Genomic DNA, 57,671 nt, shown 5'->3' with positions numbered 1-57,671 from the left:
GATGCCCTTTCTGACGCGGGTGCTCATCAACTGGGGCAGCGCGCTCGAAGCCCACGCCACGGTCACCCTGCTCGGCCTGGCGGCGCTGGCTGGGGTGGTGGCCTGGGGCGTGACGCGGCCGGCGCTGCGGCGCTGGGTGGCGCCCAGGCTGTGGGCGATGCCGGCGGTGGGCAACCGCATGCGCATCTACCAGCTGGCGCGCTTCTACCGCAATCTGGGCATGCTGCTGAAGAGCGGCATCCCGATGCCGACGGCGCTGGACATGGCCGGCGGCCTGCTCAGCCCCTATCTGCGGGCCGGCCTCGAGAAGGCGGCGCGCGAGGTGCGCGAGGGCCTGCCGGTGTCGCGCGCCTTCCAGAAGCAGGGCCTGACGACCCCGGTCTCGCTGCGCCTGCTGGGCGTGGGCGAGCGCAGCGGCCGCATGCCCTACACGGTGGAGCGCATCGCCGTCTTCTACGAGGACGACCTGGCGCGCTGGGTCGACTGGTTCACGCGCCTGTTCGAGCCGGCATTGATGGTGGTCATCGGCGGCATCGTCGGCCTCATCGTCGTGCTGCTCTACCTGCCCATCTTCGAGCTGGCCGAGAACATCAAGTGAGGCGCCAAGGCGCGCCCAGGGGTGGGCTGCGGTAATTTGCCGCAGCGCCGGCTTGACGGGCATCAGTGCCGCGGCGCTGCTATGCACCAGAATCCGGGTTTACCGCAGGCAAGTGGCCGGTCCCGCATGAACCAGGTGACAGAACCGGCATCCTTCCGGCTCGAATCGATAACGTCCGACGACATCGCCGCCGCCCGTGCCCAGGCCCGCAGCAGCGGCGCACGCATGGTCGACGTGCTCGAAGCCACGCTGGGCCTGGCGCCGGCCGAGTTCATGCGCCGCCTCGCGGCCGCGGTGCGTGTCGAGCCGCTGAGCATGGACGATCTGCACCGGCTTGAGCCGGCCTTCGACCTGCTGCCCTTCTCCGAAGCCAGCCAGCGCCAGTGCCTGGCACTGCGCGAGGGCGAAGCCGGCCTGCTGCTGGTGGCCGGCGACCCCTTCGACAGCGGCCTGCGCGCCTGGGCCGAAGAGCGCATCGCGCAGGACTTCGCCTTCCGCATCGCCCACCCCGCCGACCTGCGCGCCTACCTGTCGCGCTACGAGGAGTCGATGCGCGCGATGGACTCGGTGCTCGGCGGCGAACTCGCCGGCGGCGACGCGCGCTCCGAGGCGGTCGAGTCGCTGTCGATCACCTCGATCAGCGAGGACGACAGCCCGGTGGTCAAGCTCGTCAGCTCGACCATCTACGACGCGCTCAAGTCGCAGGCCAGCGACATCCACTTCGAGACCGGCAGCAACGGCCTGACCATCAAGTACCGCCTCGACGGCGTGCTCATCATGGTGGGCAACCTGCCCGGGCTCGACCTCGCCGAGCAGGCGCTGTCGCGCATCAAGGTGCTGGCCGAGCTCGACATCGCCGAACGCCGCGTGCCACAGGACGGCCGCTTCAAGGTCTCGGTCAAGGGCCGCGCGATCGACTTCCGCGTCTCGGTGATGCCCAGCATCCACGGCGAGGACGCGGTGCTGCGCATCCTGGACAAGCAGGCGCTGACGGATGAGCTGGCCGGCCTGCGCCTGGACACGCTGGGCTTCGACGCCGCCAGCATCGAACGCATGCGCCGCCTGGCCACCGAGCCCTACGGCATGCTGCTGGTCACCGGGCCCACCGGCAGCGGCAAGTCGACCACGCTGTACGCGGTGCTCACCGAGATCAACAGCGGCCAGGAAAAGATCATCACCATCGAAGACCCGGTCGAGTACCAGCTGAACGGCGTGCTGCAGATCCCGGTCAACGAGAAGAAGGGCCTGACGTTCTCGCGCGGGCTGCGTTCCATCCTGCGCCATGACCCCGACCGCATCCTGGTGGGCGAGATCCGCGACGGCGAGACGGCGCAGATCGCGGTGCAGGCCGCGCTCACCGGCCACCTGGTCTACACCACGGTACACGCCAACAACGCCTTCGACGTCATCGGCCGCTTCCGCCACATGGGTGTGGACCCCTACACCTTCGTCTCGGCGATGAACGGCATCGTCGCCCAGCGCCTGGTGCGCCAGGTGTGCAGCGATTGCGCCGTCGAGTACAAGCCCGACAAGGAATTGCTGGCCGCCTCGCGCCTGACGCACCAGGCGGCGCGCAACTACAAATTCCGCATGGGGCGCGGCTGCGGCCGCTGCCGCGGCACCGGCTACCGCGGCCGCCACGCCATTGCCGAGATCCTGTCGCTCAACGACGAGTTCCGCGAGCTGGTGGTGCGCGGCGAGCCGGTGCGCCTGCTGCGCGAGGCCGCGGCGCGCAACGGCACCCAGTTCCTGCGCCAGGCCGCCCTCGAGGCCGTCAAGCGCGGCGACACCACGCTGCAGGAGATCAACCGTGTCACGCTGGTGGGGTGAGCGCCTGCGCATCGGGCTGGCACCTGACCGCGTCGAGCTGGCCCTGCGCAAGGGCCTGGGCCGTGCGCCCGAGCTGCAGGCCATCGAGTGCGCACGCGACCCCGGCCAGCCGCCCTGGCAGGCCGCGCTGGCGGCGCTCGAAGACACGCTCACCGGCCTCGCCCTGCGGGGTGGCGTCGCCGTCGTGCTCTCCAACCACCTGGTGCGTTACCAGGTGCTGGCGTGGCAGGCCGAGATCAACGGCGCCCGCGAACTCGAGCAACTGGCCCGACTGCAATTCGAGCGCGTGTTCGGCGAAGCCGCGGCGGGCTGGACGGTGCGCTGCAGCGTCGGCGGCTGGGGCCAGGCCAGCCTGGCCTGCGCCGTCGACACCGCGCTGGTCGAGGCGCTCACGGCCTTGCTGGCGCGCCGGGGCCTGCGCCTGACCTCGCTGCAGCCGCTGCTGATGGCGGCCTACAACGGCCACCGCCGCGCCCTGCCCAGGAATGCCGCGTTGGCCATCGTCGAGCCGGGCCGGCTCTGCCTGGGCCTGCTGCGCAATGCGCACTGGGTCGAGGTGATTTCGCGCCGCCTGCAGGGCGATGCTGCCGCGGCGGCCGAGCAGGAACTGGCCGCGCTCGCGCCCGAGGCCGAACCCGCGCGTTTCGATGTGCTGCGAATAGGCGCGGCCCAGTGGCCGGAAGGCGGCAGCCGGCCGTCGCAACTGCTGGGCCCGGCCGATGCCACCCCGCTGGCCCTGTGCGGAGCCACCTGATGGCCGCGCTCGACCTCGAACTCGCACCGCGGCGGCCGTCCTGGCCGCGCTGGCTGGCGCTGGCCGTGGGCGTCGCGCTGGCGCTGGATGCCGGCCTGCACTACCTCGAGCTGCGCGACGGCGTCAAAGAGATCGAAGAGCGCCAATCCACGCGCGCCGAGCGCAAGCCGGCCGAGGAGGTGGTGCCCGAACAGACCCGGCGCGAACTGGATTCCGCGCGCCGCGTGCTGCAGGAACTGGCCCTGCCCTGGGAGGCGCTCTTCGCGTCCATCGAGGGCGCCGTCAACCGCGACGTCGGCCTGCTGTCCATCGAGCCCGACGCCGGCCGCCGTGCGGTGCAGATCGTCGGCGAGGCGCGCGACTATGCCGCCATCCTGCGCCTGATGGAGCGGCTGGAAAAGGGCCGCGCCCTGGCCCGCGTCCACCTGCTCAGCCATGAGCTGCGCCAGGATGTGGCCGAGCGGCCCTTTGTCTTCACGCTGGCCGCGACCTGGAAGACCGAGGAGCCATGAACAAGGCCCTGTGGCTGCTGCGCCACCATGGCGCCACGCTGGCGCTGTGGGGTGGCGTCGCGCTGGCCTTGCTGGCCCTGGTCGCCAATGCCCTGGTGATGCAGCCGCTGCAAGAGCAGCTGGCGGCGCTGGCCGAGGTGCAGGCGCGCAGCGGCGGCACCGAGCGCGCGGCCGACGCGGCAGCGCGCGCCGGCACGCCGGCCCAGCAGCTGGCCGACTTCTATGCGCATTTCGACAAGGCACCCAAGCTCACCGTCCTGCTCGGCCGCCTCAACGCGGTGGCCAAGGCCAGCGGACTCGAGCTGGCCAGTGCCGAGTACCGGCTCAGCAGCAGCCCCGACCAGCGCCTGCAGCGCTACCAGATCGTGATTCCGGTCACCGGCAGCTACCGCACCATCCGCGTCTTCGTCGCCCGGGCCCTGCGTGAACTTCCCACGATGTCGCTCGACCTCGTCCAGCTGCAGCGCAAATCCATAGCCGACACTGATGTCGAGGCGCAGATCAGCTTCACCTTGCACCTGCCGCGATGAACGCCGCCCGCTCCCGCCCGCTGATTGCCGCCGCCCTCGGACTGCCGCTGCTGGCCGCCGGCGCGCTGCTCGGCCCGGCGCTGGCACAGGCCCGCGATGCCAAGGCGGCACCGGCCAGCCTGGACACCGGCGTGCTCGCCGGGCGCAGCGCTGCCTCGGCACCGGCGGGCGATGCCTTTGCGGTGCGCAACTGGGCGCCACCGCCCAAGCCGGCGCCGCCGCCCCCGCCGGCACCACCGCCGCCACCGCCGCCGCCACCGCAGGCGCCGCCCCTGCCCTTCAAGTACCTGGGCCGGCTGGAAGAATCGCCCGAGCGCACCACCGTCTATCTCTCCGTCGGCGAGCGCCTGCTGGCCGTGAGCCCGGGCGACATCATCGACCGCGTCTACCGCATCGACGGCTACGAAGCCGGCCAGTTGCACTTCACCTATCTGCCCCTGCAGATCCGCCAGACCATGCCGATCGGGGCCATGCCATGAACCACGTCCTACCCCGCTGGGCTGCCGGCGCGGCCCTCCTGCTGCTGGTGGCCTGCACCACGGTGCAGACCGACAGCCTGGCACTGATCGACCAGGGCCAGTACCGCGAGGGCCTGGCGCGCCTCGAGCAGGCCATGAAGCAGCGCCCGGGCGACCAGGAACTGCGCATCACCTATTTCCGCGCCCGCGACCGCGCCGTCAATCTGCTGCTGGTCCAGGCCATGTCCGAGGCTGGCGCCGGGCGTGCCGAACCCGCAGCGGCGTTCTACCGCCAGGCGCTGCAGATCGACCCCAGCCATGCGCGCGCCAACGCCGGCCTGAGCGCGCTGGAAAGCGCGCGTCGCCACCAGCAACTGGCCGAGAACGCCAAGGCGCGGCTGGCCAGCGGCGACGCCGCCGGTGCCGACCTGATGGTCAAGGCCATCCTGAGCGAAAGCCCCGGCCACCCGCAGGCGCGCGAGCTCGACCGCGAGCTGCGCGAGGCCGAGCGTCAGAAGGCGGTCACCGTGCCAGCGCTCAAGTCCAAGCTGCAGACGCCGGTGAACCTCGAGTTCCGCGACGCGCCGCTGCGCCTGGTGATGGAAGCGCTGCAAAAGTCGGCCGGCATCAACTTCATGCTCGACCGCGATATCCGGCCCGACACCAAGACGACCATCTTCGTCAAGAACGTGCGCGTCGAGGATGCCATCGACCTGATCCTGCAGAACAACCAGCTCGAGAAGAAGGTGCTCACCGAGAACACCATCCTCATCTACCCGGCCACGCAGCAGAAGCTGCGCGAACACCAGGAGCTGGTGATGCGCACCTTCCAGATCGGCAACGCCGATCCCAAGCAGACGGTGAACATGCTGCGCACCATGCTCAAGACCAAGGACATCTTCGTCGACGAGCGCGTCAACATGATCGTCATGCGCGACACGCCCGACGTGATCCGCGCCGCCGAACGCCTGATCGCCGCCCAGGACATGGCCGATGGCGAGGTCGTGCTCGAGCTCGAGATCCTCGAAGTGTCGCGCTCGCGCGTCCGCGAGCTCGGCATCACCTACCCGAACGAGTTCGGCGGCGGCCTGATCGGTTTCGGCAACCGCATCACCAACGCGCTCGAACTCAGCCCCGGCGTCAAGCTCAAGCTGCTGGCCACCGACGGCGAGACCAAGACCCTGGCCAACCCGCGCGTGCGCGTGCGCAACCGCGACAAGGCGCGCATCCACATCGGCGACCGCGTGCCGGTGATCTCCAGCACCATCGTGGGCACCACCACCAGCGCCGGCCAGGCCGGCAGCGCCCCGGTGACGACCGAGCAGATCCAGTACATCGACGTCGGCATCAAGATCGAGGCCGAACCCACCCTCTACCCCGACGACACGGTGGCGGTGAAGATCAACCTCGATGTCTCCTCGCTCGGCACCAAGACCACCACCAATGCCGGCAGCGTGGCCTACGAGGTCGGCACGCGCAACGCCACCACCGTGCTGCGCCTGAAGGATGGCGAGACGCAGGCGCTGATGGGCCTGATCCGCGACGAGGACGTGCTGTCGCGCTCGGGCATTCCGCTGGTCGGCGAGTTGCCGCTGCTGGACATGATCTTCGGCTCGCGCACGACCGAGAAGCGCAGCCGCGAGCTGGTGCTGCTGATCACGCCGCAGCTGGTGCGCGGCATCAGGCCACCCGACGCGACGCTGGCCGAGTTCTGGTCAGGCACCGAGGGCGCCGTGCGCCTGCGCGCACCGGTGGTGCAGCAACTGCCCGAGCCGGGCAAGAAGCCGGCAGGCGCGGCCGGCCCCGACGCGGCCGCCGCGCCCGCCACCCTGTCCACCGAGGCGCCGGCGGCGCTGGCTGCGGTGCAGCCGCTGGCGCTGTCGTGGTCGGCACCGCCCAAGGTCAAGGCCGGGCAGGAATTCATGATCGAGCTGCGCGGGCGCAGCGCCGGCGCGCTCAAGAGCGCGGCAGTGCAGCTGCGCTACGACCCGGCCGAGCTCGAGATCCTGGGCGCCGACAAGGCGGGCTATTTCAAGCCCGCCAGCGGCACCACCGTCTACACGCCCAATGTCGACGCCGCCATGGGCATCGTCGGCGCCAGCATTGCCGTCGCCGAGGCCGACGCGGCGCCGGGCGACGGCGGCCTGCTGCAACTGCGCGCCAAGGCCAAGGGCAAGGGCGGCCAGACGCTGTTGCAGATCACCCATGTGATCGCCATCGACCCCGCCAACCGCCGCGTGCCGCTGCAGGGCAGCCTGCCGCTGAGCCTCGTCGTCGAGCCATGAAGCCACGCCGGGCCGCCGCCGGCTTCACGCTGATCGAGCTGCTCATCACCGCCACCATCGTCGCGGTGTTCGCCACCGTGGCGCTGCCGCTGGCCGAGCTGAGCGTCAAGCGCTCGCGCGAGAACGAGCTGCGCGCCGCGCTGCGCGAGATCCGCGGCGCGCTCGACGCCTACAAGCAGGCCCACGACGAAGGGCGCATGCTCAAGAAGGAGGGCGCCACCGGCTATCCGCCCAGCCTGGAGATCCTGGTCACCGGCGTCGAGGATGCGCGCAGCGCCAAGAAGCAGCGCATCAACTTCCTGCGCCGGCTGCCGCGCGACCCCCTGCACGGCGATCCCAAGCTGCCGGCGGCCCAAACCTGGGGCCTGCGCGCCTACGAAAGCCCCTTCGATGCGCCGCGCTCGGGTGCCGATGTCTACGACATCCACTCGCTGGCCAGCGGCGTCGGCCTCAACGGCATCCCCTACGCGCAATGGTGAAGAAGCACCGCGGCTTCACGCTCATCGAGCTGCTGGTGGTGATGGCCATCATCGGCACGCTGATGGCCCTGGTCGTGCCGCGCTACTACGACAGCGTCAAGCGCGCCGAGGAGGCCGCGCTCAAGCAAAACCTCTCGCTCACGCGCGACGCCATCGACAAGTTCTACGCCGACAACGGCCGCTACCCCTCGTCGCTGGACGATCTGGTCACCAAGCGCTACCTGCGCAGCCTGCCGATGGACCCGGTCACCGGCGCCAACGACAGCTGGACGCTCGTGCCCCCGCCCGACCCCGAGCAGGGCAAGGTCTACGACCTGAAGAGCGGCGCGACCGCGATGTCGCGCGAGGGCACGCCCTTCAACACATGGTGAGGCGGCGCCACACCCGGCCAGAGCCCGCTTTCCGGGGGGGGGCGGCTCGCCAGCGGGGCGTGACCTACATCGCCCTGCTGCTGGCCATTGCCATGGTCAGCGGCGTGCTGGCGGCCGTGTCCTCGGTGGTCAGCCAGGCGCAGCGGCGCGAACGCGAGGCGCAACTGCTGTGGGCCGGCGCGCAGATCCAGCTCGGCCTGCAGTCCTATGCGCGCGCCGGCGACGGCAGCCTGCCACGCCGGCTCGAGGATCTGCTCGAAGACCCGCGCACGCCCGACAAGCGTCGCCACCTGCGCCGCATCTACGAAGACCCCATGAACCGCGGTGCCGAGTGGGGCCTGGTGCGCGATGCCAAGGGCGGCATCACGGGCGTCTACAGCCAGTCGACCGCCGCCCCGATCAAGAGCGGCGCCTTTGCGCCCGCCTACCGCAGCTTTGCCGGCAGCCGGCGCTACAGCGACTGGCAGTTTGCCGCCGGCGGCGCCGGACAACGCCCGCCGGAGGCCGGTGCCTCGGCGCCCGCGGGCCGCCTGCCCAAACCACCGCCCGCCGCCAGCGCGGCGGCTCCGCCGGCGCCAACACCGGCGCCCGCGGCACCCGTGGCCCCGCCGGCCGGCCCGCCGCCACCGAACCCCGAGAACGAAGCCCCCGAAGCGCCCCCCGAGGCGCCTGCAGACCCCCCGGAGGCCCCGCCGGAAGAGGCGCCGCTGGAGCCACCGCCGCAGTGAGCCGGCCGGCGCCGCCATAACGGCCCACAATGCCTGCAGGGGTATCTAAAAGAAAGAGAAATGCAGGATTGGGAACATTTACTTACCACATCCTCGGTCGCTTACAAGTGAAACAGCTGCCCTGCGACAACACGCCTCACCCCGACCCCGGGGGGTATGCAGGCGCGAGCATAGCGAGGGCGGCAAAATGGATTTGTCGAGGGCAAGACGTTCAGTCGTAAGGACAGTCGAGATGCTCAGACGCCTGGCGTGCCCAGGGGCGAAAACCCCGGCCGGCACCAAACAACGTCAAACCACGCTTCGGAGAGCACCATGAAAGTTTCGAACAAGATCGCCATCGCCGCCCTGTCGGCCGCCCTCGTTTCCGGCTCGGCCATCGCCGCCCAGGACGACTCCTTCGCCGCCCTGCAAGGCGTCGATTCGACCGAGCTGTCGGCCGTCGAGATGGACGCCGTCACCGGCCAGCTGACCGTGGCAGAACTCACCGCCTTCATCAACAAGATGCCGGCGTCGCCGCTGAAGACCTATCTGCAGCGCCTGATCAGCAACCCCAAGAATGCCAAGCTGGTCAACTTCATCGTGGCCTCGCTCACCAAGATCGGCTTCTGATCCGACTTTCTGCACACAAGAGGGGGCATCCGCGAGGGTGCTCCCTCTTCCTTTTGTAGCGCCATCGCCGGCCGATTACAGTGCAGTGATGGAGAGTTCCCCTTGCTAGCGCAGGCCAGCGCCATGGCCATCGCGGTGCTGGCCCTGCTGTGCAGCACGCCCGCCCAGGGCGCTAGCGCCAGCGTCGAGGCCGGTACCGCGAAATGGCAGCAGCCGCTGCGCTCGGTGCGCGACCAGCGCGATGACGGCCTGGTGCGGCAGGCCTTTGACTACTCCTGCGGCTCGGCCGCCCTGGCCACCCTGCTGACCTTTGCCCTGGACGACCCGGTCGACGAGGCCTGGGTGCTGAAGGCCGTGCTCGAGCCGCTGGCCCAGGACCAGCAGGCCTTGCTGAAGAAGGACGGCCTCTCGCTGCTCGACCTGCAGCGCGTGGCCGAATCGCGTGGCCACCGCGCCCAGGGCTTTCGCATCGGCGTCGATGGCCTGTCGCGCGTCTCGCGGCCACTGATCGTCTTCATCAAGCCGGGCGGCTATCGGCACTTCGCCGTGCTCAAGGGCGTGCGCAATGGCCGCGCCTATCTCGCCGACCCATCGCTGGGCAATGTGCGCATGCCGCTGTACCGCTTTGTCGACATGTGGGCCGACGACAAGGGCCGCGGCATCGTCTTCGCCGTCGAGCGCCGCCAGGGCCCGGCCCCCGATGCCTCGGCGCTGCGCCTGGCCCCCGAGGGCACGCCGCTGGAAGTGCTGAGCGCCCGCCATCTCCTCGAGGTCGGCAGCCCCGGCCGCACCGTCCACTCCATCAGGTAAGCCCGTGTTCGTGCGCACCCAATATTTCTCCCTGTCCGCCCTGCTGCTGGCCGCCACGCTGGCCCTGGCCGCGCCCGCAGCCGGCGCCGGGCCGGCCCCCGATGTGCTGACGCTCGAAGAGACGGCACAGCTGCTGCGCCTGCCAGCGCCAGCGGTGCTGGATCTGGCACGCAGCGGCGGCCTGCCTGGCCGCAGCCTGGCCGGCCAGTGGCGCTTCAGCCGCGCTGCCTTGCTCGACTGGCTCAAGGGCGAGCCGGCGGCGCCGGCCCTGCCCGCGGCAGAACTGGCTGCGCTGGCCGGCCGCGGCGCCGCACCGGCCGCAGCCGCTTCGCCCAGGGCGGTGCCGCTGCTCGTCGCGCAGCAAGGCACGGGCGACACCGCGGCCCGCTCCGACCCCATGGGCCCGGCGCGCCTGGCCACGGCCCGCTGGGGCGTGGTGCTCGAGGTCGTGCCGCAGGCAAGACAGGACCAGTCGCGCCCGATTCCGGCGGTGCTGCAGGCCTTCGAGGTCGTGACCACGGCCACCACGCTCGACGGCCAGCCCGCGCTGCAGGTGGCCGTGGGCTATTTCGCCAGCCGCGAAGATGCCGAGGCGGCGCGGGCGGCGGCGCTGGCGCGCTTTCCCGCGGCGCGCGTGGTCGACTTCGGCGAGCGCAAGGTGGTGGCCGGCGCGGCCACGCCCGCAGGTACGCCCGCGAGTGCGCCCGCCAGCCCCGCTGCCGGCAGGCCCGCCCCGCAGGCCGCAAACCCTGCCAAGGCCGCCGCACCCGCGGCCACCACGACAGCCGCCGCCACCGTCGGCGACAAGCCCACGGCCCCGAGCGCCGACCGCATCGCGCTGCGCGACCAGGTCGTGCTGCTGCCCGGCGGCACCACGACGGTCGACTTCGGCCTCGCCTACGGTCGCGCCGAGCGCAACAACTACCCGGCGCTGCGCGTCGACCAGCGCACCGTGACCGCCACCCTGGCCGCCCGCTACGGCCTGGCCGACGACCTTCAGGTCACGGCACGCCTGCCGGCCATGCATCGCCGCGTCTCGACCCAGGTCGACCCGTCGCTGGGCGCCTCGGCCAGCGACAGCCAAGGCCATGTCGGCGACCTCTCCACCAGCCTGCTGGGGGTGGCAGCGCACGAGCGCATGGGCCGGCCCAATGTGATCTGGAGCGTCGATGCCACGCTGCCCACCGGCCCCGGCGACGCCGGCCTCGGCGGCGGCATCGTCTTCAGCAAGAGCTACGACCCGGTGGTGCTGTTCGGCGGCCTGAGCTATATGCGCGGCCTGCGCGTCGACGCCGCCGATTCAAAGCGCCTGCTGGCGCGCAACAACTTCGGCTTCACGCTGGGCTATGCCTATGCCATCAACGACACCGTGGCGCTGAGCACCGTGCTCGGCGGCAGCTACCGCAACACGGCGGCCAGCGGCGGTGGCATCAAGCCCGCGCACGAGAGCTACCAGCTCCAGCTGGGCATGACCTGGCAACTCGGCAGCGGGCTTTACCTCGAACCCAGTGCCTCCATCGGCCTGGGCGGCGCGGCCCCCGACTTCACGCTCTCGGTCAACCTGCCCTTCAGCTTCTGAGGATCAAGCTTCCATGCTCCGCTACACGCTGCTGGCCCTGTCGCTGACGGCCGCCCTGGCCACCCCGGCCCGGGCCGCGCCCGCCTATGCCGACGTGGCATCCATCTTCAATAGCCGCTGCGTCATCTGCCACAACGGCCCCGCGGCCCCCAACGGCCTGCAGCTGGGCAGCTACGAGGCCATCATGGCCGGCAGCAAGAACGGCCCCGCCGTGGTGGCCGGCGCACCGGCCGGCAGCGAGCTGGTCAAGCGCATCCGCGGCGAGCGCCAGCCGCGCATGCCGCTCACCGGCCCGCCCTGGCTGAGTGATGCCGAGGTCGCGCTCATCGAGGGCTGGATACAGGCCGGCGCACCCAAGGGCAACGCGCCCGCGCCGGCGGCCGCCGCTGCCGTGGCGCCGGCTGCCATCAGCGGGCCGGTGAACTACGGCCACGTCGAGCCCATCCTGCTGTCGCGCTGCGTCAAGTGCCACGTCGAGACCGGCGGCAAGATGGGGCCGCCGCCCGAGGGCTATGTGCTGCGCAGCTACGCGCAGACCATCGCCGCCACCGACCGCGCCCGCGTCATCCCCGGCAATCCGGCTGCCAGCGAGCTGCTGCGCCGGGTCAAGGGCCTGGCGCAACCGCGCATGCCTTTCGACGGCCCGCCCTGGCTGGGCGACGACGAGATCAAGCTGCTCGAGCGCTGGATTGCCGACGGCGCACGCGACCGCGACGGCAAGCCGGCGCCGGTGCCGGTGGGCGCGCGTGTGCGCCTGCGCGGCACGCTCACCGCGCCGGGCGAAATCGACGGCGCCCGCTTTGATGCCCGTGGCGCGCGCATCGACAAATCGCCGCGCGTCGGCGGCGCGGCCGAGTTGCGCGCCACCGTGCAGCCCGACGGCAGCCTGCTGGCCGAGCGCCTGCGCGGCCGCTGAAGGGCCCCCGCGCCCTGCACCCGCCGCGGCGGGCGCGCGGGACGCCGAAGCCCTGGTCGTTGCCTAGTCGTTGTTGCCCAGGTTGACCAGGGTCTCGACCTTGGCCGCGGCCTTGAGCCTGGCCACCAGGTCGCGCGCCACCATGGTGCGCTTCTCGGCCAGCAGCTTGGCGCGGATGCCGTCCTTCGCCTCGTCCAGCGGCTGGATCACCGCCGGCACCACCGCACCCGCCTTGATGAGGTGCAGGCCGGACGGCGTGGCCACGACCTCGGACACCTGGCCCGGCGCCAGCGCGAACAGCGCGTCCTCGAAGGCCTTGACCATGCGGCCGCGCGCCACCTCGCCAAGGTCGCCGCCATTGAGCGCCGAGTTGTCGGCCGAATGTGCGCGCGCCAGCTCCGAGAAATCGGCGCCGGCCTGGATGCGGGAGCGCAACTCGTCGATGCGCACGCGCGCCGCGCTGCGCTCCTCGGCCGAGGCCTGCGGGCCCAGCTTGATCAGGATGTGGCTGGCCCTGGCCGCCTCGGGCTTGGTGTAGCGGTGGATGTTCTGCTTGTAGAAGGCCTCGACCTCGTCGTCGCCCACCACCGGCTCCTGCGATGACTTGCGCACCAGGAACTTGGCGCCGGACAAGTCTTGCCGCACGTACTCGGCGTAGTCCTTCTCGTTGAAGCCGGCCTGCTCGAGCTTGCGCGCAAAGGAGTCGCGGCCCTTCATCTGCTCGGCCATCTGGCGCAGCACGGCCTGCACCTCGGCGTCCTCGGCGACGATGCCCTCGGCCTTGGCCGCCTGCCACAGCACCTCGCGCTCGATCAGCTGGTCCAGCGCCTCGCGCTTGAGCTTCTTGTAGACGCGCGGCTGGATCATCGTGGTGATGTTGCGGCGCTGGTTCTTCGCGTACTCCTCGAAATGCCGCTCCAGCCGCAGATTGGTGATTTCGGTGCCGTTGACGCGTGCGGCAACGCCCGGGATGTTCTGGGCCGGGGCCAGGCCGGCCGCCAGGGCCAGGGTCGCGGCCAGCAGGCCCGCACGCAGGCTGACAAGGTTCATGGTGCTCACTCGATCCTGATGTAGGCGCTGGCGGGCTTGAGGCTGTGCGATCCCGGATCGACCGTGACGACGTAGCCGCCCATGGCCCCGATGCGCCGGTTGGGCCCGTAGGACAGCGCCGGCGTCACCGTGGTCTCGAAGCTGAAGAGGTTTTCCAGTGCATTGATCAGCTTGGCCCGGCTGAGGTCGCGGCCGGCGCGCTTGAGCGCCTCTTCCAGCACCAGCAGCGAGGCATAGGTCGAGGCCTGCGCCGGCTGGTGGCGCGCGCCCAGGCCGGCGCCGCGCTGGAACGCGCCCAGCGTGGCCGCCCCCGCGCTGGTGATGTCGGCCGGCCGGGTCGGGTAGGCCAGGAAGATGCGGTTGCCCAGCGTCGTGGGCAGGTTCACCGCGGCGCGGCCCACGCGCACGCCCGGCGCCAGCAGATAGGGCGTCCAGATGGCGTCGCGGATGCTCGTGCCCAGCTGCTCCATCTCGGCGTCGCTGCCCAGGAAGATCAGCACCTGCACGCCGGACTGCTGCAGCTTGGCCACCAGGTCGCGCGCCGGCATGCGGCCCGCGGGGTAATGCACCGCCACCGAACGGTTCCAGCCACGCTGGCGCAGGCCGGCCACCGCGGCATCGGCAACCTCGGCCATGCCGTCCTCCTGCGGATGCACGACAGCGACCACCGGGTCCGTCAGCTTGAGCTGGGTGGCGGCGAACTCGGCCAGCACGCGCGCCTGCTCCTGCAGCCCAGGCAGCACGAAGAAGGTGTAGCGGTTGACGTCCATGCCGGCCTGGGTACGCATCGTGAACGGCCCCACCACCGGCACCTTCAGGCGCTCGGCCAGGGCCGCGGTCTCGCGCTCCAGGCCCGAGGTCATGGGGCTGACCACCGCGAACACCTGCGAGGCCGCGAACAGCTCCTCGGCATTCTTCAGGCCGGTGGCACGGTCTTCGGTGTACTCGGCCACGACCAGGTCGATCTTGCGGCCGACCAGTCCGCCGCGGGCGTTGAGCACCTCGATCTGCGCACGCAGCACCGCCTCCATGGCCTGCCCCACCTCGGCCAGGCGGCCACTGCGCGGCAGCAGCGTGCCGATGCGCACGCGATCAGCCGTCAGCCCGGGGTCGAGGTCGGACTGGATGCGCTTGAGGTAGGCCACCAGCGAGGCCATGTCCTCCATGGCCATCAGGTAGCGCGGCATCGCCGGGTCAAGCCGCTGGCCTGCCGGGTCGGTGCCGTAGGTCAGTGATTCGGCAAAGCTCTTCTCGTCGTAGGGCCCGTGGGTGCGGCCGTTGTCGTGACGGTGGCCGTACGAGCGGATCAGCTGGCTCCAGGTGATGTCGCTGGGCCTGACCACCCCTTCCGGCCGGCCCTGGCCGTCGGCGCCATGGCAGTTGCCGCAGGGCAGCGTCGCACCCTCGACCGGCGTTTCCTGCGCACCCAGAAAGGCCTTGAGCGGCTTGCCCGAGGGGCTGACGCCCTCCAGATAGACCTTCTTGCCGGCTTCTTCCTGGGGCGTGAGCGGCTGCGCCTGCACCGCGGCAGCGAGCAGGCACAAGGCCGCCAGCCACCACCCGGCGGGGCGGTTCGCACCGGAGCGCTTCATGGCGCTCAGTTCGAGCGCGGCGGGTTGAGCGAGGGCAGCGGCAGCAGGTCGTCGCCGCCGCTGAGCAGCGAGATCTGCGCCGCCAGCAGATCGGGCGGCATGTTGGGAATCATCTTGCGGCCACGGTCGGTCTTGAAGTTCCAGGCGATCAGCTGCGTCGAATGCGATTCGACCTCCTGGCTCCACTGGCCCAGGCGCTTGAGCACGAGGTCGACATCGGCCTTCTTGCCGGTGAGGAAGAACCAGCCCGGCACGTCGGCCGACTGCTTGGCCGCGTACTGCTTCATCGCCTGCGGCGTGTCGCGCACCGGGTCGGAGGAGATGGTGATGAAGAAGACATCCTTGCCGAAGGCGGGGCCGATCTTGCTGCGCACGGCGTTCATGGCCTGCGTGATCAGCGGGCAGGCATCGGCGCAGTTGGTGTAGATGGTGTTGATCACCACCGTGCGGCCCTTGAGCATGTCGGTGTAGAAGCGCACCTTGCGGCCGTCCTGCGTGTACAGCTCGCTGTCGGTGAAGTACTTCTGCGGGTCGCGCTTGGGCTTGGCCAGCGCCGTGGAGGGCGCGGCCGACGCGGCAGCCCCCGCCGGCTTGGCGGCATCGTGGTTTTCGTGCGCCTGGGCGCCGGTGATGACGCCGGTGGAGGCCAGCGCCAGCAGTGCCATCAGCAAGCTTTTCTTCATGTCGAACCCTGTTCAGTGTTTGTGCCCGGCGGGCATGGGGGCGGTGCGCGCAGCGCGCAGTTGCTGGACCTTGGCGATCAGGACCTTGGGGTCGGTGAAGCCGAAGAAGCGGGTCCATTGGCCCGTGCGGGCATCGCCAATCAGCACCAGCGCCGGGTGGTCCTCGAAGCTGGCCGAATAGGCACCGAAGCCCTTGAGCACTTCATTGACGCGGCCGGTCGGGCCCGTGAGCCACACCCAGCCCGGCTTCACGCCCAGCTTGTCGGCGTAGTCCTTCATGCGCGCCGGCGTGTCGCGTGCCGGGTCCACGGTGATGGTCACCAGGCGCACGTCATCGCCATCGCCGATCTCGGCCTGCACTTGGGCCAGCGCGGCCGTCAGCACCGGGCACACCGTGGTGCAGGTGGTGTAGACAAAGTCGAGCACGACGATGCGGTCGCCGATGACATCGCTCTTGAGGCGTTGCTGGCGGCCAAACTGGTCGGAGAGCTGCGCATCGCCGTAGCGCACCTTGACCGCACCCGGCTTGGGCGCTTCGGCCTGGGCCTGGTGCTGGTGATGCGAATGGTCTTCCGCGGCCCGGGCGGGCCCGAAGGCCGCCCCTGCCGCGACCAGGCCCGCGGCAAGGGCCAGTGCATGTATCTTCATCTCGTGTTCCGGCTTGTGAAGGCCCGGCGCCACACGGCGCCGGGCGGAGTGGCTGTCAGCCCTGCTTGACCGGCTTGGCCGGCTTGGCCGGCTTCACCTTGGCCGGCGCCGCGGTCGGAGCTGCCGGCACGGCCGGTGCCGCGGCCGCCGCCGGGTCGGGCCTCGCCATCACGCTGAAGAAGCCGCTGTCGTTGAAGCCCAGCTTCAGCGAAGGCACGCTCACGTAAACGTAGTAGGCGCCCGCCTCGGCCACTTCAACCGGCACCTCGTAGACGCCCTCCGAAGTCTCCTTGGCGATCACGTCCTTGGGCGCCGAAGCCGGCACCAGGAAGTAGCGCACGATGACATCCTTCAAGCCCGCCTTGGGCTCGCCCGTGCCTTCGATGATGCGGAAGCGCACATTGGCCACATCCTTGGGCTTGAACATGCGGGCCTGCGGCAGGTACTCGACGCCGACGCGCTGGCGCAGCACTTCCAGCGCCGGGTTGACCTTGGCATCGGTGGAGAAGCAATGCACCAGGCGCGGCTGCTCGAGCGAGAGCGCGACGTCGAAGTGGCCCGCCGCCGGCATGCGGAAGCGGCCCGAGAACACGCCCGGCTCGGTTTCGCGCAGGCTGCGGTCGACCACCGTCACCGCACGCGCGAACTTGCCACGGCTGGGGTAGCTCGACATCGGCGCGTTCATGCCTTCCATGTAGAAGTAGGTCGCGTTGTCGGCCGGGCTCACCACGAAGGCGGCGGCCTCGCCCAGGCCCGCCACCACAGCATCGGCCAGCGGCAGGTCGCCACCCATCTTGGGCGCGTAGCTGCCGGCGGCGAAGCTCTGCACGATGGGCTCCTTGCCGACACCGAGCGAGCCGAGGTTGATCATGCTCACGCGCTCGCTGCCGAGGCTGCGGACATAGGCGAAGCCCTGGGTGTACGAGACCTGGAACGGCTGCTCCTGCACCTTGGGGCTGTGGATGATCTCGTTGGAGCCCGGGTCGATGACGTGGACCACGCCTTCGGGCGTGTTGACCACCATGCCCCAGCGGCCATCGGCGGTAAAGCGCAGCGGCCCCAGGCCGGGCTTGGCCTGGATGGTCTTCACGGTCTCGAGCTTGCTGCCGTCGATGACGGTGATGGTGCCGTCCTTGCCGTTGGAGACATAGGCCGCGCGTGACAGCGCCGAATAGGCCACCGACAGCGGCACCGCGCCGACCTTGATGTCCTTGGTCTTCTTCAGCGTGCCGGTGTCGAACACCGAGACCGTGCCCTCGTCGCGGTTGGTGACGAAGGCGGTGCGGCTGTCGCTGGACAGCGCGATTTCGTGGTGGCCGCGGCCGGTGGTGGCCGACATCACCACCTTCTGGTCGCGCACGTCGATGACGGTGACGCCGCCATCCTTGCCGTCACGCGGGTTGTTGCCGACCCACAGGTAGCGCCCATCGGGCTGCAGCACCACGCGCGTGGGATCGGTGCCGGCGGCAATGTCGGCCACCACCTTGAAGGACTCGGTGTCGACCACCGCCACCTGCCCGACCGAGGGCATGCTGACGTACAGGCGCTTGAGGTCGCCGTTGTTGACCCAGTCGATCGGCGGCCCCTTCAGCTGCACCGAGGTGAGCGTGCTGGTGCGGCCGGCCATCGAGACCATGGGGTCGATGACGGTGATGCTGGCGTCGCGATTCATCACCAGCAGGTAGTAGCCGTTCATGTCGACCAGCGGCCGGATGCCGACGGCGCCCTTGAGGTAGAGGCCGATCTTCTGCACGCATTCGCGCTGGGCACCGCCGGCCTGGGCCTGCAGGTTGGCGCCGGCGTCCAGCCAGGCCGCCGGGCGGTTGCCGCGCACCGGAGCGCCGGTGCGCTCATCGGTGACCTTGAAACGCACCTCGGACAGCATGCCCTCCATCAGTTCGGTGCCTTCGAGCGGCAGCGCCTCGAAGTCGATCACCACCCCGTCCTTCACCAGCTTGCTGGCGGCCGTCTTGGTGGCGGCCGCCTGGGCCGCCGTCTGCTCGGCGGCAAAGGCCAGCGCACACGCCGCCGCCAAGCCACATGCGATGAACCATCGCTTGCCTGTATTCACACTCGCTCCTTGAACCGGTGGTCGGCCGAAGGAGGCCGCCGATCTTGATTGGGGGTGGCCGCAACATCGGGCCGATGCATGCGGTGCCATGGGCACCGTCCGGTCAGCGCCAGGGGCTGGATGCCCGGCTGGCGCTGACCGCACGGTGTGAGCCGGCAAGCATGCCGGAGTTCCACTGCAAAGCGTTTGATTCTTGCCAAAGAAGAATGGGTGCAGCCGTGAAAGCTGCACCCATTTGCACCGGCCGGGGGTTGCCCCCCGGCAGGACTGCACGCTTACGGACCGACGCGCAGGATGCCCCAGGCACCGCCGCCCATGCTGGCGGCTGCGGTGTCACGCATCAGGTAGTCGCCCTTGACAGCGTCACTGCCACCAGCGCCGGTGGTCGGCTTGATGACGTAGTGAGCACCACCAATGACGCTTTCCTGGGCGCCGAAGTACATCTGCATCGGGTTGTTGCCGACGACCACCGACGCGACGTTGTCGATGTTGGCGTTGGTCGGGAAGCCCGCGGCATTGCGGTTGAGCGCCAGGTACGGATCGCGCGGCCACACGTGGCCGTGCAGCGTGAACGTCGTACCACGGTTGCTCGAGTTCGGGTTCACGAGGCCGATGCGGAACTGCTGGCCCGCGGTGGCCTTGAACACCGGCACTTGAGGATCGGCACCAGCGGTGAGGCTGTTGCTGAACAGGTCGCCGGCATTCGTGACCGAGCCGAAGCAGGTCAGGTCAGCCGGGTTGGCGGCCTTGGGAGCCGTGAACGCCGGGCTGCAGTTGGCATTGCCAGCTGCCGACAGCGGCGGGATGCCGAGGCGGAAGAACGTCGGCTCGGCACCGTAGTTGGCGGCGTTGAGAACCGTGTGCGCGGCATTCTCGGGCGTGCCCGGGCCTTCCTCGGACTCGTTCTGCACGGCATTACCCGACGCATAGCGGTAGTTCATCATCTTCTGCCACACGAGACCGAAGTCGCGGTAGGTCTGCGCCGTCGTTGCCGGCAGCGTGTTGGTCAGCAGGTTGGTCACGGACTGGGCCAGGGCCGGAGCCGTGATGTCAGCCGTGGCGCGCGAGCCCGCCACCGGGTAGGCAATGGTCGCACCGCGGGGGTGAACCACCATTTCACCGAACAGGCCCTTCTGGGGCTGCTTGAGCTTGTCGGCCGGCAGGGCGTTGACCGGACCGAATTCGATCGCGGTCGCCAGCACGGCGTCGAGGTTGAACTGGGCGGCATTGCCGACTTGCGGCAGTTCGGCCAGGCGCAGGTCGCCAGCGTAGAACGTGTAGGTCCGGGCGGGGGCGCCAGGGGCCACGGTCTGCACCGGGTTGATACCGACGTTGGTGCCGTCGGACTTGGTCACGTCGTATTCGAGCAGCTGGGTGTGGAAGCCCACTTCGCTGGAAGGACGGATCAGGTTGACGCCGAAGTGGGTCGAGCCCTCCGGATGGAGGCGGTCACGCTTGACGGCGTGGCGGAACTCGTTGTAGTTCGGCAGGTCGCTGGCCACGGCGGGCAGCTTGTTGTCCAGCGTCACTTGCACGCAGTCGCCGGCGTTGACACGCAGCACCAGCGGCTCGACCTTGACACCGGCCTTGAGCTTGCCAGCGGCGTCGAGATCCGAAGACATGACATACATCATGCCGGTCGGGTCATGCAGCGGGCCGGTCTCGTTGACCGTGATGCCTTGGGCCGTGCCCGTCACCGGGGTGGTGCGGGTGTTGTAGACCAGCGTGCCGGTGCCCGTGAGCGGGCCGCCTGCATGCAGGGTGTTCAGGGCCACGCCAGTGGGCAGTTGGCCCAGCTGGAGGTTCGGCGTGCCGGCACGCAGCACCTGGTCGCCCGTCGGCGTGATGGTCACACCGGGGACGGCAGGCAGCACGAGGTTGGCAGCCACAGCCGTGATGTTGAAGGTCTTGACCGGCGCGTTCAGCGGGCAGACCGCCTTGTCACCAGACTGGAACAGCGCGCGGTTGAACGGCTGCACCGGACGCACGTTGTTCGGCAGCGCATGCAGGTTGGCCTGCAGCGTGTTGTAGTTGCGCATGAGGCCCCAGTTACCGTTCCAGATGCCGTCTTGGTAGGCGTCCATCATGTACAGGTAGTCGGCGGTACCCGCCTTCTGGCTGAAGTCCATGAAGACCGGCGAGGCCATCGTGAACTGCTCGGAGATGCCACCCGAAGACTGGTTGACCCAGCCCGAGTTGACACCGCGACCATGGCCGGAGCCGGTCTTGAGCCACTTGATGCCGTGGATCGACACGCTGTGCTCTTCTTCGTCACCACCGGCTTGCGCCTTGATGCGGACGCGGTCACCCGAGTAGGTGCGCAGCATCGGGGTGTAGGGGTCCTTCTGCTCGTAGCCGGCGATATTGATGTGCGGCGGGAACGTCGTCACAGCCATATTGGTCGGCGGCAGGATGCTGGTCTGGACGGGCGCGGCAGCCACGTCACCCAGGATGGGCATGCGGTTCAGGTCCGGAATCGCGCGAACGACGGTGGACGAGAGCACGTAGGCAAGGTCGCCGGCCTGGCCGTCGGCCTGGGCACCGCTCTTGCCGTCGGGACCGGTCTTGCTCGGGTCGAAGACGCGCAGCGAACCGGGTTCGTTGCGGTAGTTGACGACGAACATGCCGGGCTCGAGGAAGTCGATCGAGGTCGGGCACGGACGCTGGATGCACTCACGCACCTTGCCCGGGACTTCTTCGTTCACCACCGGGGCGAAGGACAGCGCGCCATTGGCCATCGTGACCGCCTTCTCGACCGAGAGGTCGGGCAGGATCGGGAAGATCGGCTTGATCAGCGGCGGGGCGATCGCGAAGCGGAAGGTGTCCGACTGCACCGCACCAGGCGCGAACGCCGGGAACAGGCCATCGGCCGGAGCATGGCTCGGGTCAGGGTAGAACAGGTCTTGCAGCGCCGGGGCAAAGCCCAGGTAGGCCTTCTCGTCGAAGTCGCCGTTCTGCTCGCCACGGGTGCCGGCACCGACGTAGACGCCGGCTTCGTACGCGTGTTGGAAGTCGGTGTACTCGAAGTAGAACTCGCGGAAGCTGTCGTTCTTGTTGTCACCGTCCAGGTCGGTCGTCTCGATGGCGGCTTGCCACGAGGTCGGGCCGCCGTCGTTGCGGCAGCCGCCAGGCAGCTGGTCGCGCGGGGCCTGGCCGACGTCGGTCGGCGAGAACGGAGCCACGCCGGCCGGCGAGGCGCAGCCCAGCAGGTTGCCGGTTTCGCTGTGCTTCCAGGTCGACTTGGACGGCTCGATCAGCACCGTGGAGTACAGGCCGATCTGCTGGAAGGTGGACGGACCGTAGTGGTCGTGGGTGAAGATGATGCCGAGGCCGCGGTCAACGTGCTGGACGTTGAGCATCGGGTCGGCGAACCAGCGTTGCAGCGTGACGCGCGCACCCATCCAATCCACGTTGCCGGGGCCGGCCGCGGGGAAGAAGGCGTGCTTTTCGGGGTGCAGGGCGGCAGCCGTGCCCGGGCCCGGGAGGGCGCCGAAGTGGCAGTCGATGGCGTGGCCGTTGAAGCAGTTGATGGCGTGGATGCGCTCGCGCACCGTGCCGGCAGACAGCGTGCCGTCTTCGTAGTTCCAGCCGTTGGCGGCACCGTCGGTCGTGGTCAGGTCCCACTTCGGCAGGTGGATGTGCTGGCCGATGATGTCGGTCGGCGTGCGCAGCTGGTAGTCATCCATCTCGAACGTTTCCGGCACGAGATTGGTGTGGTGGTACATCGTGCAGTCGAAGGTGTTCATCCGCATCACGAGCGGCTCACCCGGCTTGGTCTTCTCGATCACCGGCAGCGCGTCTTCCCACAGGGAGACGATGCGCTGTTGCGGGTAGTGGTAGCCCACCTTGTTCAGCACGGCGTCGTACTGGATGTTGGCGCCCTTGTAGACGCGCGGCGTGTACGAGCCGAAGGGGCCCGAAGGCAGGCTGACCAGCGGCGTGGTGTAGCTGGCGCTGTTCCACTGGTTGGTGCCGTTGGAGGCCACCGGCAGGCCGGCGTCATCCTGGCAGGGGTCGCTGAAGACCGCGCCCGGAACCGACGGGCTGGCGTTGACGCGGAAGGTCGCGGCCGACACGGCACCGGCCGTGGTCTGCTTGTAGCTGGCGATGTTGCCACGCGAGTGGAAGGCCATGGCGGCGCGCTCCACGTCGGTGCCACCCTCGGGGTAGAACACCGGCTTGGCCTTGGCCATGATCTTGGTCAGGTCGACCGGGCTCACGATACCGGCGATGGTGGGCGCGGCCTGGCCGCCGGCGGCGACGCCGTGCAGCGCGTGGCGCGGCAGACCGCCGTGCATCTGGTGGTAGTCACCGGCCAGGTTGATGAAGTTGGCCTTCATCGCGGCCGAGTAGCTCTTGTAGGGCTCGACGCCGGTCACGGCATCGGTCATGGCGATGGCCTGGTCCTTGGTGACCATGTCCAGCGGCGGGGTCGACGGACGCTGGCCGACGATGCCTTCTTCGCAGGTGGCGCCGTTCTCGCAGGCGATGCCGGCCACCCAGAACGGGTAACCCGGGTTCACGTCGTCGGCGGTGCCGAACTTGCCGTCGGCGCCGGCGATGGCGGCGTAGTTGAGCTTGGTCTGGCTGGAGGTGCCGCCAGGGGCAGCGCCGTTGCGGTCGACCGCGACGACGGTGGTGCCGGCAGCGGGCATCGGGGCCAGGCCCTTGCCGGGCAGCGGAACGAGCGCGACCATCGGCGTGCCGACCGTGAGTTCGCCGTCAGGCAGGGCGCGCGAACCGGCGGCGGGGGTGCCGTCCTTCAGCGCGAAGGGAACGGTATGGAAGCCGTTGCCCGAAACCGCCAGCTTGGTGCCGGTTTCCATCGTGTCATGGATACGCCACATGTACCACATGCCCTGCGCGAAGTGCGGGTAGAAGTGGCAGTGGTAGATGGCGTCGCCGGCCGACTTGTTGCGGTTGCCCGAGCCGCCGTTGGCGATCTCGTAGGTGTAGCCCATGCCGGGGCCGATGCCCTGGGCGTCGAGGTAGTTCGAGTTGTCGTCGTTCGGGTTGAACAGCCACTGGTGGTTGTGCAGGTGGAAGACGTGCTGCTCGAAGCCGTTGTGCGTGTTGCGGAACTTGACGAAATCACCGATGTAGCTGTGGTTGATGTTCGCCGGATCGTCCGGGTAGTAGGCCTTGGTGGCCTTGGGGCCCAGGGCGGCGACAAACTGCTGCTCGGCCGGGGTCAGTGCGGGCGTGCCGTTCTTCAGGAACAGCAGGATGTTCAGAACGTTCTGCGGCGTGATGGTCTCGAGGCCGGCATTCGCCGGGATGTCGACCAGCTGCGCCACTTCGCCCACCGTGAAGTGGGTGAGGAAGAACTCCTCGTAGGCGCAGTCCAGGCAGTCATAGCTGGGACCGACGCCAAGGCGATTGGACAGGATCTCGGTGCCGATGCCACCCGAGCCGTAGTTGATCATGAACTTGTCGCGCACACCCTTGAGCAGGTAGGCGAAGACCGTCGTCAACGGGTCGATGGGCTGGCCGGCGGGCGGCTGGAAGCCGGCGAAGTTGTAGAAGCCAGGGTAGGCCTGGGCATTCGCCACTTCGTCGTGCCAGACCTGCGCGAAATCGCGGAACGGGTCAAGGCGGTTCGGGTAGGTCGGGTTGCGCTTGCCGATCGACTCCAGCGGGTAGGTGCTGGCCGGGAAGGTGCCGTCGGCATTGGGGCCGACGATGGCCGCGTCGACATCGGAGTGGACGATCTTGTTGGCCTGAACCATGTTCAGGATCGTCTTGCCGCCCTTGCCTTCGGTCGACCACGGGGCGCTGTTCGGGTAGGTGGCCTCGTAGTTGATGACCGGGTGGCCCGCCAGCGTGGTGCAGTACTTCAGCGTCGTCGAGCCGGGCACGGCGGCGCCGAGCTTCGGGCAGCTGGCGCTGACGAGTGCCGCGGTGCGCGTGGCCAGGCGCAGTTCTTCTTCGGTCACGGTGTTGCGGTAGATCTTCGCGCCCTTGGGCTCGACGATGACCTGACCGAACAGACCGTTGGCCGTGTTGCCCTGGTTGGCATCCGAGCCGATCAGCGCGCCATGGCTGATGACCTGGTACACCTGCTCGCGCTCGGCGTACAGGTTGTAGGTGCGCGTGGCACCCACGGCCACCAGGCTGGAGGCGTTGGCACCGACGTTCGAGCCGTCGTTCAGGATGCCGCCCAGCGTGCGCAGCTGCATGCCGTTGGCATGGAAGCCGACGCGGCGGTCAAGAACCTGCTCGTCCACCGAGGTGGTGATCTGGGGCTTGCCGTCGGGGGTGACCGGGTTGGGATCGTTGCCGATGCCGTCGCGATCGATGGCGAAGTTGCGCGAGTTCGGCAACGTCTTGAGCATGTTGGCGAGGTTGACCGTCAGGCAGTCACCCGCGGCCACGCGCAACACCAGCGGACGCGGACGCTTGTCGTCGCGCAGCTTGACGTTGCCGGCCGTCAGCACGCCGCCGGCCTTCTCGCTCTTGTTGGTGGTGATGTCGACGACGTCTTGACGCAGTGCGTACATCAGACCGTTGACGTTGGACGCGCCCAGCCGATTGTTCAGTATCGGCATGTCCAGCGCGACCACGTCCGCGGTGATCGTGCGCGTGCAGGTGATGGCCGCCGAGGCCTCCCCCGACGCCAGCATGATGCCGCTGGCGGCCATCATGAGTGCGAAGGCCGACGCGCTGGGGCGTATCAATCCGCTCCCCCCGCGCCCGTCGCGCTTCTCTTTCGGCAAATCCTGTTGCTTCATCGAAGCCCCCGTTTCCCTATTTGCTGTACCAACCGCCACGTCGACGGACCGGTCTTGCCTGCGGGAACGCTTCGGGGGAAGGGTTGCCAAGACACCACCGGCGCCGCCTCGGAGGCGAACGCTTGAAGTGGCTACATCGGCACCTGGCGCGGGCTCGAAAACCCGCTACTGCGCCATATTCACCACTATCGGCGGCGATGTTAGGAGTCGTGTCTGCTGGTAAGAATGCGACTGATCGTCACATGCGACAGGCTGTCGCGCGACAAGCTGTCGCATGCAGACGCGGGGGTGCGTCAGCCGGTCGCAGGGACAGTCTCTATAGGGGACGAGCCTCGTGAAGACGAAGCAACCGCCACCGCTCAGCGCGGCCGGGAAGCGCCTTTCATAAGAATCAGGCACTTACAGGTAAGTACAGGCAGAAATACCGGGCTTAGAAAAGAGGGCTGCCCATTTCAGCCCGCGGTTCGAGCGGCAGCCGCGCTCAGGGTTCCGCCGCCCAGGGCCCACAAGGCGCGACAAGTTGTCGCACATGCATCAGGGGGCACCCGCGCTTTCACGCAGACAGCGTCTGTGTGCATTCCCCCACACCCTCGAGGCGTGTACCAGGCCGGGCCTGGAGGCGCCCCTGCCGCGCGCCGTCGGACAATCGGGTTCAGGCCCATGTCATCGCCCATTGTTAAGTTGACGACTCCGGATGACTGTGGCTCGCGAGCCGGGCCTGACCACGCCGAGGCGCTCGAATCCCAGCTTTATATTGGGCTCTTCAGCGTGGCATCGACCGCCGGCTGTGACAGGGGGTCGCAGGCCGCCCCCGGGATTCGGGGTTCTGCTGCTTCAAGTCAAACAGCGGAACCTGGGGGCCAGGCGCTGCAGGTACACACTCGACCTTGGGAGACAAGTGCTTACATCGATGGACAACGAGGCCGCGCAGGTGCCGCCGCCGGACACCCGCCGCGCACGGCAGGGCCGTTCCGAAGGGCCCCTGCAGGGCTTGCGCCTTCTTGGCTTCCTGCGCGTCTTCACGCCCGTGGCACAGGTGCTCACGCTATTCGTGGTGACAGTTCACTTTGGCGTCCAGGTACCGACCACGCCGGTGCTGGCTTTGCTGGCCTTCGAGGTGCTGATCGCCGCCCTCACCTGGTTGCGCCTGGGCTCGGCGCCATCGGTGACACCGCTGGAGCTTTTCCTGCAGGCCCACCTGGACATCGCGCTGTTCGCGGGCATGCTGTACCTGACCGGCGGCGCCACCAATCCTTTTGCGCCGATGTTCGTCGTGCCCATGGCCATCACCGCGGCGACGCTGCGGCCCCGCTGGGTGTGGCTGACCGCCGTGACCACCATGCTGGCCTACGCCTGGCTGCGCTTCCACCATGTGGCGCTGCTGCACCCCGAAGGCCACACCGAGGTCTACGACCTGCACGAGGACGGCATGGTCGTGAACTACCTCTTCACGGCGGCGCTGCTCACCTACTTCCTCAACCGCATGCAACTCGCCCTGCGGGAGCGCGAGCGTGCGCTGGCCGATGCCCGCGAAGCCCAGCTGCGCAGCGAGTCGGCCAGTGCCATCGGCGCGCTCGCCGCCGGCTATGCACATGAGTTGAGCTCGCCGCTGGGCACGGTGGCCCTGGTGGTGTCCGAGCTCAAGCGCGAGCGCGGCAGCGACAAGGTGCTGTGCATGGATCTGCAGATCGTCGAGGACCAGGTCCAGGCCTGCAAGCAGATCGTCTCCAACCTTGCCGTCGCCGCCGGTCAGCGGCGTGCCGAAGCCGCCAGCGGGGCCAGGCTGGATCGCTTCATCGACAACATCGTCGAGCGCGCCCGCGCCCTGCACCCGGGCGCCACCATCCGCGCCCACCTCGACGCCACCACGCCGCCGCCCACCATCGTGGCCGAGGAGACCTTGCGCCAGGCCATCCTGAACCTGATCCAGAACGCGGCCCAGGCCTCGCCCCAGCATGTGGAGGTGGCGGCCGACTGGAGCAGCACCGACCTGCAGGTGGTGGTGCGCGACCGCGGCCCCGGCTTCCCAGCCACGGTGCTGGCCAGCGTGGCGCGCGGCGCCACCAGGCAGGCCGGCGGCCCGGTGGGCGCCGGCCTGGCGTTGAGCCTGACCACCCTCGAGCGCCTGGGCGGGCGGCTGGAGATCGCCAACGAGCCCCAGGGCGGAGCGCGCGCCGAGCTGAAGCTGCCGCTGCGTGCCATCCAGATCGATGAGAGAAGAAAGAGTGCCGATGGCAAATCCGCAGCCTGAAAGACCCAGCCTGCTGCTGGTCGACGACGACGTGACGTTCTGCCAGGTGCTGGCGCGTGCGCTCGAGGTGCGAGGATTCACGGTCGATGTCGCCCATGATGGCGCCACTGCCATGCGTCGCATCACCGCCGCGCCGCCCGAATACGCCGTCCTCGACCTGCGCCTGCAGGACATGTCGGGCATCAAGCTCATCGAACACCTCAAGGCCGCCGACGAGTACACCAACATCATCGTGCTTACCGGCTACGGCAGCATTGCCACCGCGGTGGAGGCCATCAAGCACGGCGCCACCTACTACCTCACCAAGCCGACCACCGCCGACCAGATCGTCGCCGCCTTCGGCTACAAGGGCCCCAGCGGCGATGTCGCACCTTCGGAGCGGCCGCTGTCGGTGGACCGGCTCGAGTGGGAGCACATCCAGCGCGTGCTGAGCAATCTGGACGGCAATATCTCGGCCGCCGCGAGGGCACTGAACATGCACCGCCGCACCCTGCAGCGCAAGCTCAACAAGTTCCCGCCCAAGGCCTAGAAGGCGATGGCAGGCTCCGCGCTCCCGAACGGCTTGCCATCTCTGGCAGGGGGGATCGCGGGCGCTCCCGGATTCGGGAATCCGCAAACCGTTGCGGCGGCGGGCCGCAGCCCTGCCTGGACCGCAAACGAGGGGGAAGGGAAGCCCTGCAAAAGCGGTTTGAATCCCGCGATTGCGGGGGCTTTTGACCGATCAAACCACCCTTCGGCGCCCACCCTGGGCTTGATAATTCCCCCTGCCTTCCGAAGTGGCTGGCACACGGTGCGCGTCTTGCTATTCCCCTGCTTGAAATGCAACGCCTGGCAAAGTTGATCTCGAATTGGGAGCCTTGGCTCCTCCCCGCCGGGGCGGCCGGTGCGGCCGCTGCATCGGACGCCGAGACCGCCGCGGCCGGTGCAGCCCTCACGGCCTGCCGCTCAGCCGCTGACGAAGCGCTCACCCAGCAGCGCCTGCTCATCGCGGCGCGGATGGTGGCGATCACGGTCATGGCGCTGTCGCTGGCGGTCATCGACCGCTCGCCGCTCAACCAGGTCGCGATCACGACGTTGGCCTTCGTCGTGGCGCCCTTTGCCACCTTCAACATGCTGGGCCTGATACGCCTGCGTCGCAGCGGCGGCCTCAGCGATGAGCGATTCGCGCGCCAGATCATGGTCGACATCGTCGTGCTGGCGGTATTGCTGGCCGTCTCGGGCGGGGCCAGGAACCCGTTCCACGACATGTTCTTCCTGCCCGTGGTGGTGGCCGCCACCTCCTTGCCGGCGGCCCGCGTGATGCGCACCACCGCCTTCGGCGTCGCCTGCTTCTGGATCATGGGTGCCTTCAACCTGCCCTTGCCCGGCGACGAAGCCATGATCGCGCGCCTGCAGGTGGTGGGCGGCTTCATCAGCCACACCCTGCTGGCCGTGCTGCTGGCCTATTTCGTGGTTCACATTTGCAGCAGCCTGCGCCAGACGCAGCTGCGCCTGACCGAGATGCACGAGCGCGAGGTGCGCGCCGGCTGCGCCGTGGTGCTGGGCTCGGTGGCCGCCGGCGCCGCCCACGAACTGGGCAGCCCGCTGAGCACCATCGCCACGGTGGTGGGCGACATGCGCGATGAACACCGCGACCAGCCGGCGCTGCAGCGCAGCCTCGAGATGCTGCAAGGCAGCGTCAGCGCCTGCCTCAAGTCACTGGACGGCCTGCGCCTGGCGGGCAATACCTGGATGTCGGGCGACGGCACGATGGCGGCCGACCAGGTCTTCGAATCGGTGGTGACGCGCTTCCACTCGCTGCGCCCGGGCGCCCAGGTGCGCCTGCACATCGAGACCGCGCGGCCGGCACCCGAGATCGTGCCCGACATGGCGCTGCAGCAGGCGGTCATCAACCTGCTCAGCAACGCTGCCTATGTGTCGCCGCAGGCGGTCTACCTCGATGTCGGCTGGACCGCCGCGGAGCTGCGCCTGCGCGTCAGCGACCAAGGGCCCGGCTTCCCGCCCGAGCTGGCGGCCCAGTTGGGCCGGGCCTGCGTCACCGGCAAGCCGCCGGGCGAAGGCCGCGGCGTCGGTCTCTTCCTGACCCAGGTGACGATCACCCGCCTGGACGGGCAGTTGCAGCTTTCCAATGCGCAGGGCGGCGGCGCGGTGGCCGAGATCCGTATCCCGCTGGCCTCGCTGCGCAAGAAGGAGATCGCCCGTGGTGGATGACGTGCTCGAAGCCGACGACGGCCCCACCCTGATGCTGCTGGAAGACGACCCCATGCTGGCCGAGGCGCTGGCGCGCTCGCTGCGCCGGCGCGGCTATGTGGTCGAGATCTGCTCCACCATCGAGGCGGCCAACCAGCGCATCGAGCGCTCGCCGCCGGAGTACGCCATCGTCGACCTGCGCCTGCCCGACGGCTCGGGCCTGGGCATCGTGCGCGCGCTCAACGCGGCCGACCCGGCCACCGCCATCGTCGTGCTGACCGGCTACGCCAGCATCCCCACCGCCATCGAGGCGGTCAAGCTGGGCGCCACCAACTACCTGTGCAAGCCGGTTGACGGCGAAACCGTGGCCTGTGCGCTGCGCAACCAGCAGGCGCCCTGCGGCAACCCAAGCAATCCCGACGATGACACCCTGGCCGTGCCGCGGCTGGAGCAGGAACACATCGCTCGCGTGCTCGCCGAGAACAACAGCAACATCTCGGCCACCGCCCGCGCCCTGGGGATGCATCGCCGCACCCTGCAGCGCAAGCTCTCGAAATCGGGCGTCGACGCCTGACGGCCGGCCTTCACCAGCCTTTACAAGCCGCCGGTCGGCGGCGCCCCACCCTGGCGCGTTGAAGGGCGATGGCTAAATCCTTCCTGACGCCGCTCGTCCGAGCCTGGCTGGCCGCGCTGGCCCTGCTGCTCGCCCCCTGGCCCAGCGCCTTTGCGCAGGACGATCCTCCCGGCAGGGTCGGCCGCCTGGCCGTGATCCAGGGCGAAGTCTCCTGGTACGACCTCGAACAGGGCGAATGGGCCGACGCCGAGCGCAACCGCCCGCTGACCAGCGGCGACCGCCTGGTCACCGCCGCCCGCGCCACGGCCGAGATGCGCATCGGGTCCACCGTCGTGCGGCTCAACGAATCCACCGAGTTGGAGCTGACCCGCATCGACGACCAGCGCATCGCACTGCGCCTGCACCGCGGCAGCCTGGCGCTGCAGGTGCGTTCGCGCGAGATCGCCGACGAGATAGCCCTCGACACCACCGAGGTCGGCCTGCAGCCGCTGCGCGCCGGCCTCTACCGCCTCGACCGCCGCGACGAGACCACCCATGCCACGGCATTGCGGGGCGCGCTGCGCGTCGACGAGCGCAACGGCTTCACCATCGAACGCGGCCAGCGCATCGAACTGTGGCGCGAGGACGGCGAGCGCGGACCGCTGCGCTCGCGCTTCGGCGTGCCGGAAAACGACGGTTTCGCGGCCTGGGTCGCCAGCGAGGACCGGCGCGACGAGCGCAGCGAATCAGCGCGCCATGTCTCGCCCGAGATGACCGGCGCCGAGGAACTCGACCGCAACGGCCGCTGGGAGCAGCACCCGGACTACGGCGCGGTCTGGATGCCGACCACGGTGCGCGACGACTGGGCGCCTTACCGCTATGGCCGCTGGACCTGGGTCCAGCCCTGGGGCTGGACCTGGGTCGACGACGCGCCCTGGGGTTTCGCGCCTTTCCACTACGGCCGCTGGGTCCACTGGCGCGACCGCTGGGCCTGGCATCCGGGCGATTACGTCGCCCGCCCGGTCTATGCCCCGGCCCTGGTGGCCTGGGTCGGGGGCCCGAATTTCAGCGTCTCCATCAACCTGGGTGCGCCCGCCGTGGCCTGGGTGCCGCTGGCGCCGCGCGAGATCTACCGGCCCTGGTACCGCGCCACGCCGCGCTACGAAGACCGCGTCAACCACCGCCCCCACCCGGGCGACCGCCGCGCCCGGCCGCCGGTGCAGGTGCCCACCGGCCCCATCATGTACGGCAACCAGGGCGTGCCCGGCGGCATCACCGCGGTGCCGCGCGACGTGCTGAGCCGGCGCCAGCCGGTGGCGCGCGAGGTGCTTGAAGAGCGCGGCCGGCCGCGCCCCATTGCGGTGCAACCGCTCAGCCCGCTGGCCCCGCCGCCGCGCGAGGCGCTGGCGCCGCAACCGCCGCGCGAGCAGCGGCAGGTCCCGAATCCGGGAAGACAACCCCAGGGCGTGGTCGACCTGCGCCAGCAGCCACCGCAGCAGCAGCGAGCCCCGGCCGCGCCCACGGCCCCCAACACCGTGATCGCCGTGCCCGAAAGAAGGGACCGCCACTCCGAGCCCGACCGTGGGCGTGAACGCCAGCGCGACGAGCCGCGCGAAGCCCGGCGTGAAACACCGCGGGAAGCCGCTCGCGACGCGCTGCCCCAGGCTCCGGTGCGGCCCGCCGTGGTCGCACCGGCGCCTCAGGCCGCGCCTCAGCCGGCACCCCTGGCCGCGCCGCAACCGGCGCCGCAACCTGCACAGCCTGCGCCGCCGCGCGAGCGTCCGGCGGCGCCGCCCCAACAAGCCCCCCGCCCGCCGCCGCAACCGGCCGCACAGCCGGCCCCTCAGCCGCGCCCGGCGCCGGCCGTGGCACCGCCACCACAACCGGCGGCCCAGCCGCCCGCCCAGCCGCGCCCTGCCGAGCAACGCCGCGACGACGAACGCAAGGACGAGCGCCGCGGCGGCATTCCGCGAGAGCGCGAGAACCTGCGCTGAGCCAGGCCCTTGCCGCGACCGCTACCTGAGCAGCGGCCGCAGCACCGGCCAGACGTTGGCCAGGATGCGCGGGTGGGCCTCGGCGCGCGGGTGGATGCGGTCGTCCTGGAACATCACGTCGGCATCCGGCCCATCGGCCACGCCGGCCAACAAGAAGGGCAGCAGCGCCGCGCCTTCTGCCTTGGCCACCTCGCCGAAAAGCGCATAGAGCGCCTCGCCGTAGGAGCGGCCGTAGTTGGGCGGCACGGCGATGCCGGCAAACATCACCCGCGCGCCGGCGGCCTTGGCCGCACGCGCCATTGCCAGCAGGTTGTCGCGCGTGCCGGCCAGCGCCAGGCCGCGCAGGCCGTCGTTGCCGCCCAGTTCGATCAGCACCACGCGCGGCCGGTGTTGCGTCAACAGGGCCGGCAAGCGGGTGCGGCCGCCGGCTGTGGTTTCGCCGCTGACGCTGGCGTTCACCACCTTCCAGGCCAGGCGCTCGCGCGCCAGCCGCTGTTCCAGCAGCGCCACCCAGCCGCGCCCGCGCGCCAGGCCGTACTCGGCCGAGAGGCTGTCACCCAGCACCAGCAGCGTGGGTGCAGCCGCCCCCTGGGCGCGCAAGGCTGCCGGGGCAGCCGCCGCGGCCAGCAGGCCCGGCAGGCTAAAGTGCGCGATCCCCTGAGCCAGCAAGGCGCGCCGCGCCAACGCGAAACGATTCATGCCTGAAGCCATCATTGCCGTACAGCGGGTCACCAAGCAGGTGGCCGATTCGACCGGGACGCTGACCATACTCCATGAGATCGATTTCGAGCTGCGCGCACGCGAGTCGGTGGCCATCGTCGGTGCCTCGGGCTCGGGCAAGAGCACGCTGCTGTCCATCATCGCCGGCCTCGACGTGCCGACCTCGGGCACGGTGCGCCTGGCCGGCGCCGACCTCTTTGCCCTCGACGAGGACGCCCGCGCCGCGTTGCGCGCCCAGCAGGTCGGCTTCGTCTTCCAGAGCTTCCAGCTGCTGGGCAACCTGACGGCGCTGGAAAACGTGATGCTGCCGCTGGAACTGATGGGGCGCAACGATGCACGCGCGGCCGCGACAGAGATGCTGCGCCGCGTCGGCCTGGGCGAGCGCCTCTCCCACTACCCCAAGGTCTTGTCGGGCGGCGAGCAGCAGCGCGTGGCGCTGGCGCGCGCCTTCGTCGTGCGGCCGGCCGTGCTGCTGGCCGACGAGCCCACGGGCAGCCTGGACTTCGCCACCGGCGCGACCGTGATGGCGCTGATGTTCGACCTCAACCGCGAGGCCGGCACGACCCTGGTGCTGGTGACCCATGACCGCGCCATCGCCGAGCGCTGCCAGCGCCAGCTGCGCATCGACGCCGGCCGCCTGGTGCAGGACGAGGCGGCGGCGCCGGCCTGATGCCCAAGGGCAGGCTCAGGCCCGCGTGGCCGCCTGCAGCGCCAGCGCCTCTTCGATGCCCACGGGCTCAGTACCCTCTTCCATGCGCGTCGGGTAGAGGCGGCCTATGAGGTGGTCGCACTCATGCTGCACCACGCGGGCGTGAAAGCCCTCGGCGACGCGGTCCACCGCCGCACCATAGGCATCGAAGCCCTGGTAGCGGATGCGCGCCAGCCGCGGCACCACGCCGCGCAGGCCGGGCACCGAGAGGCAGCCTTCCCAGCCCTCGACCACCGTGTCTTCCAGCGGCGTGATGACCGGGTTGATGAGCACCGTGCGCGGCACCGCCGGTGCCTCGGGATAACGCTCGTTGTGCTCGAAGCCGAACACCACCAGTTGCAGGTCGACGGCTATCTGCGGTGCCGCCAGGCCGGCACCATCGGCCGCGGCCATGGTTTCCCACATGTCCTGCACCAGGGCATGCAACTCGGGCGTGCCGAAGGCGGTGACCGGCCTGGCCTGGCGCAGCAGGCGTTCGTCACCGAGGGTCAATATCTCTCTCACGGCCATCGCGGGCCTCCCTTCATTCGTCTGGAGCAGCGGCGAGCAGGGCGCGCAGGCCGTCCTCGTCGAGCACGGTGATGCCGAGTTCGCGCGCCTTGTCCAGCTTGCTGCCGGCCTCGGCGCCGGCCACCACATAGCCGGTCTTCCTGGACACCGAGCCGGCCACCTTGCCGCCGGCGGCCTCGATCAGGGCCTGGGCCTCGTCGCGCGCCAGCGTGGGCAGCGTGCCGGTGAGCACCAGGGTCTTGCCGGCCAGCGGCTTGGGCGTGGTGTCGGCCTCGCCCGCGCTCTCGGGCCAGTGGATGCCGGCGTTCTGCAGTTGCCGCACCACCTCGACGTTATCCGGCTGATCGAAGAAGGCGCGGATGCTTTGCGCGACGATGGGGCCGACGTCGTTGACCTCCAGCAGCTTCTCCACACCGGCCGCCATCAGGGCTTCGATGCCGCCGAAGTGGCGCGCCAGATCCTTGGCCGTGGTCTCGCCGACCTGGCGTATGCCCAGGGCGTAGAGAAAGCGCGCCAGCGTCGTGCGCTTGCTCTTGGCCAGCGCCGCAACGAGATTGGCCGCGCTCTTCTCGGCCATGCGCTCGAGCCCGGCGAGCTGCTCGATGCCCAGCGCATACAGATCCGGCAGGGTGCGGATGACGCCGGCGTCGACCAACTGCTCGACCAGCTTGTCGCCCAGGCCCTCGATGTCCATCGCGCGGCGGCCGGCAAAGTGCAGCAGGGCCTGCTTGCGCTGGGCGCCGCAGACCAGGCCGCCGCTGCAGCGGTGGTCGATGCCGCCCTTCTCGCGCAGCACGCGGCTGGCGCAGACCGGGCACTGGCGCGGCATGCGGAAGTTGGGCACATAGGGCTGGCGCGGGCTGCTGCCATCGGCCATACCCACGCCAACGCGGCCGACGATCTCGGGGATCACGTCGCCGGCCCGCCGCACGATCACCGTGTCGCCCACGCGCACGCCCTTGCGGCGCAGCTCGAAGACGTTGTGCAGCGTGGCATTGCTGACCGTGGTGCCGCCGACGAACACCGGCTCCAGCCGCGCCACCGGCGTGAGCTTGCCGGTGCGGCCGACCTGGATCTCGATGCCGGCCAGCCGCGTCATCTGCTCCTGCGCCGGGTACTTGTGCGCCACCGCCCAGCGCGGCTCACGCGTGACGAAGCCCAGGCGCTGCTGCAGCGCAATGGCGTCGACCTTGTAGACCACGCCGTCGATGTCGAAGGGCAGCTCGTCGCGCTTGGCCCCCATCGCGCGGTGGAAGTCCACCAGCCCGGCCGCACCTTCGGCCACGGCGCGGTCGGTACACACCGGCAGGCCGAAGGCGGCCAGTGCATCGAGCGTGGCGCTGTGCGTGGCCGGCTGGTCCCAGCCTTGCACCTCGCCCAGGCCATAGGCAAAGAAGCTCAAGGGCCGCTGCGCCGTGATGGCCGAATCGAGCTGGCGCACGGCGCCGGCGGCCGTGTTGCGCGGATTGACATAGGTCTTGCGGCCCTGGGCGCGCTGGGCCTCGTTGAGGCGTTCGAAGTCGTCGCGCCGCATATAGACCTCGCCGCGCACCTCCAGCACCGCCGGCGGCGCATCCGCAAACAGGCGCAGCGGAATCTGGCCGATGGTGCGGATGTTCTGCGTCACGTCCTCGCCGGTCTCGCCATCGCCGCGCGTCGCCGCCTGCACCAGGGTGCCGTACACGTAGCGCAGGTTGATGGCCAGGCCGTCGAACTTCAGCTCGGCCGCATAGGCCAGCGGCGGCGCGTCGTCGGGCAGCGCCAGTTCGCGGCGCACGCGGGCGTCGAAGGCCTCGGCGCCGGCGGCCGTGGTGTCGGTCTCGGTGCGTATGCTCAGCATCGCCACCGCATGGCGCACGGGCGTGAAGCCCTCGAGCACGCGCCCGCCCACGCGCTGCGTGGGCGAGTCGGGCGTCAGCAGTTCCGGGTGTGCCGCTTCAAGTGCCTGCAGTTCGGCGAACAGGCGGTCGTACTCGGCGTCGGGCACTTCCGGCGCGTCGAGCACGTAGTAGCGGTGGGCGTGATGGTGCAGCCGCTCGCGCAGCGCGCGGGCCCGGGTGTCGTGATCGTCATCGGCCATGGCCGGCATTGTCTTTCAGGCCATCGCGGCGAGGCCATCGCCCTGGCCCTCGGCCCCTGCGCCAGCGCGGCCAGCGCGCCCCGTGCCGCGTGCTTGGCACCGGCCCCGGCATCACCCCCTAGTAAGCCGGCATTGCGGGCCTTGGCGGCCGTGGTAGCTTCGCCTTACCCTGGAGTGTCGCCATGCCATTGCGCACAGTACCCGAACGATTTCTCGTCGCCTTCACCTTTTCCGGCGCCGACCGCGCGCTGATCGAACCGCTGGCCACCGCACTCGAACAACGGCTGGGCGAAGGCACGGTCTTCTATGACCGCTGGTTCGAGCATTTCATCGCCGGCCAGGACGGCGACCTGCGGCTGCAGAAGGTCTATGGCGAACTCAGCGAGATGGTGGTCATCGGCGTCTCGGGCAGCTATGGCGCCAAGGCCTGGCCGCTGGCCGAGTACGACGCGGTGCGTGCGCGGGCCATGAAGCTGCGTGCCAGCGGCGAGGCCTGCGACGCCTACCGCATCCTGCCGCTGCGCGTGGGCGACGGCGAGGTCGAAGGCATGTACGGCAACAACATCAACCTCGACATCCGCAATCGCCCGCTGGCCGAGACGGTGGACCTGGTGCTCAACCGCCTGCGCCTGGCCTGCCCGGCCAAGGCCGCGCCCGCCGCCACCGCCACCACCGCGCCGGCCGCAGCGCGCCACGTCTTCCTGGCCGAGTGCACGCCCGATCTCGACGACGACACGCGGCCGGTGAACCGGCGCGCCGTGAAGACCTTGCTGGAAGAAATCGGCTGGACCGTGCTGCAGCCCCAGGAAGACGAGCAGGCCGACTACGAGACCGCGCTCAGGCGCGACCTGGCGCGCAGCGAGGCCTATGTCCAATTGCTGGGCCCCTACCCCTGGAAGCGCGGCAACTTCGACCGCCTGCAGTTCGAAGGCGCCCTGGCCGCCGGCCTGCCGCGCTTCGTCTTCCGCAGCGACCAGATCGACCTGTCCCAGGTGCAGCCCGACGCCCACCGCGAATGGCTCAAGCGGCCCGACCTCATCGTCTCGGCCTTCGACGACTTTCTCGTCTCGCTGAAGAAGCAGCTGGGCCCGCCCAAGGCCGCCGCCGTCGACCGCGGCGGCGACGAGGACGAGACGCCGCCCATGGTGCGCGTGGACATACGCTCGGCCAACCGCGACGCGCTGTGGGAGCGCGTGTTCCAGTGGATCTACCTTGAACAAGGCATGGTCTCGGACCTGCTGGCGCCGGACGAGAGCTTCGCCTCCAAGCAGGTCAGCGACCCCTGCCAGGGCTTTCTCATCGTCTGCGATGCGCAGGCGATGGAAGAAGGCCCGCAGTCGCCGCGCGAGGCCATGGTGCAGTGCCGGCAGATCCAGATCGGCGTGAAAGACGCGACGCGGCGCCCGCCGGTGGCCCTGGTCTACTGGCCGCCCCCCGAGCCGAGCTGGGCCCGCCTGCTCAAGACCATGCCCCCCAAGCTGCACCGCGCCCAGGCCGGCAACGGTGAAAAGGTGCCGCCCGAGGTGACCCAGTTCTTCGACGACGTGCGGCGGGCCGCCGGATGACGGCCGCCGCCGGCGGCGTGTTGCCCTACATCGGGCTGCGGCCCTTCGACGAGGCCGATCAGCGCCTGTTCTTCGGGCGCGAAGAGCAGATCAGCACGGTGCTGACGCTGCTCGAGGACGACGCCTTCCTGGCCGTCGTCGGCTCCAGCGGCTCGGGCAAGTCGTCGCTGGTGCGTGCCGGCCTGGTGCCGCTGGTGCGCGAGGGCTTTCTGCTCGGCTGCGCGCGCTGGCAGGTGGCCATCGCCAAGCCCGGCAACCACCCCTTCGAGGCGCTGGCCGAGGCCTTGGCCGAAGGCGCGGTGACGCCATCCAACCTGCCTCCGGGCGCGCTGAAGGAGGGCCTGCTGACCGTGCTGCGCACCGAGGGCCAGGCGCTGCAGCAGGCCCACCGTCTGTGCGGCCACGGCAGCGACGACGGCCTGCTGGTGGTGGTCGACCAGTTCGAGGAACTGTTCGCCTACCGCCGCGGCGCGGCGCCGGCGCCAGGCGCGGTGCAGCGCGACGAAGGTGCGGCCTTCGTGCGCATGCTGCTGCGCGGCGCCGCCGACCGCCTGCGCCCGCTGCGCGTGATCATCACCATGCGCTCCGACTTCATCGGCGACTGCGAGGCCTTCCTGGGGCTGCCCGAGAAGATCAGCCGCAGCCAGTTCCTGGTGCCCCGGCTCGACCGCGCCCAGATGGAACGCGTCATCCTCGGGCCGGCCCAACTCGATGGCGACGGCCTGAGCCCCTTCGGCTTCGAGGACGGCCTGGTCAACGGCGTCATCAACGACGCCGGCGACCGCCCCGACCAGCTGCCGCTGCTGCAGCACGCGTTGATGCAGACCTGGAAGACGGCGCAGCGCCGCCATGGCGGCGGCGTCGGCCTGCGGCTCGAGCTGGACGATTACCACACGGCCGGTGGCGTGCTGGGCGCGCTGTCCAACCACGCCGATGCCGCGTTGGCAGAACTGGATGGCGACCCGCCCAGGCAGGCGCTGGTGCGGCGGCTCTTCCTGCTGCTGGCCGAGGTTTCAGCGCAGGGCCAGTTGACGCGCCGGCGCCCGCTGCTGGGCGAGGTCGAGCAGGCCACGGGCGCCACGCGGGCCGAGCTGCGCGCCATCGCCCATGTGTTCCAGAAGGACGACCGCAACTTCCTGCTGCCGGCGGCCGAAGCCCTGGACAGCGACGCGGTGACCCTGGACATCAGCCACGAGAGCCTGTTGCGGCGCTGGCACCGGTTCCAGCGCTGGCTCGACGAGGAAGAGCGCGACGCGACCGAGCTGCGCGACTGGCTGCGGCGGGCGCGGCAACGCGGCGGGGCAGGCAGCGATGGCGGCGATGGCGCCGACCTCGGCGAAAACGGCGAAAACGGCGAAGGCGGCGAATCCACCAACAACAGCCTCAGCGATGCCGACAACGCGCTGGCCACGGCCTGGCGCAAGCGCATCGCGGAGCGCGGCCACCCCGAATGCTGGGCGCTGCGCTACACCGGCGCGGGCTCCTGGGCCGAGGTCGACGCCTACATCAGCGCCAGCCGCAGCCAGATTGCCGCCGCCAAGCTTGAACGGCGGCGCGTCAAGACCGAGAGGGAGGAATTGCGGCGCCAGGCCCTGGCCGAGCGCGACAAGCGCCTTGCCGATGCGGTGAAGACCGAGCGCGTCATCCGCCGCCAGCGCCACATCGCCGTTCTGGGCGCGCTGGTGGCCCTTGTCTTCGGCTTCGTCGCCCTGGCGTTCTGGAGCCGCGCCGACGACAGCCTGGACCTGGCCCGCGCGCAGACGCGGTTGGCGCAGTCGCTGGCCAGCGAGGCCCAGGCCAACGAACTGGCCACCACGGCCGAGAGCCTGCGCCGCGAGCACCCCGACCTGAGCGCGCTGCTGGCGCTGGAGGCCCGGCGCCTGCACCCCGAATCGGCGCTGGCCCGGGCCGTGCTGCGCGCCGTGGTGGCGGTCGAGCGCCCCCGCCTGCTGCTGCGCGGGCACCAGAGCCAGGTCACCGCGGTCCAGTTCTCGGCCGATGGCAAGCAGCTGCTGAGCGCCAGCGTCGACGGCACGGCAAGGCTGTGGGACGTCGCCAGCGGCCGGCCGCTGGCGGTACTGGCGGGTCACCTGGGGCCGATCAACAGCGCCCGCTTCGCCGCCGACGGCCAGACCGTGGTGACGGTCAGCGACGACTTCTCCGCCATGCTGTGGAACGCGGCCACCGGCGCCGCCATCCAGACCCTTGGCGAGCACGACCTGGCGATGGTGAAGAGCGCCGATCTTTCGGCCGACGGCAAGACGGTGCTGACGCTCGATGAGCGCGGCACCGTGCGCCTGTGGAACGGCCTCACGGCCCGGCAGCTCGGCGAGATCGGCGACGACAGCAGCCCGCAGGACCAGGCCCACCTCGCACCCGATGGACGCTGGATGCTGGCGATGGCGCAGGACGGCAGCGTGCGGACCTGGGACGTGGCCAGCGGCAAGCCGCTGCGCCTGCTGGGCGGCAAGGGGCTCAGGTCGGCCGCGGTCGCGCTGTCTGCCGATGGCCGCTGGGTGCTCACCGGCGGCCAGGAAGACGGTGTCGTGCGGCTCTGGGACGCCGCCAGCGGCCGCCAGCGGCTGGCGCTCCAGGGGCACGAGGGCGAGGTCTCCACGGTCCAGTTCTCGGGCAATGGCCAGCAGGCCCTGAGTGCCGGCGCCGACGGCAAGGCCGTGGTCTGGAACCTGGCCACCGGGCGCTCGCTGCAGGTTTTCGATGACCACGACGGCGTGGTGCGCAGCGCCTCGCTGTCCGCCAACGGCCGCGCCGTGCTCACGCGTGACGACAGCGGCACGGTGCGACTCTGGGACGTGGCCAGCGCTCGCCTGCACCACATCGCCGGCGGTCACGAGAACGCCGTGGCCGAAGCCCGCCTGTCGCCCGACGGCAGCCTCATGGCCACCGTGATCAGCGACAAGTCGCTGGGGCTGTGGGATGCGGCCTCGTCGAGCACGCACCCGGTGCTGCAAGGGCACACGGGCCCGGTCACCACGGCGCAGTTTGCCGCCGACGGCCGCACCCTGCTCACCGAAAGCTATGACCGCACCGCCCGGCTGTGGGATGCCGCCACCGGCCAGCCGCTGCGGGTGCTGGGCGAAGGCCAGCCGCCGGTCTACCGCGCCCGCCTGTCGCCCGACGGCAAGAGCGTGCTCACCACCGGCGGCGGCGACACCGCGACGCTGTGGGATGCCGCCAGCGGCGCCGAGCTGCGGGTGCTGCGCGGGCACCAGGCCCGCGTCACCAACCTGCAGTTCACGCGCGACAGCCAGTTCGTGCTGACCCTGGGCGACGACAAGACCGCACGGGTCTGGAACGTCGCCACCGGCGCCGCGGTGCTGACCCTGGGCAGCGCCGCGTCGCCGCTGGATTTCGCCCGCTTCACGCGCGACGGCAAGGCCCTGGTCACGCTCGGCGGCCCCAGGGACGGCGGCCGGGCGCTGCGCCTGTGGGACATCGCCAGCAACCAGGAGCGCGCCGCGCTGACGGGCATCGAAGGCGAGATCAGGAGCCTGCGCCTGTCGCCGGACGGCTCGACCGTGGCCTACGGCAGCACCGACCACAAGGCCCGGCTCTGGCACCTGGCCAGCAAGCGCGTGACCACCCTCGGTGGCCACGAAGGCAGCGTGCTTGCCGTGCGCTTCTCCAACGACGGCCGCAAGATCCTGAGCACCAGCGCCGACAGCACGGCCCGCCTCTGGGAAGCCGCCAGCGGCCGCGAGCTCAAGGCCTTGCGCGGGCACCACGGCCCGGTGCTGAGCGGCGAATTCTCCGACGACGGCCAGACCGTCCTGAGCGTCGGCGAGGACCGCACGGCACGCTTGTGGGACGTGGGCAGCGGCATCGAACTGGCCGTGCTGAGCGGCCACCGCGGCCGCGTGATGAGCGCCCAGTTCGGACCCGACGGCGCCACCGTGGTGACCACCGGCTACGACGGCACGGCCAGGCTGTGGCCCTGCAAGGTCTGCCGGGCGCGCCCTGAGCTTGCCCAGGAGGCCGCGCGCTGGGTCGGGCGCGAACTGAGCGACGCCGAGCGCGCCCAGTACGGCCTCGTGCCCACGGCGGCACCGGCCACAGGCGCCAGCCGCCCCGCCCAAGCCGCCAGCGCCGCCAGCGCGCGCACGTCGCCATGAAGTGCCCACCCGTCGGCCTTAGGCTTGCGCCCTGGCGGCAGGCCCGCCCCTTTGCCGAGGACCATCCATGACCCCCCGCCCCTCCAGGCCCCTGGCGCTGGCCGCCTTTTCAGCCCTGCTGCTGGGCAGCCTGCTGGCTGGGGGCGAAGCCGTGGCCCAGGCGCAGCCGCTGCCGCATTCCCAGGCACCGACGCAGGCCCCGGTGCAGCGAGGCACGGCCTGCCTGACCCGCTTCGGCCTCTGCCCCACCCCGTCCGCGCCCTTGCAATCGGCTTGCCGCTGCCAGGGCAACCCGGGCCGCGTGACCTACCCGCCGCCCGAATGGGGCAGCCAGTGCCGCATCAACCACACGACGAAATGCAAGGTCGACGCCTGGCCCGTGGGTTCGCCCTGCACCTGCGCCAGCCGCAAGGGCCGCATCGTGCCCTGAGTTGCGCGGGCTGACGGCCGCAGAGGCCCTGGCACGGTCCCTGCAGTCTGGCACCGGCATCAACGCCGGTCACGCCATGACGCCCACCCCGCCCAGCCCAGCTTCCACGGCATCCCCGGCCGCCCACGCCTTCCCGACGGTGGCCGGCCTGCTGGCCGCCCTGCGGGCCGGCGACGACCCGCTGCCCGGCCTGCAGGCCCTGCGCAGGCGCGCGCAGGACGAAAGCCCGGCCGGCGTGTGGATACACCTCTGCCCCGACACCGCCTGGGCGCGCCAGATCGAGACCCTGCAGGCGCGCCTGGCCGAGGCCGGCGACCGCGCCGCTCTGTTGCGCCGTTATCCGCTGCTGGGCCTGCCCTTCGCCGTCAAGGACAACATCGACATCGCCGGCGAGCCCACCACCGCGGCCTGCCCGGCCTTCAGCCATGTCGCGGCCGAAAGCGCCAGCGTGGTGCGCCGCCTGCTCGATGCCGGGGCGCTGTGGCTGGGCAAGACCAACCTCGACCAGTTCGCCACCGGCCTGGTGGGCACGCGCTCGCCCTATGGCCGGCCGGCCAGCGTGGCCGACGCCACGCGGGTCAGCGGCGGCTCGAGCTCGGGCTCGGCGGTGGCCGTGGCCTGCGGCCTGGTGGCCTTTGCGCTGGGCACCGACACGGCCGGCTCGGGCCGCGTGCCGGCCGGCTTCAACGGCCTGGTCGGGCTCAAGCCGACGCCGGGACGGGTCAGCACCGCCGGCGTGCTGCCGGCCTGCCGCACGCTGGACTGCGTCTCGGTATTTGCCCATGGCGCAGACGACGCGGCCCATGTGCTGGCGGTGATCGAAGGGCCCGACGCGGCCGACGCCTACAGCCATTTCGCGCCCGGCCGCGCCCGCCTGCCCGAGCGGCTGCGCATTGCCGTGCCGCGGGCACCGCGCCTGGACACCGGCAGCGGCTATGCCGAGGCCTGGCCGCATGCACTGGGCCGCGCGGCGGATCTGGGCCACAAGCTGGTGGAGATCGACTTCGCGCCGCTGCAGGAAGTGGTCGCCCTGCTTTATGAGGGGCCGTGGGTGGCCGAGCGCCACGCCGCCATCCGCAGCCTCTTCGAGCAGCAGCCCGAGGCCATGGATGCCACGGTGCGCGGCGTCATCGCACGCGCCCTGGGCCACAGCGCCACCGCCCTCTTCACGGCGCAATACAAGCTGCGCGCGATGCAGGCGGCGCTGCGGGCGCTGTGGGAACAGGCCGATGTGCTGATGGTGCCCACCGCGCCCGGCCATCCGACTTTCGACGCCGTCGACGCCGACCCGGTGGGCGCCAACGCGGTGCTGGGCACCTACACCAACTTCGTCAACCTGCTCGGCTGGTGCGCCCTGGCCCTGCCGGCCGGAAGCACACGCACCGGCCTGCCCTTCGGCGTGACCTTCATCGCCCCCGGCGGCGCCGATGCCGCGCTGGCCGACTGGGGTCGACGCTGGGAGGGCGCGGACCAGCGCCCGGCCTGGCTGCGCACGCCGGCCACCGAGGCCATGCTGCCGCTGGCCGTGGTGGGCGCCCATCTCTCAGGCCTGCCGCTCAACGGCCAGCTGCGCGAGCGCGGCGCCACCCTGTTGCAGGCCACCACCACCGCGCCGGCCTACCGCCTGTATGCCCTGCCGGGCACCACGCCACCCAAGCCCGGCCTGCTGCGCGTGGCCGAGGGCGGCAGCGCCATCGCGGTCGAGGTCTGGGCCGTGCCGCAGGCGGCCATGGGCTCCTTCCTGGCCCTGGTGCCGGCGCCGCTGGGCCTGGGCAGCCTGGAGCTGGCCGATGGCCGTTCGGTGCATGGCTTCCTGTGCGAGCCCCATGCGTTGGCCGGCGCGCGTGACATCACCGCCCATGGCGGCTGGCGCGCCTATCTGGCCACGCTGGCCGCACCCAAGACGAACTGAAGCCACGGAGCCCGCGATGGACGGTCTGGACGATGACGATGGCGCCCGCCACAGGGCCAGGATGCAGGCCGCCTGCGTCGACGCCCAGGCCGCCCTGCTGGGCCTGCCGCTGGCACCCGAGCACCGGCCTGGCGTGCTGCACTACTTCGGCATCGCCGCGGCGATGGCGGCGCTGGTGATGGAGCACCCGCTCGAGCCCGGGGACGAACCGGCAGCGCTCTTTGTTCCCGTCAGCCCGGAGCAGCGATGAGCCGCGCCGCCGCCCTGCTGCAAGGCCCGGCCCACGAGCTGTCGGCGGCGCTGCGCCGGCGCGAGCTGCGCGTGGCCGCGGTGGCCGAAGCTGCCATCGCGCGCATCCAGGCCACCGACGGCCGCGTCAACGCCTTCACCCAGGTGACGGCCACGCGCGCCATGGCCGAGGCCGCGGCGCTGGATGCGCGGCTGGACGCCGGCGACACGCTGGCGCAGGCCCTGCCGCTGCTGGGCGTGCCCTATGCGGCCAAGAACCTGTTCGACATCGAGGGCCTCACCACGCTGGCGGGCTCGAAGATCGAACGCGACCACCCCGCCGCGCGGCACGACGCCGTGCTGGTGCAACGCCTGCGCCGGGCCGGTGCGCTGCTGCTCGGCGCGCTGAACATGGACGAGTACGCCTATGGCTTCAGCACCGAGAACAGCCACTACGGCGCCACCCGCAATCCGCATGACCTGGCACGCAGCGCCGGGGGCTCGTCGGGCGGCTCGGCCGCCGCGGTGGCCGCGGGCCAGGTGCCGCTGAGCCTGGGCAGCGACACCAATGGCAGCATCCGCGTGCCTTCATCGCTGTGCGGCGTGTTCGGCCTCAAGCCCACCTTCGGCCGCCTGCCGCGCAGCGGCAGCTACCCCTTCGTCGCCAACCTCGACCACCTGGGCCCTTTCGCCCGCTGCGTGACCGACCTGGCCCTGGCCTATGACGCGATGCAGGGCGGCGACGCCGCCGATCCGGCCTGCGTGTACCGGCCCGTCGAGCCCACAGCGGACCGCCTCGGCGTCATCGATGGCCTGCGCATCGGCGTGCTGGGCGGCTGGTTCCGCGAGATGGCCCAGGCCGAGGCGCGCAGCGCCGTCAACACGGTGGCCCGCGCACTGGGCAGCACGCGCATCGTCGAATGGCCGGCGGTGGCCAGCGCCCGCGCCGCGGCCTTTTTGATCACCCAGGCCGAAAGCTCGGCCCTGCACCTGCACAACCTGAAAGCCCGGCCGCAGGATTTCGAGCCGCTGTCGCGCGACCGCTTCCTCGCCGGCGCCCTGCTGCCCGCGGCCTGGGTGGCGCAGGCCCAGCGCGTGCGGCGCTGGTTTGCACGCGCGGTGGCAGCTTCCTTCGCCGATGTCGACGTGCTGATCGCGCCGGCCACGCCCTGCGCCGCCCAGCCCCTGGGCACGGAATGGCTGGAGATCGCCGGCCAGCGCCTGCCGGCCCGCCCCAGCATGGGGCTGCTGAGCCAGCCCATCTCTTGCATCGGCCTGCCGGTGGTGACGGTGCCGGTGTGGGGCGCCCACGAAACCCTGCCGGTGGGCGTGCAGCTGATCGCCGCGCCCTGGCGCGAAGACCGGGCGCTGGCCGTGGCCGCGGCGCTGGAAGCCGCCGGCGTGGTGGCCGCGCCAGTGGCTTCATTGGGCTGAAGCGGGGCTGAAGCATGGACATCAACCTGCCCGACATACATGCCGAACTGAGCGCCGTCTTCGCGCGCTATGAAGACGCGCTGGTACACAACAAGGTCGAGGAGCTCGACGCGCTTTTCTGGGCCAGCGAATTCACCGTGCGCTTTGGCGTGGGCGAGAACCTGCGCGGCATAGCGGCCATCCGCGCCTTCCGCGCCGCCCGCCCCGCCACGGGCCTGGCGCGCACGCTGGAGCACACCGTCATCACCACCTTCGGGCGCGACTTCGGCACCGCGATGACCGAGTTCCGGCGCGAGGGCCAGGCACGCAGCGGGCGCCAGAGCCAGACCTGGGTGCGGCTGGATGGCGGCTGGCGGGTGGTGGCGGCGCATGTGAGCCTGATCGCGGCCTGAAACGCCGGTCGCGGGCGGCAAGGCACGCCACTTGCTGAACGAGCCTCAGCCCCCGCCACACGCACCAAAGCGGGTCGCCGCCCACGCTTCCAGCCACAACATCCAGGAGCCGAGATGACCCACGACACCTCACGCCGCCGCGCCCTTGCCCAGCTTTCGGCCGCCACGCTGGCCGGCATGTCACCCTGGGCCTGGGCCCAGAAGGCACTCACCGTGGGCGTCATCTATGTCGGCCCCAGGGACGACTTCGGCTACAACCAGGCCCACGCCGAGGCCGCCGCCGAACTGAAGAAGATGGCCGGCATCAAGGTGGTCGAAGAAGAGAACGTGCCCGAGACCCAGGCGGTGCAGAAGACCATGCAGGGCATGGTGGCGCAGGACGGCGCGGCCCTGCTCTTCCCCACCAGCTTCGGCTATTTCGACCCGCACATGCTGGCCGTGGCGGCCAAGGCCAAGGACGTGCGCTTCAGCCACTGCGGCGCCATGTGGATCAAGGGCAAACACCCCGACAACACCGGCAGCTTCTTCGGCTACATCGACGAGGCGCAGTACCTCAATGGCGTCGTCGCCGGCCATGCCAGCAAGAGCAAGAAGCTGGCCTTCGTGGCCGCCAAGCCCATTCCGCAGGTGCTGCGCAACATCAACGCCTACACCCTGGGTGCGCGCTCGGTGGACCCGAAAATCACCACCAGCGTCATCTTCACCGGCGACTGGAGCATGGCGGTGAAGGAGGCCGAGGCCACCAACAGCCTGGCCGACCAGGGCTGCGATGTCTTCACCATGCACGTCGACGGCCCCAAGGTGGTGGTCGAGACCGCGGCCAAACGCGGCAAGATGGTGTGCGGCTACCACGCCAGCCAGGCCAAGCTGGCACCCCAGGCCTACCTCACCGGCGCCGAGTGGAACTGGCTGACCGTCTACAAGCTGATCATCGACGCGGCGCGCACCGGCAAGCCCCACCCCAACTTCGTGCGTGGTGGCTTGAAGGACGGCTTCGTCAAGGCCAGCGCCTACGGCCCGCAAGTGCCCGAGGCGGCACGCAAGGCGGCCGATGCGGTGAAGGCCAAGATGATGGCCGGCGGCTTCGACATCTTTGCCGGCGAACTGAAGGACAACACGGGCAAGGTTGTCATCCCCAAGGGCACGCTGCTCAAGCAGACCGACCCGGTGCTGGAAGGCATGAACTACCTCGTCGAAGGCGTCATCGGCAAGCTCTGACGGCACACGGAGCCGGCCATGACCCGCGCCCCTTGGCACGATGTCGCCGAAGGCTTTCTGCTGCCGCTGCTGGCCCTGGCCGGCGCGCTGCTGATGTTCGGCCTGTGGGTCTGGTTCGGCGGCCATGACCCGCTGCAGGTCTGGACCCTGCTGTTCAAGGGCGCCTTCGGCGATGCCTTCTCGTGGCAGAACACGCTGCAGCGCGCGGCGCCGCTGATGCTGACGGCGCTGTGCGTGGCCATTCCGGCGCGCGCCGGGCTCACCGTCATCGGCGGCGAGGGCGCGCTGGTGCTGGGCGGTCTGGCCTGCGCCGGCCTGCCCTATGTGTTCAAGCTGCCGGCGGGCGCCCCGGGCACAGCCCTGCTGCTGCTGGCGGCGGCGGCAGCTGGCGCCGCCTGGATCGCGCTGGCCGGCGCGCTGCGGCAGTTTCGCGGCGTCAATGAAACCATCAGCAGCCTGCTGCTGGGCTATATCGCCATCGCCCTGTTCAAGCACTTCGTCGAAGGGCCCATGCGCGACCCGGCGAGCCTGAACAAGCCTTCGACCCTGCCGCTGGACGAGAGCCTGCTCATCGGCACCATGTTTGGCTACGACGTCCACTGGGGCCTGGCCTTCGGCGTGGTGCTGTGCGTGATGGCCGCGCTGTGGCTGGGCGGATCGACCCACGGCTTTGCCACCCGCGTGGTGGGTGGCAATGCACGCGCGGCACGCCTGGTGGGCCTGCCGGCGCACCGGCTCATCGTCACCGCCTGCGCCCTGGGCGGCGCGGCGGCTGGCCTGGCCGGCGGCATCGAGGTCGCGGCAGTCCACAACGCCGCCAATGCCAGCCTCATTGCCGGCCTGGGCTATGCCGGCATCCTGGTCAGCTTCGTCGCCCGCCACCACCCGCTGGCGGTAATCCCGGTGGCCATCCTCTTCGGCGGCTTCGGCGCCGCCGGCAGCCTGCTGCAGCGGCGCATGGGCCTGCCCGATGCCAGCGTGCAGGTGCTGCTGGGCTTTGCCTTCGTGCTCATCCTGGCCTTCGAGGCGCTGCGCGGGCGGCTGCTGCCGCTATCGGCCTGGCTGCCGCTGCGCCAGCCCCTGCCCGAGGCCAAGCCGGCATGAGCGCCGCACGGCCGCCCCGAAGGCGCTCGCTCCCCGGGGCCGCGAAGCGGACCCTTGCGGGTCCGCGGGGGAAGGCGCGCAGCGCCAAGGGGGCTATATGAGCGACAACGCCGTCTTCGACGTGCTGCTGGCCGTGCTGGGTGGCGCGGTGCGCGTTGGCACGCCTTTCCTCTTCGTCAGCCTGGGTGAATGCCTCACCGAGAAGGCCGGCCGCATCAACCTCGGCCTGGAAGGCGTGCTGGTCTTCAGCGCCATGGCCGGCTTCGGCGGCGCCTACCTCACCGGCTCGCCCTGGCTGGGCGTGCTGGCCGCCGCCGCCAGCGGCGCACTGCTGGCCCTGCTGCACGGCCTGGTGTGCTCGCTGACGCGCGTCAACGACATCGCCATGGGCATTGCGCTGATGATGCTGGGCGCGGGCCTGGCCTTCTATCTGGGCAAGCCGCTGATACAGCCGCAGGCACCGCAGATCCCGTCCATCGCGCTGGGCGGCTGGAGCGATTCGGCCAATGTGCAGGCGGCGTTGAAGATCAACGCGCTGTTCCCGCTCGGCGTGGCCCTGGCCGTGGCCCTGGGCTGGGGCTTCAGGAACACGCGCTGGGGCCTGCTGGTGCGCATGGTGGGCGATTCGGCCGACGCGGCGCGGGCCCTGGGCAACAGCGTCAGCGGCATCCGCATCGCCGCCACCACGGCCGGCGGCGCCATCGCCGGGCTGGGCGGCGCCTCGCTGAGCCTGTACTACCCCGGCAGCTGGAACGAGGGCCTCTCCAGCGGCCAGGGCCTGATCGCGGTGGCGCTGGTGATCTTCGCGCGCTGGAGCCCCGTGCGCTGCCTGGGTGCGGCCCTGCTCTTCGGCGGCGCCGGCGCCCTGGGCCCGGCGCTGCAGGGCGTGGGCGTCAGCGGCTACTACCACCTCTTCAACGCCGTGCCCTATGTGCTGACGCTGGCCATCCTGGTGGCCACCTGCTCGCCGCGGCGCAGCATCAAGGGCGCGCCGCTGGAACTGGGAGTCTCGCGATGACGGTGCCAGGTTCGGCCCCCTACCCCTGGCCCTTCGATGGCGACCTGCGCGCGGCCAACACGGCCCTGGTCGTGATCGACATGCAGACCGACTTCTGCGGCGAGGGCGGCTATGTCGACACCATGGGCTATGACCTCGCGCTGACGCGTGCGCCCATAGGCCCCATCGCGGCCCTGCTGGCGGCCTTTCGCGGTGCCGGCGCCGCCGTGATCCACACCCGCGAAGGCCACCGGCCCGACCTCTCGGACCTGCCGGCCAACAAGCGCTGGCGTTCGCAGCGCATCGGTGCGGGCATCGGCGACCCCGGCCCCTGCGGCCGCATCCTGGTACGCGGCGAACCGGGCTGGGAAATCATCCCCGAGCTGGCACCGCTGGCGGGCGAGGTGGTCATCGACAAGCCCGGCAAGGGCAGTTTCTGCGCCACCGACCTGGAGCTGATCCTGCGCACGCGCGGCATCCGCAACCTCGTGCTCACCGGCATCACCACCGATGTCTGCGTCCACACGACGATGCGCGAGGCCAATGACCGCGGCTTCGAATGCCTGCTCGTCGAAGACGCCACCGGCGCCACCGACCGCGGCAACCACGAGGCGGCGCTGAAGATGGTGCTGATGCAGGGCGGCGTGTTCGGCGCCGTGGCCGGCTCGCCAGCCGTCATCACCGCGATCGCCGCGATGAAGGGGCTCTGAGGCCATGCACGCGCTCGCCCTCGACACCTACAAGCTCACCAAGCGCTTCGGCGCCTTCACCGCGATGAACGCGGTCTCGCTGAAGGTGCGCCCCGGCACCGTGCACGCCCTGCTGGGCGAGAACGGCGCCGGCAAGTCGACGCTGGTGAAGTGCGTGGTCGGCTATTACGCGCCCGATGGCGGCGCCGTGCTCATCGACGGCCGCGAGCAGGCCATAGACTCGCCCACGGTGGCACGAGACCTCGGCATCGGCATGGTCTACCAGCACTTCACCGTCGTGCCCGGCATGACGGTGGCCGAGAACCTGCTGCTGGCGCGCGGCCGCCTGCCGGCCGTGATCAATTGGAAAGCCGTGCGTGCCGAGCTGCAGGCCTTTCTGCAGACCACGCCCTTCACGCTGGACCTGGACGCCCGGCCGCAGGATTTGTCGGCGGGCGAGAAGCAGAAGCTCGAGATCCTCAAGCAGCTCTACCTGAAGCCGCGACTGCTGATCCTGGACGAGCCCACCAGCGTGCTCACGCCGCAGGAGGCCGACGAGGTGCTGGGCCTTTTGAAGGCGCGCGCCCATGCCGGCGACTGCACGGTGCTGATGATCACGCACAAGTTCCGCGAGGTGGCCGAGCATGCCGATGACGTGAGCGTGCTGCGCCGCGGCACCCTGGTGGCCAGCCACGAGGTGGCGCACGTCTCGTCCGACGAACTGGCCGCAGCCATGGTGGGCGAAGGCCGCAGCGCCGCCGCCGCCAAGCTGGAACGCCTGGAGCGCGACGCCGGCCCGGTGCGGCTGGACGTGGTGGAGCTGCTGGTGGAAGGCGACCGTGGAGAGACTGCCGTGCATGGCCTCAACCTGCGCGTCCACGCCGGCGAGATCGTCGGCGTGGCCGGCGTCTCGGGCAACGGCCAGCGCGAGCTGATGGAGGCCCTGGTGGGCCAGCGCGCCATCGCCAGCGGCGAGGTGCGCGTCTCGGCCGAGCGCTTCCATGCCACCCGCGCGCAGAACCGGCGCCTGAAGGTGCGCAGCCTGCCCGAGGAGCCGCTGCGCAATGCCTGTGTCGGCGAGCTGAGCGTGGGCCACAACATGGGCCTGCGCGTCTTCGATGCGCCACCTGCCGCCGCGGGCGGCTGGCTGCGCGGCGGCGTGCTGCGCAACAAGGCGCGGGCGCTGATCCGCGAATACGGCGTCAAGACCCAGGGCGAAGGGGCGCCGATTCGGTCGCTGTCGGGCGGCAACGTGCAGCGCGCCGTGCTGGCGCGCGAACTGGCCGAGGAGGCCGACCTGCTGCTCGTCAGCAACCCCGTTTTCGGCCTCGACTTCGCCGCCGTGGCCGAGATCCACGGCCGCCTGGTGGCGGCGCGCAACCGCGGCACCGCGGTGCTGCTGGTCAGCGAAGACCTCGACGAGCTGTTGCAGTTGTCGGACCGCATCGTCGTGATGAGCGAGGGCCGCATCGTCTTCGAATGCGCCGCCGCCGGCGCCGACCGCCGCACGCTGGGCGCTCACATGGGGGGCCATGCCGCCACGCCGGCACCTGCAACCGCCCCTGAACTGGCCGCAGCATGATGATCTCCGTCCCCGCCAAGCCCTTCGATTACCGCCTCGCGCCGGCACGCACGGCACTGGTGGTCATCGACATGCAGCGCGACTTCGTCGAGCCCGGTGGCTTCGGCGCCAGCCTGGGCAATGACGTGAGCCGGCTGCACGGCGCCATCGCCCCCATTGCGGCGCTGCTGGCCGCCTGGCGTGCGCGTGGCTGGCCGGTGCTGCACACGCGCGAATGCCACCGCAGCGATCTGTCGGACTGCCCGCCGTCCAAGCGCGAGCGCGGCGAACCCAGCCTGCGCATCGGCGACCCCGGGCCCATGGGCCGGCTGCTGGTGGCCGGCGAGGCGGGCGCCGACATCATTCCCGCGCTGGCGCCGTCGATGAGCGAATGGGTCATCGACAAGCCCGGCAAGGGCATGTTCTGGGCCACCGGCCTGCACGAGCGCCTGCTGGGCGCCGGCATCAGCCACCTCGTCTTCACCGGCGTCACCACCGAGGTCTGCGTGCAGACCAGCATGCGCGAGGCCAACGACCGCGGCTACGAGTGCCTCATCATCGAGGACGCCACCGCAAGCTACTTCCCCGAATTCAAGCGCGTCGCGCTGGCCATGCTCACGGCCCAGGGCGGCATCGTCGGCTGCAGCGCGACATCGGACGCGCTGCTCGCCGCATTGCCGGCCAAAGGCTAGGCCTTCCCCCCGCGCACCAGCCAGCGCTGCAGCATGGCCTCGATGTCTTCCAGCGAGTAGGGCTTGTTGACGAGGTCGTCGAAGCCGGCGTCCAGGAAGTCCTGCTTGCTGCCGGTGAGGCCGAAGGCCGTGAGGGCGACGATGGGCACGCGGGCGCGCTCGTCGCCCAGGGCCCGTATCGCATGCGTGGCCTCGAAGCCGTCCATCTCGGCCATGCGGCAGTCCATCAGGATCAGGTCCAGCACTTCACTGCGCGCCAGGTCCAGGGCGATGCGGCCGTTCTCGGCCGCAAACACGCGCAGGCCGCGCCGCTCGAGCATGCGCGACATCACTTCGCGCGTGTTGCGGTGGTCTTCGGCCAGCAGCACCGCCTTGCCCGCCGGCAGGGCCAGGGTGGCAGCGGGCGCGACCACGGGAGCGGCCTCGGCGGCGGGCGCCAGGTCGACCGCAAACCAGAAGGTCGAGCCCTCGCCAGGGCGGCTGTCGAAGCCCATCTCGCCGCCCATGCGCTGGACGAGCTGGCGCGCGATACCCAGGCCCAGGCCCATGCCCTCGCGGCCCTGCACGCCCTGGGCATCAACCTGGAAGAAGGGCTGGAAGATCTTCTGCGCCGCCTCGGGCGGGATGCCGATGCCGCTGTCCTGCACTTCGAAGCGCAGCCCGACCCGCTGCAATGGCGAGGGCGAGGTCGGCCGTTCGACCACCGAGACCCGCACGTCGATGCGGCCGTGGTCGGTGTACTTGATGGCGTTGTCGAGCAGGTTCAGCAGCACCTGTCCCAGGCGCACCGGGTCGCCGCTGACGCGCGCCGGCACATCGGGCGCCAGCGCGCAGGCCACCGTCACGCCCTTGGCGGTGGCGCGCACGCCATGCAGCTCGACCATTTGCGTGACGAGGGCGCGCGGGTCGAAGGCCACGGCCTGCAGCTCGATCTGGCCCGCCTCGATGCGCGAGAAGCTGAGCAGGTCATTGAGCATCACCAGCAGGCGGCGTGCGCTGCCGCGCGCCATGTCGGCCAGCTCGCGCTGTTCGCCATTGGCGGCCATCTCGTGCATCAGGTCCAGGCTCACCAGCACGCCGTTCATGGGCGTGCGCAGCTCGTGGCTGACATTGGCCAGAAAGTCCGACTTGGCCCGGTTGGCCTGCTCGGCCGCCTCGCGCGAGACGTGCAGGCTCTCTATCGCCTCGGTGAGTTGGCGCCGCTGCAGATCGAGCTCCACCAGCATCTGGTTGAAGCTGCGTTGCAGCTGGCCGATCTCGTCGCTTTGCGTCACCTGGGCGCGCGGCGTCAGGTCGCCTGCAGCCACCGTGCGCGTGAGTGCGGCCAGCCCGGTCAGCGGCTTCACCACGCGCCGGCGCACGTAGACGAAGGCGGCCGCGCAGGCCGCCGTACACAGCACCACGCCGATCAGGAAGATCACATGGGCACGGTGGCTGTGGGCATAGAGCGTGGCGATGTTCTCGCTGACCTCGCCGTCATGGTGCTGGCGGATCTCGCGCCACAGCGAATCGGCCTCGGCCTCATGCTCGTAGATGCGGCCCAGCGCCGCCGGTCCGAGCGGCGCGCTCCCGGCGCCGGCCGCGGCGGCGGCCACCGAGGCCAGGGTCTCCTGCGAGGAGCGCAGCACCGTCTGCTGGCGCCGCAGGTAGATGGCGTGGTCGCTGTCACCTTCGCCCAGCGGCTCGGAATGGCGAATCTTGCGCAACAGGAGAACCGCCGCCTCGGCACGCCTCAGCGCCTCTGCCGCCTCGTCGCGGTACTGGGCTTCGCCGGTGAGCGCAAAGCTCGCCAGCTCGCCCGAGGCGCGCGCCAGGCCGGCATTGAGCTCACCGTCGAGGATGGCACGCTGGTAGTCGCGCATCACATAGGCCGAGGCCTCGTTCCAGGCGTCAAGCTCGCCGGTGACCAGCACGTAAAGGCCGCCCAGCAGCAGCAGGGCGGCGAGCGAGGCGGCGAGGACTTTGCGGCCGAGTGTGATCATCGAGAAGGGGTGTAAGCCGCTGGACGCCGGTCAGGAAACGGCGGCGAGCTTAATGCAAGCCCCGGGGCGGCGCCTGAGGACCTAGAGCCTGAAGACGCGCACCACCTCGTCGAGCTGTTCGGCCTGCTCCTGCAGCGCCCGCGTGGCGGCCGTGGCGTCGTCGGCAAGGGTGGCGTTCTTCTGCGTCACGCCGTCCAGTTGCACCATCGCGGCATTGACCTGCTCGATGCCGCCGATCTGGGCCGCGCTGGCGGCATTGATCTCGCCCATGATGGCGTTGACCTGGCCGACGCCGCCCACGATCTCGGTCATCGTGCTGCCGGCACGGTGCGCCAGGCCGGTGGCGCTGCCCACCTGGCCCAGCGTGTCGCCGATCAGGGCCTTGATCTCGCCGGCAGCGGCAGCCGAGCGCTGGGCCAGCGAACGCACCTCGGCGGCCACGACGGCAAAGCCGCGGCCGTGCTCTCCGGCGCGCGAGGCCTCGACGGCGGCATTCAGCGCCAGGATGTTGGTCTGGAAGGCGATGCCGTCGATGACGCCGGTGATGTCGCCCACGCGCGCCGAGGAGACGCTGATCGAGTCCATCGTCGTCACCACCTGGGCCACCAGCTGGCCCCCCTGGGCTGCCACCGCCGATGCGGCCACCGCCTGCTTCTCGGCGCGTGCGGCGCTGTCGGCGTTCTGGCGCGCGGCCTCGGTCAGGCGGGCCATGGCCTGGGCGGTGTCGCGCAAGGCGTCGGCCTGCGCCACGGTGCGCTCGGACAGCTCGACATTGCCCTCGGCGATGCGGCCCGAAGCCTCGGCCACCTGCTGCGTGCCACCGCGCACGCGGCCCACCACCGCGACCAGGCTGTCGCGCATGTCCTTGAGCGCCTGCTGCAGCTGGCCGATCTCGTTGCCCGAGGTCACCGCGATCTCGCGCGTCAGGTCGCCCTGGGCGATGGCGCGCGCCGTCTGCACCGCTTCTTCCAGCGGTGTCGTGACGGTCTTGCGGATGAAGGGGTAGATCAGCGCCAGCACCGGCACGCAGGTGATCAAGGCGATCAGCATCGACTGCAGACGCTGGCGTGATGTGGCCGCATTCGAGGCCGCCAGCGACATCTTCATGCTCACCACGCCCAGCACGGTGTTCTCGGGCACCTGGTGGCACAGCACGCAGTCCTTGCCCAGGTAGGACTTGAGCGCCAGCGCCGGACGCACCGCACGCAGCACCTCGCCGCCAGCATCGGTCTCCACCCGCACCACGGCCTGGCCGCTGGCCAGCACCTGGGCCTCGAGTGCGTCGGGCAGGGCGATGGCATTGGCGGCGCCGGCACCATAGAGCTTGCGCACCGCTTCGCCGCGCAGCACGCGCACATCACGGATGCTGTTGAGCTGCTTGATCTGGTCGAGGAAGACGGCGCGCTGCGCCATGGTGCCGGTAACCATCATCCCGGTAAGCCCGGCCATGGTGGCGTCGTGCATGCTGAGCGAGAAATCGGCCGCCTGCGCGATGGCGGCCTCGCGGTTGGCGCGGTCCTGCCAGGCGATGGCGCCGGTCCACACCAGGGCCAGGGCGGCCGCGACGGTGAGCAGCAGCCTTACCCAGATGCGTTGATTGCCTGGCTGCATGGCGCCGCCCTCGGTCACGGAAACCGGCAGATCATCGCGCAGCGGCGCGATTCCGAACGCGGGAAATGACCGGATTTGCCGGCGCCGCGCGCTCAGCTAAAGAGGCGCCGCGCTGCCGCCGAGCCGGCCGCCAGGTCCAGCGCCTCGAGGCGGCGGTACAGGCTGCCCAGCTCCTGACCGATGGCGGCATAGGCGTGCAGCGTGACGGATTGGCCCTGGTCGTCGATGACGCCGGCGTCCAGGTCTTCAGCCAGGCGCGTGGCGGCATGGTGCCAGGCCGGGTAGGGCTCGGCGCCCTCGGGCGTCTGCGGCACGTCCAGCGTCAGCGTGCATTCGCGCACCGCGCTGCCCTGGGCATCGTCGGCCAGCGCCGCCTGGGCATTGACGGCCAGCACCAGCACCGGCGGCGCGCCCTCCTCGGCGGCGGCCAGCACGAAGCGGCCGGGCACGGCGCCGGGCACAAAGCCGTGGCGCGAGGCCACCTGCTGCACGAAGCCCACCGACCAGGCCACGCCCTGGGTGCGCAGCGTGATCGTCAGCTGCACGTCCAGCGGGCCGCTCAGGGCATCGAGCTCGCGGGCGCGCGCCACCACGTCCAGCATGTCGGGCGCGTCGGGGCTGGCGCCCACGGCCTCGGCAAAGACCTGCAGCTTCTGCACGAACTCGGAGTACTCGATCTCATTGAGCGCGCCGCTGCGGCTGGCGAGTTGCACGCCGGCCTGCAGCTCGCCATAGCGGCCGCCGGGGCGCGGCGCCTCCCAGGCGCCGGTTTCGCTGTCCAGGCCCTCGATGTAGAAGGCCTTGCTGCCGGCGCGGCGCGTGGGTGGCAGGTGGGCAATGACCAGGTCGCCGCTGATGGGCGCGTCCAGCGCCAGCGGCACCAGGGCGTCGATGAGGGCATCCAGCCGGGCCGGCTGGCGGCCGAGGGCGCGCAGGGGCGCGAGCGCGCCATCGGGAACGGTGTCGGGGCCTGCATCGCCGTCATTTCTGGGCTCCGTCGCCGCGCCTTCCAGTGCCGGCTCGATGCGCTCGGCATCCTGCGCCACCACGCCGCGTCGCGCCCCGGCGCGGCGCGTGCTCCACCAGGCGTGCAGCACCAGCAGCGCGAACAGCAGGGCGCCGAAGATCGCGAGCGCGGTGCCCAGCTTCATCAGCCCAGCTCGGCCAGGCCGACCGCGGATTCCATGTCCACCGCGACGATGCGCGACACGCCCTGCTCCTGCATGGTCACGCCGATCAGCTGCTCGGCCATCTCCATCGCGATCTTGTTGTGGCTGATGAAGAGGAACTGCGTGCCGCGGCTCATCTCGGTGACGAGCTTGCAGTAGCGCTCGGTGTTGGCGTCATCCAGCGGCGCGTCGACCTCGTCGAGCAGACAGAAGGGCGCCGGGTTGAGCTGGAAGATGGCGAACACCAGCGCGATGGCGGTGAGCGCCTTCTCGCCACCCGAGAGCAGATGGATGGTGCTGTTCTTCTTGCCCG

Annotated in this window: 46 protein-coding genes (2 of these 46 cut by a window edge); 33 read left to right on the top strand and 13 right to left on the bottom strand. The window is 70.5% G+C overall.

The window, feature by feature from the left end; genetic code table 11:
* The 14 genes from JMV16_RS04925 to JMV16_RS04860 form a co-directional block, all read left to right on the top strand.
* Window positions 1-598, top strand: the 3' portion of a protein-coding gene (locus tag JMV16_RS04925; RefSeq protein WP_201493068.1) for a type II secretion system F family protein. 593 nt of this gene lie to the left of the window's left edge; only the last 598 of its 1,191 coding nucleotides appear in the window; its start codon lies off the left edge, out of view; the stop codon is at window positions 596-598.
* 126 nt (window positions 599-724) lie between these two features.
* Entirely contained in the window at window positions 725-2,428 is a 1,704-nt protein-coding gene (locus tag JMV16_RS04920; protein ID WP_201493067.1) for a GspE/PulE family protein, read from the top strand.
* Window positions 2,409-3,182, top strand: coding sequence for a hypothetical protein (locus JMV16_RS04915; protein ID WP_201493066.1), 774 nt, complete (start codon window positions 2,409-2,411; stop codon window positions 3,180-3,182). Before JMV16_RS04920 ends, JMV16_RS04915 begins: the two co-directional genes overlap by 20 nt.
* Entirely contained in the window at window positions 3,182-3,694 is a 513-nt protein-coding gene (locus tag JMV16_RS04910; protein ID WP_201493065.1) for a PilN domain-containing protein, read from the top strand. The genes JMV16_RS04915 and JMV16_RS04910 overlap by 1 nt, the downstream gene beginning before the upstream one ends.
* A complete protein-coding gene (locus JMV16_RS04905) occupies window positions 3,691-4,224 on the top strand; it encodes a GspMb/PilO family protein (RefSeq protein WP_201493064.1) in 534 nt (177 codons plus the stop codon). The genes JMV16_RS04910 and JMV16_RS04905 overlap by 4 nt, the downstream gene beginning before the upstream one ends.
* On the top strand, window positions 4,221-4,703 hold the full coding sequence (locus JMV16_RS04900) for a hypothetical protein (protein WP_201493063.1): 483 nt from the start codon (window positions 4,221-4,223) through the stop codon (window positions 4,701-4,703). The genes JMV16_RS04905 and JMV16_RS04900 overlap by 4 nt, the downstream gene beginning before the upstream one ends.
* On the top strand, window positions 4,700-6,967 hold the full coding sequence (locus tag JMV16_RS04895; RefSeq protein WP_201493062.1) for a secretin N-terminal domain-containing protein: 2,268 nt from the start codon (window positions 4,700-4,702) through the stop codon (window positions 6,965-6,967). Before JMV16_RS04900 ends, JMV16_RS04895 begins: the two co-directional genes overlap by 4 nt.
* Complete coding sequence (locus JMV16_RS04890; protein ID WP_201493061.1) at window positions 6,964-7,446, top strand: type II secretion system protein; 483 nt, start codon at window positions 6,964-6,966, stop codon at window positions 7,444-7,446. Before JMV16_RS04895 ends, JMV16_RS04890 begins: the two co-directional genes overlap by 4 nt.
* Complete coding sequence (locus JMV16_RS04885) at window positions 7,440-7,817, top strand: type II secretion system protein (protein ID WP_201493060.1); 378 nt, start codon at window positions 7,440-7,442, stop codon at window positions 7,815-7,817. The genes JMV16_RS04890 and JMV16_RS04885 overlap by 7 nt, the downstream gene beginning before the upstream one ends.
* Before the next feature lie 59 nt (window positions 7,818-7,876).
* A complete protein-coding gene (locus JMV16_RS04880; RefSeq protein ID WP_201493059.1) occupies window positions 7,877-8,545 on the top strand; it encodes a type II secretion system protein in 669 nt (222 codons plus the stop codon).
* Window positions 8,546-8,857: 312 nt separating this feature from the next.
* Window positions 8,858-9,154, top strand: coding sequence for a hypothetical protein (locus JMV16_RS04875; RefSeq protein WP_201493058.1), 297 nt, complete (start codon window positions 8,858-8,860; stop codon window positions 9,152-9,154).
* 102 nt (window positions 9,155-9,256) lie between these two features.
* Entirely contained in the window at window positions 9,257-9,964 is a 708-nt protein-coding gene (locus tag JMV16_RS04870; RefSeq protein ID WP_201493057.1) for a C39 family peptidase, read from the top strand.
* 4 nt (window positions 9,965-9,968) lie between these two features.
* Window positions 9,969-11,543 (top strand): helix-turn-helix domain-containing protein, encoded by a 1,575-nt coding sequence (locus JMV16_RS04865; RefSeq protein WP_201493056.1) that lies wholly within the window; start codon window positions 9,969-9,971, stop codon window positions 11,541-11,543.
* A 13-nt stretch (window positions 11,544-11,556) separates the two neighbouring features.
* On the top strand, window positions 11,557-12,459 hold the full coding sequence (locus tag JMV16_RS04860; RefSeq protein WP_236580361.1) for a c-type cytochrome domain-containing protein: 903 nt from the start codon (window positions 11,557-11,559) through the stop codon (window positions 12,457-12,459).
* Window positions 12,460-12,522: 63 nt separating this feature from the next.
* On the opposite strand, the gene JMV16_RS04855 is transcribed toward JMV16_RS04860, so the two are convergent.
* From JMV16_RS04855 to JMV16_RS04830, 6 genes are all read right to left on the bottom strand, one after another.
* The gene (locus JMV16_RS04855) at window positions 12,523-13,509 is read right to left on the bottom strand and encodes a peptidylprolyl isomerase (RefSeq protein WP_201493055.1); all 987 of its coding nucleotides are present in this window, start codon (window positions 13,507-13,509) and stop codon (window positions 12,523-12,525) included.
* 5 nt (window positions 13,510-13,514) lie between these two features.
* A complete protein-coding gene (locus JMV16_RS04850) occupies window positions 13,515-15,101 on the bottom strand; it encodes an ABC transporter substrate-binding protein (RefSeq protein ID WP_201493054.1) in 1,587 nt (528 codons plus the stop codon).
* 5 nt (window positions 15,102-15,106) lie between these two features.
* Window positions 15,107-15,784 (bottom strand): SCO family protein, encoded by a 678-nt coding sequence (locus tag JMV16_RS04845; protein WP_201493053.1) that lies wholly within the window; start codon window positions 15,782-15,784, stop codon window positions 15,107-15,109.
* Between the two features lie 12 nt (window positions 15,785-15,796).
* Window positions 15,797-16,432: an SCO family protein gene (locus tag JMV16_RS04840; RefSeq protein WP_201493052.1), complete on the bottom strand. Its 636-nt coding sequence runs from the start codon at window positions 16,430-16,432 to the stop codon at window positions 15,797-15,799.
* Window positions 16,433-16,487: 55 nt separating this feature from the next.
* Window positions 16,488-18,503 carry a YncE family protein gene (locus JMV16_RS04835; protein WP_201493051.1) on the bottom strand — a complete coding sequence of 672 codons (2,016 nt, stop codon included), beginning with the start codon at window positions 18,501-18,503 and terminating at the stop codon, window positions 16,488-16,490.
* A gap of 275 nt (window positions 18,504-18,778) precedes the next feature.
* Window positions 18,779-25,147, bottom strand: coding sequence for a hypothetical protein (locus JMV16_RS04830; protein WP_236580360.1), 6,369 nt, complete (start codon window positions 25,145-25,147; stop codon window positions 18,779-18,781).
* 997 nt (window positions 25,148-26,144) lie between these two features.
* Between JMV16_RS04830 and JMV16_RS04825 the strand changes: the two genes are divergently transcribed.
* The 5 genes from JMV16_RS04825 to JMV16_RS04805 all read left to right on the top strand — a co-directional run bounded on the left by JMV16_RS04825 (window position 26,145) and on the right by JMV16_RS04805 (window position 32,222).
* Window positions 26,145-27,485 (top strand): ATP-binding protein, encoded by a 1,341-nt coding sequence (locus tag JMV16_RS04825; protein ID WP_201493050.1) that lies wholly within the window; start codon window positions 26,145-26,147, stop codon window positions 27,483-27,485.
* Window positions 27,466-28,014: a response regulator transcription factor gene (locus tag JMV16_RS04820; protein WP_236580359.1), complete on the top strand. Its 549-nt coding sequence runs from the start codon at window positions 27,466-27,468 to the stop codon at window positions 28,012-28,014. Before JMV16_RS04825 ends, JMV16_RS04820 begins: the two co-directional genes overlap by 20 nt.
* A gap of 290 nt (window positions 28,015-28,304) precedes the next feature.
* Window positions 28,305-29,696: a sensor histidine kinase gene (locus tag JMV16_RS04815; RefSeq protein ID WP_201493048.1), complete on the top strand. Its 1,392-nt coding sequence runs from the start codon at window positions 28,305-28,307 to the stop codon at window positions 29,694-29,696.
* Window positions 29,686-30,249 (top strand): response regulator transcription factor, encoded by a 564-nt coding sequence (locus JMV16_RS04810; RefSeq protein ID WP_236580358.1) that lies wholly within the window; start codon window positions 29,686-29,688, stop codon window positions 30,247-30,249. The genes JMV16_RS04815 and JMV16_RS04810 overlap by 11 nt, the downstream gene beginning before the upstream one ends.
* Before the next feature lie 68 nt (window positions 30,250-30,317).
* Entirely contained in the window at window positions 30,318-32,222 is a 1,905-nt protein-coding gene (locus tag JMV16_RS04805; protein ID WP_201493047.1) for a DUF6600 domain-containing protein, read from the top strand.
* A gap of 21 nt (window positions 32,223-32,243) precedes the next feature.
* Here the strand turns inward: JMV16_RS04805 and JMV16_RS04800 are convergent, their stop codons facing one another.
* Window positions 32,244-32,921: an arylesterase gene (locus JMV16_RS04800; RefSeq protein ID WP_201493046.1), complete on the bottom strand. Its 678-nt coding sequence runs from the start codon at window positions 32,919-32,921 to the stop codon at window positions 32,244-32,246.
* Here JMV16_RS04800 and JMV16_RS04795 point away from each other — a divergent pair.
* The gene (locus JMV16_RS04795; RefSeq protein ID WP_201493045.1) at window positions 32,920-33,612 is read left to right on the top strand and encodes an ABC transporter ATP-binding protein; all 693 of its coding nucleotides are present in this window, start codon (window positions 32,920-32,922) and stop codon (window positions 33,610-33,612) included. The two genes, JMV16_RS04800 and JMV16_RS04795, sit on opposite strands and share 2 nt — an antisense overlap.
* 15 nt (window positions 33,613-33,627) lie before the next feature.
* Here the strand turns inward: JMV16_RS04795 and def are convergent, their stop codons facing one another.
* Both def and ligA read right to left on the bottom strand, forming a co-directional pair.
* Window positions 33,628-34,161 (bottom strand): peptide deformylase, encoded by a 534-nt coding sequence (gene def, locus JMV16_RS04790; protein WP_201493044.1) that lies wholly within the window; start codon window positions 34,159-34,161, stop codon window positions 33,628-33,630.
* A gap of 13 nt (window positions 34,162-34,174) precedes the next feature.
* Window positions 34,175-36,241, bottom strand: a complete 2,067-nt coding sequence (ligA, locus tag JMV16_RS04785; protein WP_201493043.1) for an NAD-dependent DNA ligase LigA — start codon at window positions 36,239-36,241, stop codon at window positions 34,175-34,177.
* A gap of 182 nt (window positions 36,242-36,423) precedes the next feature.
* Between ligA and JMV16_RS04780 the strand changes: the two genes are divergently transcribed.
* The 13 genes from JMV16_RS04780 (at window position 36,424) to JMV16_RS04720 (ending at window position 52,596) form a co-directional block, all read left to right on the top strand.
* Complete coding sequence (locus tag JMV16_RS04780; protein WP_201493042.1) at window positions 36,424-37,806, top strand: toll/interleukin-1 receptor domain-containing protein; 1,383 nt, start codon at window positions 36,424-36,426, stop codon at window positions 37,804-37,806.
* Complete coding sequence (locus JMV16_RS04775; RefSeq protein ID WP_201493041.1) at window positions 37,803-41,939, top strand: WD40 repeat domain-containing protein; 4,137 nt, start codon at window positions 37,803-37,805, stop codon at window positions 41,937-41,939. The genes JMV16_RS04780 and JMV16_RS04775 overlap by 4 nt, the downstream gene beginning before the upstream one ends.
* A 67-nt stretch (window positions 41,940-42,006) precedes the next feature.
* Window positions 42,007-42,369 carry a hypothetical protein gene (locus JMV16_RS04770; RefSeq protein ID WP_201493040.1) on the top strand — a complete coding sequence of 121 codons (363 nt, stop codon included), beginning with the start codon at window positions 42,007-42,009 and terminating at the stop codon, window positions 42,367-42,369.
* A 76-nt stretch (window positions 42,370-42,445) separates the two neighbouring features.
* Window positions 42,446-44,281, top strand: a complete 1,836-nt coding sequence (gene atzF, locus JMV16_RS04765) for an allophanate hydrolase (RefSeq protein WP_201493039.1) — start codon at window positions 42,446-42,448, stop codon at window positions 44,279-44,281.
* Window positions 44,282-44,297: 16 nt separating this feature from the next.
* Window positions 44,298-44,531, top strand: coding sequence for a DUF4089 domain-containing protein (locus tag JMV16_RS04760; RefSeq protein ID WP_201493038.1), 234 nt, complete (start codon window positions 44,298-44,300; stop codon window positions 44,529-44,531).
* A complete protein-coding gene (locus tag JMV16_RS04755) occupies window positions 44,528-45,943 on the top strand; it encodes an AtzE family amidohydrolase (protein WP_201493037.1) in 1,416 nt (471 codons plus the stop codon). Before JMV16_RS04760 ends, JMV16_RS04755 begins: the two co-directional genes overlap by 4 nt.
* Before the next feature lie 14 nt (window positions 45,944-45,957).
* Window positions 45,958-46,335, top strand: a complete 378-nt coding sequence (hpxZ, locus tag JMV16_RS04750) for an oxalurate catabolism protein HpxZ (RefSeq protein WP_201493036.1) — start codon at window positions 45,958-45,960, stop codon at window positions 46,333-46,335.
* 114 nt (window positions 46,336-46,449) lie between these two features.
* Window positions 46,450-47,553: a BMP family ABC transporter substrate-binding protein gene (locus JMV16_RS04745; protein ID WP_201493035.1), complete on the top strand. Its 1,104-nt coding sequence runs from the start codon at window positions 46,450-46,452 to the stop codon at window positions 47,551-47,553.
* Window positions 47,554-47,571: 18 nt separating this feature from the next.
* The gene (locus JMV16_RS04740) at window positions 47,572-48,657 is read left to right on the top strand and encodes an ABC transporter permease (protein ID WP_201493034.1); all 1,086 of its coding nucleotides are present in this window, start codon (window positions 47,572-47,574) and stop codon (window positions 48,655-48,657) included.
* A 97-nt stretch (window positions 48,658-48,754) separates the two neighbouring features.
* On the top strand, window positions 48,755-49,675 hold the full coding sequence (locus JMV16_RS04735; protein WP_201493033.1) for an ABC transporter permease: 921 nt from the start codon (window positions 48,755-48,757) through the stop codon (window positions 49,673-49,675).
* Window positions 49,672-50,364, top strand: coding sequence for a cysteine hydrolase family protein (locus JMV16_RS04730; protein ID WP_201493032.1), 693 nt, complete (start codon window positions 49,672-49,674; stop codon window positions 50,362-50,364). Before JMV16_RS04735 ends, JMV16_RS04730 begins: the two co-directional genes overlap by 4 nt.
* Window positions 50,365-50,368: 4 nt before the next feature.
* Complete coding sequence (locus JMV16_RS04725) at window positions 50,369-51,925, top strand: ABC transporter ATP-binding protein (RefSeq protein WP_201493031.1); 1,557 nt, start codon at window positions 50,369-50,371, stop codon at window positions 51,923-51,925.
* On the top strand, window positions 51,922-52,596 hold the full coding sequence (locus tag JMV16_RS04720; protein WP_201493030.1) for a cysteine hydrolase family protein: 675 nt from the start codon (window positions 51,922-51,924) through the stop codon (window positions 52,594-52,596). Before JMV16_RS04725 ends, JMV16_RS04720 begins: the two co-directional genes overlap by 4 nt.
* Here the strand turns inward: JMV16_RS04720 and JMV16_RS04715 are convergent.
* From JMV16_RS04715 to smc, 4 genes are all read right to left on the bottom strand, one after another.
* Window positions 52,593-54,578 carry an ATP-binding protein gene (locus JMV16_RS04715; protein ID WP_201493029.1) on the bottom strand — a complete coding sequence of 662 codons (1,986 nt, stop codon included), beginning with the start codon at window positions 54,576-54,578 and terminating at the stop codon, window positions 52,593-52,595. The two genes, JMV16_RS04720 and JMV16_RS04715, sit on opposite strands and share 4 nt — an antisense overlap.
* A gap of 81 nt (window positions 54,579-54,659) precedes the next feature.
* Entirely contained in the window at window positions 54,660-56,189 is a 1,530-nt protein-coding gene (locus tag JMV16_RS04710) for a methyl-accepting chemotaxis protein (protein WP_201493028.1), read from the bottom strand.
* A 92-nt stretch (window positions 56,190-56,281) separates the two neighbouring features.
* Complete coding sequence (locus JMV16_RS04705; RefSeq protein ID WP_201493027.1) at window positions 56,282-57,340, bottom strand: cell division protein ZipA C-terminal FtsZ-binding domain-containing protein; 1,059 nt, start codon at window positions 57,338-57,340, stop codon at window positions 56,282-56,284.
* Window positions 57,340-57,671, bottom strand: partial view of a chromosome segregation protein SMC gene (smc, locus tag JMV16_RS04700; RefSeq protein WP_201493026.1) — the 3' end only. It continues 3,193 nt past the right edge of the window; only the last 332 of its 3,525 coding nucleotides appear in the window; the start codon falls outside the window, past its right edge; its stop codon occupies window positions 57,340-57,342. The genes JMV16_RS04705 and smc overlap by 1 nt, the downstream gene beginning before the upstream one ends.

Source organism: Rubrivivax sp. A210, from assembly GCF_904426505.1.
Classification (GTDB): Bacteria; Pseudomonadota; Gammaproteobacteria; order Burkholderiales; family Burkholderiaceae_C; genus Rubrivivax.
The sequence above is the reverse complement of the archived record's forward strand: the minus strand, read 5'-3'. Positions and strand labels throughout refer to the sequence as shown.

Bases quoted from the DNA above. Each gene is read 5' to 3' on its own strand.
- JMV16_RS04730 (WP_201493032.1), top strand. From the start codon at position 49,672: ATGACGGTGCCAGGTTCGGCCCCCTACCCCTGGCCCTTCGATGGCGAC.
- JMV16_RS04770 (WP_201493040.1), top strand. From the start codon at position 42,007: ATGACCCCCCGCCCCTCCAGGCCCCTGGCGCTGGCCGCCTTTTCAGCC.
- JMV16_RS04735 (WP_201493033.1), top strand. From the start codon at position 48,755: ATGAGCGACAACGCCGTCTTCGACGTGCTGCTGGCCGTGCTGGGTGGC.
- JMV16_RS04885 (WP_201493060.1), top strand. From the start codon at position 7,440: ATGGTGAAGAAGCACCGCGGCTTCACGCTCATCGAGCTGCTGGTGGTG.
- JMV16_RS04860 (WP_236580361.1), top strand. From the start codon at position 11,557: ATGCTCCGCTACACGCTGCTGGCCCTGTCGCTGACGGCCGCCCTGGCC.
- JMV16_RS04775 (WP_201493041.1), top strand. From the start codon at position 37,803: ATGACGGCCGCCGCCGGCGGCGTGTTGCCCTACATCGGGCTGCGGCCC.
- JMV16_RS04895 (WP_201493062.1), top strand. From the start codon at position 4,700: ATGAACCACGTCCTACCCCGCTGGGCTGCCGGCGCGGCCCTCCTGCTG.
- JMV16_RS04710 (WP_201493028.1), bottom strand. From the start codon at position 56,189: ATGCAGCCAGGCAATCAACGCATCTGGGTAAGGCTGCTGCTCACCGTC.
- JMV16_RS04780 (WP_201493042.1), top strand. From the start codon at position 36,424: ATGCCATTGCGCACAGTACCCGAACGATTTCTCGTCGCCTTCACCTTT.
- JMV16_RS04755 (WP_201493037.1), top strand. From the start codon at position 44,528: ATGAGCCGCGCCGCCGCCCTGCTGCAAGGCCCGGCCCACGAGCTGTCG.
- JMV16_RS04745 (WP_201493035.1), top strand. From the start codon at position 46,450: ATGACCCACGACACCTCACGCCGCCGCGCCCTTGCCCAGCTTTCGGCC.
- JMV16_RS04840 (WP_201493052.1), bottom strand. From the start codon at position 16,432: ATGAAGATACATGCACTGGCCCTTGCCGCGGGCCTGGTCGCGGCAGGG.
- JMV16_RS04825 (WP_201493050.1), top strand. From the start codon at position 26,145: ATGGACAACGAGGCCGCGCAGGTGCCGCCGCCGGACACCCGCCGCGCA.
- JMV16_RS04830 (WP_236580360.1), bottom strand. From the start codon at position 25,147: ATGATGGCCGCCAGCGGCATCATGCTGGCGTCGGGGGAGGCCTCGGCG.
- JMV16_RS04855 (WP_201493055.1), bottom strand. From the start codon at position 13,509: ATGAACCTTGTCAGCCTGCGTGCGGGCCTGCTGGCCGCGACCCTGGCC.
- JMV16_RS04725 (WP_201493031.1), top strand. From the start codon at position 50,369: ATGCACGCGCTCGCCCTCGACACCTACAAGCTCACCAAGCGCTTCGGC.
- JMV16_RS04905 (WP_201493064.1), top strand. From the start codon at position 3,691: ATGAACAAGGCCCTGTGGCTGCTGCGCCACCATGGCGCCACGCTGGCG.
- JMV16_RS04720 (WP_201493030.1), top strand. From the start codon at position 51,922: ATGATGATCTCCGTCCCCGCCAAGCCCTTCGATTACCGCCTCGCGCCG.
- JMV16_RS04900 (WP_201493063.1), top strand. From the start codon at position 4,221: ATGAACGCCGCCCGCTCCCGCCCGCTGATTGCCGCCGCCCTCGGACTG.
- JMV16_RS04800 (WP_201493046.1), bottom strand. From the start codon at position 32,921: ATGAATCGTTTCGCGTTGGCGCGGCGCGCCTTGCTGGCTCAGGGGATC.
- def (WP_201493044.1), bottom strand. From the start codon at position 34,161: ATGGCCGTGAGAGAGATATTGACCCTCGGTGACGAACGCCTGCTGCGC.
- JMV16_RS04850 (WP_201493054.1), bottom strand. From the start codon at position 15,101: ATGAAGCGCTCCGGTGCGAACCGCCCCGCCGGGTGGTGGCTGGCGGCC.
- hpxZ (WP_201493036.1), top strand. From the start codon at position 45,958: ATGGACATCAACCTGCCCGACATACATGCCGAACTGAGCGCCGTCTTC.
- JMV16_RS04705 (WP_201493027.1), bottom strand. From the start codon at position 57,340: ATGAAGCTGGGCACCGCGCTCGCGATCTTCGGCGCCCTGCTGTTCGCG.
- JMV16_RS04740 (WP_201493034.1), top strand. From the start codon at position 47,572: ATGACCCGCGCCCCTTGGCACGATGTCGCCGAAGGCTTTCTGCTGCCG.
- atzF (WP_201493039.1), top strand. From the start codon at position 42,446: ATGACGCCCACCCCGCCCAGCCCAGCTTCCACGGCATCCCCGGCCGCC.
- JMV16_RS04795 (WP_201493045.1), top strand. From the start codon at position 32,920: ATGCCTGAAGCCATCATTGCCGTACAGCGGGTCACCAAGCAGGTGGCC.
- JMV16_RS04920 (WP_201493067.1), top strand. From the start codon at position 725: ATGAACCAGGTGACAGAACCGGCATCCTTCCGGCTCGAATCGATAACG.
- JMV16_RS04805 (WP_201493047.1), top strand. From the start codon at position 30,318: ATGGCTAAATCCTTCCTGACGCCGCTCGTCCGAGCCTGGCTGGCCGCG.
- JMV16_RS04910 (WP_201493065.1), top strand. From the start codon at position 3,182: ATGGCCGCGCTCGACCTCGAACTCGCACCGCGGCGGCCGTCCTGGCCG.
- JMV16_RS04760 (WP_201493038.1), top strand. From the start codon at position 44,298: ATGGACGGTCTGGACGATGACGATGGCGCCCGCCACAGGGCCAGGATG.
- JMV16_RS04875 (WP_201493058.1), top strand. From the start codon at position 8,858: ATGAAAGTTTCGAACAAGATCGCCATCGCCGCCCTGTCGGCCGCCCTC.
- JMV16_RS04820 (WP_236580359.1), top strand. From the start codon at position 27,466: ATGGCAAATCCGCAGCCTGAAAGACCCAGCCTGCTGCTGGTCGACGAC.
- JMV16_RS04845 (WP_201493053.1), bottom strand. From the start codon at position 15,784: ATGAAGAAAAGCTTGCTGATGGCACTGCTGGCGCTGGCCTCCACCGGC.
- JMV16_RS04890 (WP_201493061.1), top strand. From the start codon at position 6,964: ATGAAGCCACGCCGGGCCGCCGCCGGCTTCACGCTGATCGAGCTGCTC.
- JMV16_RS04715 (WP_201493029.1), bottom strand. From the start codon at position 54,578: ATGATCACACTCGGCCGCAAAGTCCTCGCCGCCTCGCTCGCCGCCCTG.
- JMV16_RS04815 (WP_201493048.1), top strand. From the start codon at position 28,305: ATGCAACGCCTGGCAAAGTTGATCTCGAATTGGGAGCCTTGGCTCCTC.
- ligA (WP_201493043.1), bottom strand. From the start codon at position 36,241: ATGGCCGATGACGATCACGACACCCGGGCCCGCGCGCTGCGCGAGCGG.